Origin of the sequence: Bacillus sp. TH25 (genome assembly GCF_016650935.1) — a bacterium.
Lineage (GTDB): Bacteria > Bacillota > Bacilli > Bacillales > Bacillaceae_G > Bacillus_A > Bacillus_A mycoides.
The window spans coordinates 5,001-62,671 of record NZ_JAEKEU010000005.1 but is presented as its reverse complement, the minus strand read 5'-3'; the positions used below and the strand labels follow the sequence as shown (position 1 = coordinate 62,671).

51 protein-coding genes, 14 tRNA genes, 3 rRNA genes and 2 riboswitches (1 of these 70 only partly in view) are annotated in these 57,671 nt (G+C 38.1%); of the genes, 61 read left to right on the top strand and 7 right to left on the bottom strand.

Going from position 1 to position 57,671, the window contains the following annotated elements; translation table 11 throughout:
• The 6 genes from abc-f to JFT89_RS02180 form a co-directional block, all read left to right on the top strand.
• Positions 1-341, top strand: the 3' end of a protein-coding gene (gene abc-f, locus JFT89_RS02205; protein WP_201039409.1) for a ribosomal protection-like ABC-F family protein. Its footprint begins 1,546 nt before the window's first position; only the last 341 of its 1,887 coding nucleotides appear in the window; its start codon lies beyond the left edge, outside the window; the stop codon is at positions 339-341.
• 153 nt (positions 342-494) lie between these two features.
• On the top strand, positions 495-1,688 hold the full coding sequence (locus JFT89_RS02200) for a sensor histidine kinase (RefSeq protein ID WP_002063494.1): 1,194 nt from the start codon (positions 495-497) through the stop codon (positions 1,686-1,688).
• Positions 1,685-2,341 (top strand): response regulator, encoded by a 657-nt coding sequence (locus tag JFT89_RS02195; protein ID WP_033706325.1) that lies wholly within the window; start codon positions 1,685-1,687, stop codon positions 2,339-2,341. Before JFT89_RS02200 ends, JFT89_RS02195 begins: the two co-directional genes overlap by 4 nt.
• A gap of 138 nt (positions 2,342-2,479) precedes the next feature.
• The gene (locus JFT89_RS02190; protein ID WP_000960163.1) at positions 2,480-3,412 is read left to right on the top strand and encodes an ABC transporter ATP-binding protein; all 933 of its coding nucleotides are present in this window, start codon (positions 2,480-2,482) and stop codon (positions 3,410-3,412) included.
• Positions 3,413-3,427: 15 nt separating this feature from the next.
• The gene (locus tag JFT89_RS02185) at positions 3,428-4,624 is read left to right on the top strand and encodes an ABC transporter permease (RefSeq protein ID WP_002063499.1); all 1,197 of its coding nucleotides are present in this window, start codon (positions 3,428-3,430) and stop codon (positions 4,622-4,624) included.
• Positions 4,625-4,635: 11 nt separating this feature from the next.
• A complete protein-coding gene (locus tag JFT89_RS02180; RefSeq protein ID WP_016095119.1) occupies positions 4,636-5,781 on the top strand; it encodes an ABC transporter permease in 1,146 nt (381 codons plus the stop codon).
• Positions 5,782-5,796: 15 nt separating this feature from the next.
• Here JFT89_RS02180 and JFT89_RS02175 read toward each other — a convergent pair whose 3' ends face one another.
• Positions 5,797-5,994 (bottom strand): hypothetical protein, encoded by a 198-nt coding sequence (locus tag JFT89_RS02175; protein WP_000369259.1) that lies wholly within the window; start codon positions 5,992-5,994, stop codon positions 5,797-5,799.
• A 233-nt stretch (positions 5,995-6,227) separates the two neighbouring features.
• Here JFT89_RS02175 and JFT89_RS02170 point away from each other — a divergent pair, with 233 nt between their 5' ends.
• The 6 genes from JFT89_RS02170 (at position 6,228) to JFT89_RS02145 (ending at position 13,852) form a co-directional block, all read left to right on the top strand.
• Positions 6,228-7,931 carry an ABC transporter substrate-binding protein gene (locus JFT89_RS02170; protein WP_201039408.1) on the top strand — a complete coding sequence of 568 codons (1,704 nt, stop codon included), beginning with the start codon at positions 6,228-6,230 and terminating at the stop codon, positions 7,929-7,931.
• Between the two features lie 243 nt (positions 7,932-8,174).
• Positions 8,175-9,902 (top strand): ABC transporter substrate-binding protein, encoded by a 1,728-nt coding sequence (locus JFT89_RS02165; RefSeq protein ID WP_201039407.1) that lies wholly within the window; start codon positions 8,175-8,177, stop codon positions 9,900-9,902.
• 104 nt (positions 9,903-10,006) lie between these two features.
• A complete protein-coding gene (locus tag JFT89_RS02160) occupies positions 10,007-10,963 on the top strand; it encodes an ABC transporter permease (RefSeq protein ID WP_016095122.1) in 957 nt (318 codons plus the stop codon).
• Positions 10,964-10,975: 12 nt separating this feature from the next.
• Positions 10,976-11,899 carry an oligopeptide ABC transporter permease gene (opp4C, locus tag JFT89_RS02155; RefSeq protein ID WP_002063509.1) on the top strand — a complete coding sequence of 308 codons (924 nt, stop codon included), beginning with the start codon at positions 10,976-10,978 and terminating at the stop codon, positions 11,897-11,899.
• Positions 11,900-11,909: 10 nt separating this feature from the next.
• Positions 11,910-12,890, top strand: a complete 981-nt coding sequence (locus JFT89_RS02150) for an ABC transporter ATP-binding protein (protein ID WP_016095123.1) — start codon at positions 11,910-11,912, stop codon at positions 12,888-12,890.
• Positions 12,887-13,852, top strand: a complete 966-nt coding sequence (locus JFT89_RS02145; protein ID WP_016095124.1) for an ABC transporter ATP-binding protein — start codon at positions 12,887-12,889, stop codon at positions 13,850-13,852. The genes JFT89_RS02150 and JFT89_RS02145 overlap by 4 nt, the downstream gene beginning before the upstream one ends.
• 169 nt (positions 13,853-14,021) lie before the next feature.
• Here the strand turns inward: JFT89_RS02145 and JFT89_RS02140 are convergent, their stop codons facing one another.
• The gene (locus JFT89_RS02140) at positions 14,022-14,894 is read right to left on the bottom strand and encodes a Cof-type HAD-IIB family hydrolase (RefSeq protein WP_002187510.1); all 873 of its coding nucleotides are present in this window, start codon (positions 14,892-14,894) and stop codon (positions 14,022-14,024) included.
• A gap of 473 nt (positions 14,895-15,367) precedes the next feature.
• On the opposite strand from JFT89_RS02140, the gene JFT89_RS02135 reads away from it, so the two are divergent.
• The 14 genes from JFT89_RS02135 (at position 15,368) to uvsE (ending at position 28,543) form a co-directional block, all read left to right on the top strand.
• Complete coding sequence (locus JFT89_RS02135) at positions 15,368-15,478, top strand: DUF3948 family protein (RefSeq protein WP_001058532.1); 111 nt, start codon at positions 15,368-15,370, stop codon at positions 15,476-15,478.
• A gap of 34 nt (positions 15,479-15,512) precedes the next feature.
• Entirely contained in the window at positions 15,513-15,632 is a 120-nt protein-coding gene (locus JFT89_RS02130) for a DUF3948 family protein (protein ID WP_002074222.1), read from the top strand.
• A gap of 43 nt (positions 15,633-15,675) precedes the next feature.
• Positions 15,676-15,786: a DUF3948 family protein gene (locus JFT89_RS02125; RefSeq protein ID WP_001058532.1), complete on the top strand. Its 111-nt coding sequence runs from the start codon at positions 15,676-15,678 to the stop codon at positions 15,784-15,786.
• A gap of 34 nt (positions 15,787-15,820) precedes the next feature.
• Entirely contained in the window at positions 15,821-15,940 is a 120-nt protein-coding gene (locus tag JFT89_RS02120) for a DUF3948 family protein (protein ID WP_201039406.1), read from the top strand.
• 42 nt (positions 15,941-15,982) lie between these two features.
• Positions 15,983-16,093, top strand: coding sequence for a DUF3948 family protein (locus JFT89_RS02115; RefSeq protein WP_001083697.1), 111 nt, complete (start codon positions 15,983-15,985; stop codon positions 16,091-16,093).
• Positions 16,094-16,403: 310 nt separating this feature from the next.
• On the top strand, positions 16,404-17,522 hold the full coding sequence (gene hppD, locus JFT89_RS02110) for a 4-hydroxyphenylpyruvate dioxygenase (protein WP_002140158.1): 1,119 nt from the start codon (positions 16,404-16,406) through the stop codon (positions 17,520-17,522).
• 66 nt (positions 17,523-17,588) lie between these two features.
• Positions 17,589-18,545 (top strand): fumarylacetoacetate hydrolase family protein, encoded by a 957-nt coding sequence (locus JFT89_RS02105; RefSeq protein WP_002063513.1) that lies wholly within the window; start codon positions 17,589-17,591, stop codon positions 18,543-18,545.
• Complete coding sequence (locus JFT89_RS02100) at positions 18,511-19,683, top strand: homogentisate 1,2-dioxygenase (protein WP_016095126.1); 1,173 nt, start codon at positions 18,511-18,513, stop codon at positions 19,681-19,683. Before JFT89_RS02105 ends, JFT89_RS02100 begins: the two co-directional genes overlap by 35 nt.
• 258 nt (positions 19,684-19,941) lie before the next feature.
• Positions 19,942-21,357 (top strand): branched-chain amino acid transporter BcaP, encoded by a 1,416-nt coding sequence (bcaP, locus tag JFT89_RS02095; protein WP_201039405.1) that lies wholly within the window; start codon positions 19,942-19,944, stop codon positions 21,355-21,357.
• Between the two features lie 107 nt (positions 21,358-21,464).
• Positions 21,465-22,739, top strand: coding sequence for an MDR family MFS transporter (locus JFT89_RS02090; protein ID WP_016095127.1), 1,275 nt, complete (start codon positions 21,465-21,467; stop codon positions 22,737-22,739).
• A 300-nt stretch (positions 22,740-23,039) separates the two neighbouring features.
• Positions 23,040-24,128, top strand: coding sequence for a D-alanine--D-alanine ligase (locus JFT89_RS02085; RefSeq protein ID WP_002063520.1), 1,089 nt, complete (start codon positions 23,040-23,042; stop codon positions 24,126-24,128).
• Between the two features lie 60 nt (positions 24,129-24,188).
• Positions 24,189-25,565, top strand: coding sequence for a UDP-N-acetylmuramoyl-tripeptide--D-alanyl-D-alanine ligase (gene murF, locus JFT89_RS02080; RefSeq protein WP_201039404.1), 1,377 nt, complete (start codon positions 24,189-24,191; stop codon positions 25,563-25,565).
• A 306-nt stretch (positions 25,566-25,871) separates the two neighbouring features.
• Positions 25,872-27,488: a degradosome RNA helicase CshA gene (gene cshA, locus JFT89_RS02075; protein WP_002063522.1), complete on the top strand. Its 1,617-nt coding sequence runs from the start codon at positions 25,872-25,874 to the stop codon at positions 27,486-27,488.
• 92 nt (positions 27,489-27,580) lie between these two features.
• Positions 27,581-28,543 carry a UV DNA damage repair endonuclease UvsE gene (gene uvsE, locus JFT89_RS02070; protein WP_002009966.1) on the top strand — a complete coding sequence of 321 codons (963 nt, stop codon included), beginning with the start codon at positions 27,581-27,583 and terminating at the stop codon, positions 28,541-28,543.
• Here uvsE and JFT89_RS02065 read toward each other — a convergent pair.
• The gene (locus tag JFT89_RS02065; RefSeq protein WP_016095129.1) at positions 28,536-29,108 is read right to left on the bottom strand and encodes a rhomboid family intramembrane serine protease; all 573 of its coding nucleotides are present in this window, start codon (positions 29,106-29,108) and stop codon (positions 28,536-28,538) included. The two genes, uvsE and JFT89_RS02065, sit on opposite strands and share 8 nt — an antisense overlap.
• Before the next feature lie 92 nt (positions 29,109-29,200).
• Here JFT89_RS02065 and acpS point away from each other — a divergent pair, with 92 nt between their 5' ends.
• The 6 genes from acpS (at position 29,201) to JFT89_RS02035 (ending at position 35,147) form a co-directional block, all read left to right on the top strand.
• A complete protein-coding gene (gene acpS / locus JFT89_RS02060) occupies positions 29,201-29,560 on the top strand; it encodes a holo-ACP synthase (RefSeq protein WP_002009969.1) in 360 nt (119 codons plus the stop codon).
• Between the two features lie 156 nt (positions 29,561-29,716).
• Positions 29,717-30,667: a LolA family protein gene (locus JFT89_RS02055; RefSeq protein WP_002091373.1), complete on the top strand. Its 951-nt coding sequence runs from the start codon at positions 29,717-29,719 to the stop codon at positions 30,665-30,667.
• Between the two features lie 117 nt (positions 30,668-30,784).
• Complete coding sequence (alr, locus tag JFT89_RS02050; protein WP_002063523.1) at positions 30,785-31,954, top strand: alanine racemase; 1,170 nt, start codon at positions 30,785-30,787, stop codon at positions 31,952-31,954.
• Between the two features lie 313 nt (positions 31,955-32,267).
• Positions 32,268-32,555 (top strand): antitoxin EndoAI, encoded by a 288-nt coding sequence (locus JFT89_RS02045; RefSeq protein WP_000004570.1) that lies wholly within the window; start codon positions 32,268-32,270, stop codon positions 32,553-32,555.
• Positions 32,556-32,559: 4 nt separating this feature from the next.
• Entirely contained in the window at positions 32,560-32,910 is a 351-nt protein-coding gene (gene ndoA, locus JFT89_RS02040) for a type II toxin-antitoxin system endoribonuclease NdoA (RefSeq protein ID WP_000635965.1), read from the top strand.
• Positions 32,911-32,978: 68 nt separating this feature from the next.
• Positions 32,979-35,147, top strand: a complete 2,169-nt coding sequence (locus JFT89_RS02035) for a Tex family protein (RefSeq protein ID WP_016095130.1) — start codon at positions 32,979-32,981, stop codon at positions 35,145-35,147.
• Positions 35,148-35,206: 59 nt separating this feature from the next.
• Here the strand turns inward: JFT89_RS02035 and cmpA are convergent, their stop codons facing one another.
• A complete protein-coding gene (gene cmpA, locus JFT89_RS02030) occupies positions 35,207-35,323 on the bottom strand; it encodes a cortex morphogenetic protein CmpA (RefSeq protein ID WP_001143642.1) in 117 nt (38 codons plus the stop codon).
• Positions 35,324-35,532: 209 nt separating this feature from the next.
• Between cmpA and JFT89_RS02025 the strand changes: the two genes are divergently transcribed.
• The 22 genes from JFT89_RS02025 to tsaD all read left to right on the top strand — a co-directional run bounded on the left by JFT89_RS02025 (position 35,533) and on the right by tsaD (position 45,155).
• The gene (locus JFT89_RS02025) at positions 35,533-35,988 is read left to right on the top strand and encodes a SprT family protein (protein ID WP_016095131.1); all 456 of its coding nucleotides are present in this window, start codon (positions 35,533-35,535) and stop codon (positions 35,986-35,988) included.
• Between the two features lie 114 nt (positions 35,989-36,102).
• Positions 36,103-36,177 (top strand) — tRNA-Asn (locus tag JFT89_RS02020).
• A gap of 3 nt (positions 36,178-36,180) precedes the next feature.
• A tRNA-Ser gene (locus JFT89_RS02015) sits at positions 36,181-36,271 on the top strand.
• 8 nt (positions 36,272-36,279) lie between these two features.
• Positions 36,280-36,354, top strand: a tRNA-Glu gene (locus JFT89_RS02010).
• 4 nt (positions 36,355-36,358) lie between these two features.
• Positions 36,359-36,434, top strand: a tRNA-Val gene (locus JFT89_RS02005).
• 24 nt (positions 36,435-36,458) lie between these two features.
• A tRNA-Met gene (locus JFT89_RS02000) sits at positions 36,459-36,535 on the top strand.
• A 4-nt stretch (positions 36,536-36,539) separates the two neighbouring features.
• Positions 36,540-36,615 (top strand) — tRNA-Asp (locus JFT89_RS01995).
• A gap of 87 nt (positions 36,616-36,702) precedes the next feature.
• Positions 36,703-36,777 (top strand) — tRNA-Gln (locus tag JFT89_RS01990).
• A 5-nt stretch (positions 36,778-36,782) separates the two neighbouring features.
• Positions 36,783-36,855 (top strand) — tRNA-Lys (locus JFT89_RS01985).
• A gap of 16 nt (positions 36,856-36,871) precedes the next feature.
• Positions 36,872-36,954: transfer RNA gene (locus tag JFT89_RS01980), tRNA-Leu, on the top strand.
• A gap of 96 nt (positions 36,955-37,050) precedes the next feature.
• A tRNA-Arg gene (locus JFT89_RS01975) sits at positions 37,051-37,127 on the top strand.
• Positions 37,128-37,130: 3 nt separating this feature from the next.
• Positions 37,131-37,207, top strand: a tRNA-Pro gene (locus tag JFT89_RS01970).
• Position 37,208: 1 nt separating this feature from the next.
• Positions 37,209-37,279: transfer RNA gene (locus JFT89_RS01965), tRNA-Gly, on the top strand.
• A 76-nt stretch (positions 37,280-37,355) separates the two neighbouring features.
• Positions 37,356-38,907, top strand: a 16S ribosomal RNA gene (locus JFT89_RS01960).
• A gap of 146 nt (positions 38,908-39,053) precedes the next feature.
• Positions 39,054-41,975: ribosomal RNA gene (locus tag JFT89_RS01955) — 23S ribosomal RNA — on the top strand.
• Between the two features lie 102 nt (positions 41,976-42,077).
• Positions 42,078-42,193, top strand: a 5S ribosomal RNA gene (rrf, locus tag JFT89_RS01950).
• Together the 16S, 23S and 5S rRNA genes with 14 tRNA genes alongside form the textbook arrangement of a ribosomal RNA operon.
• A 12-nt stretch (positions 42,194-42,205) precedes the next feature.
• Positions 42,206-42,282 (top strand) — tRNA-Met (locus tag JFT89_RS01945).
• Positions 42,283-42,285: 3 nt separating this feature from the next.
• Positions 42,286-42,361 (top strand) — tRNA-Asp (locus JFT89_RS01940).
• 174 nt (positions 42,362-42,535) lie between these two features.
• A complete protein-coding gene (tsaE, locus tag JFT89_RS01935; protein ID WP_002009995.1) occupies positions 42,536-43,009 on the top strand; it encodes a tRNA (adenosine(37)-N6)-threonylcarbamoyltransferase complex ATPase subunit type 1 TsaE in 474 nt (157 codons plus the stop codon).
• Positions 42,990-43,682: a tRNA (adenosine(37)-N6)-threonylcarbamoyltransferase complex dimerization subunit type 1 TsaB gene (gene tsaB / locus JFT89_RS01930; protein ID WP_016095241.1), complete on the top strand. Its 693-nt coding sequence runs from the start codon at positions 42,990-42,992 to the stop codon at positions 43,680-43,682. Before tsaE ends, tsaB begins: the two co-directional genes overlap by 20 nt.
• Positions 43,683-43,695: 13 nt before the next feature.
• The gene (gene rimI / locus JFT89_RS01925) at positions 43,696-44,139 is read left to right on the top strand and encodes a ribosomal protein S18-alanine N-acetyltransferase (RefSeq protein WP_002063534.1); all 444 of its coding nucleotides are present in this window, start codon (positions 43,696-43,698) and stop codon (positions 44,137-44,139) included.
• Positions 44,139-45,155, top strand: coding sequence for a tRNA (adenosine(37)-N6)-threonylcarbamoyltransferase complex transferase subunit TsaD (gene tsaD / locus JFT89_RS01920; protein ID WP_002009991.1), 1,017 nt, complete (start codon positions 44,139-44,141; stop codon positions 45,153-45,155). The genes rimI and tsaD overlap by 1 nt, the downstream gene beginning before the upstream one ends.
• A gap of 413 nt (positions 45,156-45,568) precedes the next feature.
• On the opposite strand, the gene JFT89_RS01915 is transcribed toward tsaD, so the two are convergent.
• Positions 45,569-47,491, bottom strand: coding sequence for an ABC-F family ATP-binding cassette domain-containing protein (locus JFT89_RS01915; protein WP_221885604.1), 1,923 nt, complete (start codon positions 47,489-47,491; stop codon positions 45,569-45,571).
• A gap of 187 nt (positions 47,492-47,678) precedes the next feature.
• Between JFT89_RS01915 and JFT89_RS01910 the strand changes: the two genes are divergently transcribed.
• Positions 47,679-48,308: a redox-sensing transcriptional repressor Rex gene (locus JFT89_RS01910; RefSeq protein WP_000372704.1), complete on the top strand. Its 630-nt coding sequence runs from the start codon at positions 47,679-47,681 to the stop codon at positions 48,306-48,308.
• A gap of 29 nt (positions 48,309-48,337) precedes the next feature.
• Here the strand turns inward: JFT89_RS01910 and JFT89_RS01905 are convergent, their stop codons facing one another.
• Both JFT89_RS01905 and JFT89_RS01900 read right to left on the bottom strand, forming a co-directional pair.
• Positions 48,338-48,529, bottom strand: coding sequence for a YdiK family protein (locus tag JFT89_RS01905; protein ID WP_001246201.1), 192 nt, complete (start codon positions 48,527-48,529; stop codon positions 48,338-48,340).
• Positions 48,526-49,275, bottom strand: coding sequence for a CPBP family intramembrane glutamic endopeptidase (locus tag JFT89_RS01900; RefSeq protein ID WP_002063533.1), 750 nt, complete (start codon positions 49,273-49,275; stop codon positions 48,526-48,528). Before JFT89_RS01900 ends, JFT89_RS01905 begins: the two co-directional genes overlap by 4 nt.
• 402 nt (positions 49,276-49,677) lie before the next feature.
• Here JFT89_RS01900 and groES point away from each other — a divergent pair, with 402 nt between their 5' ends.
• The 6 genes from groES to JFT89_RS01870 all read left to right on the top strand — a co-directional run bounded on the left by groES (position 49,678) and on the right by JFT89_RS01870 (position 57,628).
• Complete coding sequence (gene groES, locus JFT89_RS01895) at positions 49,678-49,962, top strand: co-chaperone GroES (protein WP_002009985.1); 285 nt, start codon at positions 49,678-49,680, stop codon at positions 49,960-49,962.
• A 37-nt stretch (positions 49,963-49,999) separates the two neighbouring features.
• The gene (gene groL / locus JFT89_RS01890; RefSeq protein WP_002009984.1) at positions 50,000-51,637 is read left to right on the top strand and encodes a chaperonin GroEL; all 1,638 of its coding nucleotides are present in this window, start codon (positions 50,000-50,002) and stop codon (positions 51,635-51,637) included.
• 139 nt (positions 51,638-51,776) lie between these two features.
• Positions 51,777-51,878: riboswitch (purine riboswitch) on the top strand.
• Positions 51,879-52,042: 164 nt separating this feature from the next.
• The gene (guaA, locus tag JFT89_RS01885; protein ID WP_133059584.1) at positions 52,043-53,581 is read left to right on the top strand and encodes a glutamine-hydrolyzing GMP synthase; all 1,539 of its coding nucleotides are present in this window, start codon (positions 52,043-52,045) and stop codon (positions 53,579-53,581) included.
• Positions 53,582-53,736: 155 nt separating this feature from the next.
• A riboswitch (purine riboswitch) is annotated at positions 53,737-53,838 on the top strand.
• 128 nt (positions 53,839-53,966) lie between these two features.
• The gene (locus JFT89_RS01880; RefSeq protein WP_002124844.1) at positions 53,967-55,292 is read left to right on the top strand and encodes an NCS2 family permease; all 1,326 of its coding nucleotides are present in this window, start codon (positions 53,967-53,969) and stop codon (positions 55,290-55,292) included.
• Positions 55,293-55,437: 145 nt separating this feature from the next.
• Positions 55,438-56,139 (top strand): response regulator transcription factor, encoded by a 702-nt coding sequence (locus tag JFT89_RS01875; protein WP_201039403.1) that lies wholly within the window; start codon positions 55,438-55,440, stop codon positions 56,137-56,139.
• Positions 56,123-57,628, top strand: coding sequence for a sensor histidine kinase (locus tag JFT89_RS01870; protein WP_016095244.1), 1,506 nt, complete (start codon positions 56,123-56,125; stop codon positions 57,626-57,628). Before JFT89_RS01875 ends, JFT89_RS01870 begins: the two co-directional genes overlap by 17 nt.
• Positions 57,629-57,671 lie beyond the last annotated feature (43 nt).

Below are 57,671 nucleotides of genomic sequence, written 5' to 3'. Positions count from 1 at the left end.
CATATTGGATTGATGAGCACAAATTATTTGAGTTTGCAGGGAACTATGCATGGGCTCGTCAAAAGTGGGAAGAAAGAATTGAGAAACAAGTAGTAAAACAGAAGCAGCAACAGCAAGGGAATAAAGCGTTAGAAGTAATGTCTATAAAAAAGAAGAAGTCTAGGGATTTAGAGGCAGTTGAAAACGAGTTAATGCATATAGAAGAAGATATATATGCACTCGAATGTAAAATGGAAAATGTAGTTGATGTTGAAATGCTTGAACAATTATATGAAGAAAAAACGAAAAAAGAGTTTTTACGAGCGGAGTTATATAATGAGTTAGAGAATATTGTGGAGTAAAGAAAATAGAATGAAAAAGAGCAAGTTGTTTTCTCATATTTTTGGGGAGGGCTTGCTCTTTTTAGTATAATGAAAGTAGAAAAATTGGTATAATTTTCTTGTTGCTGTGATAAGAGAATGAACTTTAGGTCACTAAAACGTGGGGAGAATTTTATGTTAGGATATGCGCGGATTGCTACAATCATCATGATTTGCTTAGTTTACGCAAATCATGTTTCACGTGAAACAGAAAATTTACAAATTTTTGTCGGTATTGCACTTTTTATTTATATTGTGAATCATATTTTGCTTGTAAAAGCAAAAGGGAGTAGGAAACTTGTTTTTTATACCTTGCTCACAAACGGTATTGTCACAGCGTTATTAGGGTTTTTATTTCCCGAGACATGTTTGTATTTAATTATATTTGGAATTGATGCGGTAGGATTATTTATTCATGATTGGCGTAAAAGGATGACTTATTTTTTTATCGCTTTTTTCTTTCTTTGTTGGTTTATAAATATACTACATACGTATCAACATACAGAGAGTCTGGAATTGGAGAGTAATGCAATTAACTTTATGTTTATCATTTTCAGTGCTTTAGCTGGAAACTTAATAAAAAAACTTACAGCTGCTCGGCAAATGGTAGATGAGCAATATGGGGAATTAGCATTATCTCATACAGCTTTAAAAGAAGCACATGAGCAATTACGTCTATATGCAAAAGAGGTAGAAGAATTGACAGCTGTTCGGGAGCGAAATGATATTGCCCGAGAAATTCATGATACTGTTGGTCATAATATGACGGCATTACTTGTTCAGTTACAACTGGCGGAGGTTTTATGGAAACAAAAATCGGACGCTACAGAAGAGGTTTTACATACATGCCATGGGTTAGCTAGAAAATCACTTCAAGAAGTGAGAGCTTCTGTGCATGCCTTAAAAGAGGAAAGTAAACTAGGGAACATAATAGAGAATATGCGTGAAATGTTACATGGATATTCTAAAGTGACGAAAGTACAAGTATCTTTTCAATTACAAGGAGATCCGGTTTTGATTCCGTTGTCACTACAGCCTACGTTGCTTCGTATTATGCAAGAGTCTTTAACGAATGCAAAACGTCACGGAAAAGCTAGTTTATGTGAAGTAAGTTTAGTTTGTTCAGTGGAACAAGTTAAGTTATGTATTTTGGATAATGGTATGGGAGTCAATGAAGTAAGCCCTGGATTTGGCTTACTTAATATGAAAGAACGTGTAGAGGAGCATGGTGGAATCATTCAATTTGAAAGTGAAATAGAAAAAGGTTTTCGCCTAAAAATCGAATTTCCACTCCGAGAAAAAACATGGGTAATAGGGGGAGCGTTATGATTCGAATTATGATTGTTGATGATCAATCACTGATTCGTGATGGATTGGCAATGATATTAAATTTACGTCCGGAACTGGAAGTGGTAGGGACGGCTAGTGATGGGGATGAAGTCGTACAAAAGGTGAAACAATTACAGCCTGAAATTATTTTGATGGATATTCGGATGCCTCGTATGAATGGTGTTGAAGGAACTCGTTTAGTTAGAGAAAAGTTTCCTTATATAAAGGTTCTTATGTTAACAACTTTTAGTGATAGTGAGCTTATTTTTGAGGCATTAGAGCAAGGAGCGAGTGGTTATTTATTGAAGGATATGGAGACAGATGCAATCGCGCAAGCAATTTTAACGGTGCATAGTGGCGGGGTTGTGCTTCCTCAGGATATAACAGCGCAAATTATAGAGGAATTAAAAAAGACGAAAGTGGCAGTAGAGTGTAACCCACCAGAACAACTAAAACAATTAACTGAGCGAGAAGTAGATGTTTTAAGAGCAATTGGACTGGGGTTAAATAATAAAGAGATTGCCGAAAAGCTATTTATTACAGAGGGAACTGTTAAGAATCACGTTTCTAATTTAATTAGTAAGCTAGAACTGAGAGATCGAACGCAAGCAGCGATATACGCAGTAAGGTATGGCGTTACGACATACACATGACTTTTGGCATATATAAGTGTGAAAAAGCAGCAGAATTTGCTGCTTTTTTATTTTGTATTTCTATCTTAAGGGTGATGGAGAGAAGAAGAAATTTTTCTACAATGAAAGTGTAGATGAATACAAAGGGGCTGAATCAATATGTTAGTCATAGATCATATTACGAAATCATTTGGCAAGAAGGAAATCGTAAAGAATGTTTCTTTTGAAGTGAAAAAAGGTGAAACATTTGGATTGCTTGGACCAAACGGAGCTGGGAAATCAACGACGATATCAATGATTTGCGGGTTAATTCCATACGATAGTGGTGATATAAAAGTTGGTGGGAAATCTGTAAAAGAGTATCCATTAGAAGCGAAAAAGAAAATCGGTATTGTCCCGCAAGACATTGCGCTGTATCCGACACTTTCAGCGAAGGAAAATTTGATTTTTTGGGGAAAGATGTACGGTTTAAATGGGAAAGTTGCAAAAGAGCGAGCAGAGGAAGTGTTAGCTTACGTCGGTTTACAGGATCGGGGAAAAGATAAAATTGAAACATTTTCAGGTGGAATGAAAAGGCGTATTAATATTGGTGCAGCACTTATGCACGAACCAGAGTTATTAATTATGGATGAACCGACAGTCGGGATTGATCCGCAATCGAGAAATCATATTTTAGAGACTGTTAAAAAGTTAAATGAAAAAGGTATGACGGTCATTTATACGAGTCATTACATGGAAGAAGTTGAGTATTTATGTGAGCGAATTGCCATCGTTGATCATGGAAAGGTAATTGCACTAGGAACGAAAAGAGAGCTATGTAATCGTCTAACAGATGGGTTTATGGTGAAATTGCAATTAAATCGCTACAGTACGGAACTGCTACAAAAGTTGAAGGCACTACCTGTTGTTGAGCGGATTATTTTTGACGAAGATAGTAGCACGATTGATATTGGACTAAATGGTGGCGAGGCAATTGGCATAGTTGTTTCAGAAGTTGTTGAAAACAAAGCTCAAATTTTAAAACTGGAAGTAAAAGAACCGAATTTAGAGGCACTTTTTTTACAATTAACAGGACGTTCACTTCGTGATTAAGGGGGTTAGTACGAGATGAGAAGTTTCATTATTGCATGGAAAGATTTAAAAATCCGTTTAATTGATCGGCGCGGATTTATGATGATGTTAATTATGCCACTTGTATTAACGGCCATTTTAGGTTCAGCATTAAGTAATGTATTTGAGAGTGGTGGACTACCGAAAACAGTAATTGGCTATTATCAAGAGGGAACGGATGAGTTTGCAGATGTCTTTCAAAAAGATGTATTGCAATCTAAAGAAATAAAAGATGATGTGAAAGTAAAGGTAGTTAACTCTCGGGAAGAGCTTGAAGATATGTTAAAGGAAAAGAAAATAGATGTAGGAATTGTCATCCCAAATAAATGGAGCGAACAAATACAAGATGGAAAATTAAAAGAACCAAAGGTGCTTATAGACCCATCAAAAGATATACAAGCAAAAATTGCTGAGTCAATGATCCGCTCTTTTTCAGAACGTGTTCAAACAGTCGCAGTATCTACTAAAAGTGTTGTAACAGAATTAGCGAAATCTCAACATGGTGATGTAGCACAAGTTGCAAAAGAGGTAAGTGGAAGTCTACAGACGATAGCAACTGCAAGTGTGGATAACATCCAAAAAGGAACGATAGGCAAAAAAACAGTTGCAGCGATGCAATATTATGCAGCAGCAATGTTAGTCATGTTTTTACTATATAACATAACAGTAGGTGCAAAGTCAGTTGTAACAGAGCAACGAACTGAAACATTGGCGCGTTTGTTCAGTACACCGACGAGCTCATTTTCAATTTTATTCGGGAAGTTTTTAGGTACATTACTATTTGCCTGTATACAATTTGGAATATTTATAGTTGCTACACACTTTATGTTTCATGTGGAATGGGGCGAAGATGTGTCTCAAATAGTAGTGTTGGGAATTTCTTATGCAATTTGTGTTTCTGGTTTATCTATGTTAATCGCCGCTTTTATTCGTGAGGAAAAAACGGCAGATTTAATGGGGGGGATCGGTATTCAAATACTAGCTATATTAGGAGGATCAATGTTACCGATTTACGTATTTCCCGATACACTTCAAACAGTTGCGAATATTGCTCCGAATAAATGGGCACTTACGAGCTTCTTAAATATTATGTCGGGAACATCTTGGGATGTGCTATTCCCTGTCATTTTAAGTTTATGTAGTGCAGGAATTATCTCCGTTATGATTGGAACGTTACGTTTACGTACGAGATAGGAGGGGAAATGATGAAGAAAGTTTGGGCGCTTTGTTGGCTAGAATTAAAACAAATTTTAATTAAGCCACAAAGTTATATACTCATGTTTGGAATGCCTATTATTTTTACACTCATTTTCGGTGGACTTTTAGGCGGAAGTGGGAATGAGAAAGTAAATGTTAGTTTAGTAGATAAAGATGGTTCTGTATTATCTGGCAAGTATTATGAGGAAATAAAGAAAAGTGATTTAATTTCTATAGAAAAGGTAACGTATAGGGAAGGGACACAGAGGATCGAAGATAAGAAATCATCTGGTATAATCATCATTCCGAAAGATTTTCAAAAGAGTATGCTAGATGGAAAAGTAGAAAATATCCAATTTCAAGCCAGTGCTGATTTTACGGGTGGAACTTCTATAGAGCAAGTATTAGCAAGTGCATTAAAAAAGATGGAGATAGAAGTTAGTGCAGCAAGAGATTTTGAGAAGAAAAGTAACACTTCGTGGGAAGCGATGTATGAAACAATTTATACAAAAATAGATCCTGTTTCGATTCAAAAAGAATTGATTTTACACGATGATCAAAAGTTAAATAACGTTACAGGTCGAGCGGCAGGTTTTTCAATTCTATTCGTCATGATTGTCATGTTAAGTGCGACGGGAACTATTTTGAAAGCTAGACAACTTGGGGTTTGGTCTCGTTTATTAGGGGCACCAGTTTCAAAAGTTCAAATACTAGCAGGATATATCCTTTCCTTCTTTTTAATAGGGTGGATTCAATTTGGTGTTTTAATGATATTAACGCATTCATTATTTGATGTGCAGTGGGGAAATTTATTAGGGGTTATTACACTCGTTTCAGTATTGCTATTAGCGGTTATTGGTCTAGCTTTATTATTGGCAAGTATCGTGAAAACAACAGAACAACAGTCCGCACTAGGGAATATCGTTGTAATTTCAACGTGTATGATTAGTGGTCTTTATTGGCCAATTGAAATTGAGCCTTCATGGATGCAAGCGGCGGCAAATTTTGTTCCGCAAACGTGGGCGATGCGTGGCTTTACTGAGTTAATTGTAATGGGAGGTACATTAGCAGATATAGGAGGATATATTGGTATACTCATTTTATTTGCAGGAGTATTTTTCGTAATTGGTTTAACAAGAATACGTTATGACTGAAAAAAGAAAGCAGAGTTACAGCTTTACGCGCTGAACTCTGCTTTCTTTTTGTGTGGTATCTTCCCTTGTTGAAATTATAATAGCGATCCCGAGCATAATAAAAAAAGCTAAAAAGAGGACGAACTTTGGGAAGAAAGGGAATAGTAATAACGCCCCGACTATCATGATTGTTAATAATACATAGTGCAGGACATATTGGAATAGGTTGTCCATATTTTCGCCCCCTTCTTGGTAGTTAATTGTTATTATTCTATGCGGGAATATTAGGTAATAGAAGGTGTTTTTTATTTTTTAAAAGACATCAATTAGCAAGGATTGACATAACTAGTGAAAAGGAATAATCTTGAAATTAATTCATACTATTTTTATAGGTAAAATAAAGATAGTTACAGAATTGGCGTTATGTTACCACTTAATAAAAAAACAGGAAAGTAAGGGTGAGAATTATGCGAAAGGTTTTTAAAGGGTTACTTGTTACGTTTCTTAGTACATCGGTTTTATTAGCAGGATGTGCTCAAGAAGAGACAAGCACAAATGAAGCAACAAAGATGCCGAAAGTAAAAGATGAGTTTATTAAAGCGAGTGACAAAGCAAAAAGTCCAGCAAAGGCAAAAGAAAGAAAGGATACCTTTGTAGTGGGAATGCCGAGCCCTGGCGGGATATTCCTTCCGCATTTTATGGAAAATGGGTGGGATGGTAATATAACACAAGCTATCTTTGCTCCTCTCGTTGGATTGGATAAGGAGGGGAAACCAATTCCAATTCTAGCGAAGAAATGGGATATTTCGGAGGATCAGCTTACATATACGTTTCATTTGAAAGATGATTTAAAGTTTAGTGATGGTTCACCGTTAACAGCGGATGACGTAGCATTTACATTAACTTTACTACATGATCCAACTTATAGTGGTGCAACGGACATAAGCCAAACAGCAATAAAGGGTGGGCAAGCATATAAAGAAGGAAAGGCTACATCTATTGAGGGGATTCAAGTCATCGATCCGAAAACAATTACGATTACAACTGAAAAGGTAAATGCCCAAACATTGTCGTTAATTGGTGGAGAAGTGATTTCAAAAGCTTATTACGGTAAAGAGTATAAGCGAGGGAATTTAGAGTACTTAAAAGAGTTATACGGAAAACCGATGGGAGCAGGAGCTTATAAACTAGATAAATATATTCCAGGTCAAGAAGTTCGTTTTGTAGCAAATGAAAATTATTTTGAAGGTAAACCGAAGATTGAGCACTTTATTTATAAAATTACAAAAGGTGATACGAAGCTGCAACAATTTCAAGCGGGCGAAGTAGATTATGATGGCTTCACGACAAATGCGGAGACGATTGAACAATTAAAAGAGTTAGGCTTTGCTAATGTTAATGTGTATACGGGAAGTTCATACGGTTACATTAAAATGAATTATAAGAAGTCATACTTTAAAGATAAACGTGTACGCCAAGCGTTTATTTATGGATTAGAGCGTCAAAAGGTCATTGATACATATTTCCAAGGATACGCTTCACTCGTTAATGTACCAATTACACCAGTTTCGTGGGCGTATATAGAAGAAGGAATCAATAAATACGAATATAATTTAGAAAAGGCGAAGAAATTGCTCGATGAAGCTGGGTGGAAAGCTGGATCAGATGGTATTCGTGAAAAAGATGGCCAAAAATTGAAGGTAAGTTATTTTGCTTCTTCTGCAAGTAAAATCAATGATGTGATGATCCCCGTTATGAAGGAGGATTATAAAAAGATTGGGGTAGATTTCAATCCTGAATACATGGACTTTAATACGATGATTTCCAAGGTAATTAAAGGAGATTATGATTTAGCGATGGTCTCCACACCGATGATTGATGATCCGAGCGGAACAATTGAGGAGTTTGTTTCGACAAGTAAGCGTAATTATGATGGATATCATAATCCGAAAGTAGATGAATTAGCTAAGCAGGCATTAGAAACATTGGATATTGAAAAACGAAAAGAAATCTATAAAAAACTATATCAAGAGTTAAGTGAAGATCCACCTGTTATTTTCTTAAACAATAGTAAAGTCGTTTCTGCTCACAACGCACGAATTCAAGGATTACAAGAAGATAACTATAATGGTATATTGTTAAGTTTACCTAAATTGAATATTGCTCAATAATTTTTGGAGAACTCTCAAAATATTTATATAGAAATAATTGACAAAATATACTGAAAGATATAAGCTAATAACCATAAAGTCTACCGGAAAGGTCGGAATAAGATTGTTACCCCTCAAAAACATCTGTTTTTTTTACGTTCAAAACCGACTTTTCCGATTGGCTATAAAATGTTGCTGTGGGAGGCATACATAAGGCAAGCAGTTCATAAAGTGTAATTATTAAAAAAAGTTAGGGTGGGGACAATGAAGAAAAAGACAAAAAAATGGGCTGGTGTATTTTCAGTATTACTGAGTAGTTCGTTTGTGTTATCTGCTTGCGGGGGACAGGAAGATACGGCTTCTACAGAACCAGTTAAACAGCAAGATTTAAAAAATATAAAAATCGAAAAGATTGCTGCTACAGATAAGACGAAAGTACCTGATAAAGCAAAAAATCGAAAAGACACGTTAGTTGTTGGGATTAGTAAACCGGGTGGTGTCTTTTTACCATACTTCCAGCAAAATGGTTGGGATGGAAATGTAACTTCTGTTATTTTTGCATCTCTTGTATCGACAGATAAACAAGGAAAGCCAACTCCAGAATTAGCTGAGAAGTGGGATGTTTCCTCTGATCAGTTAACATATACATTCCATTTACGTAAAGATTTAAAATTTAGTGATGGTTCGCCATTAACGGCGGATGATGTAGCATTCACATTGACGCTTTTACATGATAAGGCATATGAAGGTGAAATAGACATTTCTCAATATGCTGTTAAAGGTGGTAAAGAATATAAAGAAGGAAAAGCAACTTCTATTGAAGGAATTCAAGTTGTTGATCCACAGACAATTAAAATTATGACTGAAAAAGTTAATTCGCAGACACTAACTGCTTTAGGTGGACCAGTGTTATCAAAAGCGTATTATGGAAAAGACTATAAACAAAATACAAGTTTAGATTATTTAAAAGAGTTATATGGAAAACCGATAGCTGCGGGTCCATATAAATTTGAAAAGTATATTCCAGGTCAAGAAGTTCGTTTTGTAGCAAACGAAAATTATTATGCAGGTAAGCCGAAAATTCCAAACTTCATTTATAAAATTACTGCTGGTGATACAAAACTACAATTATTCCAAACAGGTGAAGTTGATTATACTGGCCTAGGTACTGGTGATGAAATTCTTGAACAGGCGAAAGGTTTACAATTCGCGAACATTCAAATCGAAACAGCGGCATCATTTAATTATATTTATATGAATAATAATAAACCGTACTTAAAGGATAAAAAGGTTCGCCAAGCACTTATTTATGGATTAGATCGCAAAAAGTATGTTGATACAGCATTAAAAGGATACGGTACAGTAGCTAACGTACCAATCCATCCGACTTCTTGGGCTTATACGGAAGAAGGGGTTAATAAATATGAATACGATAAAGAAAAAGCGAAAAAATTATTAGATGAAGCGGGATGGAAAGCTGGTTCGGATGGAATTCGTGAAAAAGATGGTCAAAAATTAAAGCTTTCTTATTTCGGCCCAAGTTCGGCTAAGGATAGTGATTTACTAATTCCAATTGCCAAAGAGAATTATAAAGAGATAGGTGTAGAATTTAATCCTGAATTTATGGACTTTAATACTATGCTTTCGAAGGTAAACAAAGGTGACTATGATTTAGCTTCTGTTTCGACACCGATTACAAGTGACCCAAGTGAAACAGCTGGTGAATATTTATCTGGTGTCAATGAGAAGAGTCTTGGTTATAAAAATGCGAAAGTAGATGAGTTAATTAAAAAGGGTATTGAGACAGTTGATATTGAAAAACGTAAACCAATTTATAAAGAACTGTATAAAGAATTAAGTGATGACCCACCAGTAATTCTATTAAACTACCGTAGGACAATTACAGGATACAACGGGAATATAAAAGGAATTGACCCTGAAAAGTACAATAGTATTAGTGCAAACTTACCAGTATTATCATTTGAAAAATAACGATAAGAATGTATAAGTAGAAGGCATTTTTTCATCCGGCAATTAATAGTGCCGCTTTGAAAAAATGTTCTTCTATTTTAAGCATAAGATTGGAGAGAAAAAGGGTGAAAACATATATCATTCGCAGGTTGTTACAAATGATTCCTACATTGTTGGGTGCGTCAGTTATTATCTTTTTTTTGTTCGCGCTTCTTCCAGGTGACTATATTGATTCAAATCCAAAGATTACACCACAAAGAGCTGCGGAGCTTAGAGAGCTATATGGTTTAAATAAACCAATTGTTGAGCGATATTTCCACTGGCTAGGTAATGCATTGCAGGGGGATTTTGGTTTTTCTCTTCAATATCAAGAACCTGTAACATCATTGTTAAATAAATTCATATGGAATTCATTTATTGTTGCGGTTATTGCATTGTTCTTTATTTGGCTAATTGCACTTATTATCGGTGTATTTTCAGCAACAAAGCAACATTCCTTATTCGATAAGCTTGTAACAATTGGTGTTTTTGCAGCGATGTCATTTCCTTCATTCTTTATCGGTTTGTTTTTAATTAAAGTGTTCGCGGTTGATTTAAAGTTATTACCGATAGGCGGGATGATTGATGTTGGTAGTAATTCGACTGGACTTGCTTACGTAATAGAAGTTTCAAAGCATATGGTTTTACCGGTGTTTATTTTAACTCTCCTTGGAGTAGGCTCATTAACTCGCTATTTTAGAACGAGTATGTTAGAAGTTGTACGGCAAGATTATATTCGAACGGCTAGAGCAAAAGGTTTAAAGGAGAAGACTGTTATTTATAAACATGCATTAAAAAATGCAATTTTACCGGCTATTACATTGCTTGCATTTGAGTTACCAGGATTGTTTTCAGGGGCAATTATTATTGAACAAATTTTCAACTGGCCAGGTATCGGCAATATTCAATTAGAAGCGCTTAATTTCCGTGATTATACAGTATTAATGGCATTTACGATGTTTCTTTCTTGTTTAACAATTTTTTCAAACTTTTTAGCGGATGTTGTATATGCAGTTGTTGATCCACGTATTCGGTTGAAATAAGGGGGGAAAGAGATGGAAACTGTTACAGCAATTACAGAGAAAAAAGCAAAAAAGAAAAGACGGAATGAATCATCACCGTGGAGGCAAGCTTTTAAAAGGATAAAGAAAAATAAGATGGCACTTATAGGGTTTTATGCATTAGTTTTTATGTTTTTATTTTGTTTTATCGGTCCATTCTTTTCACCGTATGCATCCGGAAAAATACAAGTTGCGCTAATTAACAAACCACCTAGTTTTTCTCATTGGCTTGGTACAGATCAATTAGGAAGGGATATTTTAACAAGGCTTATGCAAGCGGGGCGGATTTCATTAACAATTGGCTTAGCTTCAATGGTTTTATCAGTTATACTAGGAGCTTTATTAGGAGCTATTGCAGGTTTTTATCGTGGTATCGTCGACAATATTATAATGCGTCTTGCAGATATTTTAATGTCGATGCCAGGATTACCCTTACTTATTATAATGGGAGCTATTTTATCAGAATGGAAAGTACCATCTGACTATCGTCTTTATGTCATTATGATTATTTTAAGTTTAGTAGGTTGGCCAGGGCTTGCACGTCTCGTACGAGGTCAAATTTTATCGCTTCGAGAACAATCGTTCATGCAGGCTGCTGATGTGTTAGGAATAAAAGATTACCGCAAAATTGTATATCATTTAATCCCAAATGTTTTACCAATATTAATTGTTGTATCAACATTAGGTGTTGCGGGTTCTATATTAGGAGAGTCTGCACTAAGCTATCTAGGTCTTGGTGTCGTTCCACCTACACCATCGTGGGGGAATATGATTAGCGCAGCAAACTCATTAATTGATTTCCAAAAGCGTCCTTGGTTATGGATTCCACCCGGTTTTGCAATTTTTATAACAGTTGTATCAATCAATTTACTTGGCGATGCACTTCGTGATGCATTAGATCCAAAGATGAAGCGGTAGGTGAGGAAGCATGAGTAAAGCAGTAGTAGAGATAAAGGATTTACAAACACACTTTCAGACGGAAGAAGGGACAGTAAAGGCTGTTAATCATGTTAGCTTTTCGGTTCGGGAAGGTGAAACAGTTTGTGTAGTAGGCGAATCAGGTTGCGGGAAAAGTGTAACGGCCTTATCTATTATGGGACTTATTGCTGAATCTGGCAGCATCGTTGGTGGCGATATTCTTTATGAAGGAAAAAGCCTTTTAGGAATGAAAGAGAAAGAACTTCGTAGTTTAAGAGGAAATGATATTGCGATGATTTTCCAGGAACCGATGACATCGCTTAATCCAGTCTTCACTGTTGGAGAGCAAATTGTTGAGACGCTAAGAGAGCATGAACTACTTAGTAAAAATGAGGCGTATAAAAAGGCAATTGAATTAATTCGTAAAGTCGGTATAGCTCGCGCGGATGAAATCGTCCATTCTTATCCGCACGAACTAAGCGGTGGCATGTTACAACGTATTATGATTGCTGTTGCACTAAGCTGTAACCCTAAGTTATTAATTGCAGATGAACCGACAACAGCTCTTGATGTTACGATTCAAGCGCAAATATTAGACTTATTAAGACAAGTAAAAGAGGAATTTAAAACGTCTATCTTATTAATTACACATGATCTAGGTGTTGTAGCGGAAATGGCCGATTACGTTGTTGTTATGTATGGTGGTAAAGTCATTGAAGAAGCTCCAGTGGTAGAGCTATTTCAAAATCCTAAACACCCATATACGAAAGGGTTACTAAAATCAAAACCAGTAATGGGGAAACGAACAGATAAACTTTATTCTATTCCAGGGCAAGTTCCGAATTTAGTTGGCTTAGATGAGTTTTGTTACTTTAGCGGTCGTTGTGAGCATTGTATGGAAATATGTAAAGAAGAAGCACCAAATCTGAATGTACACGATGAGGATCATAAAGTAGCTTGCTGGTTATATGAGGAGCGTGCGGAACAATGAGTGAACCATTATTAGAAGTGAAAAACTTAAAGACGTATTTTCCAATTAAAGGAGGCATATTCAGTAGAACGATTGGACATGTAAAAGCAGTTGATGGAGTAAGTTTTACTATTAATAAAGGTGAAGTATTCGGCCTCGTTGGAGAATCAGGAAGTGGAAAAACAACGATAGGAAAAACAATTTTACGTCTCGTCCAAAAAACGGAGGGGGAAGTAAAGTTTAAAGGGCACGATGTTCATTCCTTATCCAAGGAGGAATTGAGAAAGCATCGTCCTAATATGCAGCTCGTCTTTCAAGATCCATTTAGCTCATTAAATCCAAGAATGAGAATTGGAGAAGCGCTTGGTGAGCCAATGTTGGCTCACGGGCTAGCGACGAAAGAAAATGTCCGTGAAAAGGTGATAGAAGTATTGGAGTTATGTGGTTTAGCGCCGTATCATATCGACCGGTACCCTCATGAGTTTTCCGGTGGGCAACGTCAACGTATCGTTATTGCAAGGGCGATGGTATTAGATCCAGAATTTATTGTAGCTGATGAGCCTGTTGCGGCATTAGATGTATCTATTCAAGCGCAAATCATTAATCTGTTTAGTGAATTACAGGAGAAAAAGGGATTGTCCTATCTATTCATTTCACATGATTTAAGTGTTGTGGAGCACTTATGTACGAAAATTGGAATTATGTATTTAGGAACTATTGTGGAAACAGCACCACGTGATGAGTTATTTGCGAATCCACTTCATCCATATACAAAAGCATTATTATCAGCAGTGCCAATACCTGATCCAACGGTTAAGCGAGAACGGATTATTTTAGAAGGGGATATTCCAAGTCCGGCAAATCCACCGTCAGGTTGCCGTTTTCATACGCGCTGCCCCTTTGCTACAGATGTTTGTAAAACGAATGTACCAGAATTCCGTAATGTGGGCGAAGATCATTTTGTTGCTTGTCACCATGTGTAAAAAAAGGACTCTTTCAAAAAGTGAAAGAGTCCTTTTTTTACACCGCTATTTGTGGGCAGTAAGACTCCCACAAATAGCGGGGAAGTTAGGTGGGAGATTAACTGCCCGTAAAAGCCCGATTGGTTCAACTAATAATCAGAGGAACCCCACCTCTGATTAAAGTTTCACTTTATTTACTAGATGAAGTTTGTTTCAATACAAATTGCTCAATTGCATGAGCAACACCGTTTTCATTATTTGTTAATGTAACAACGTCACATAATTTTTTTACGTCTTCTTCAGCATTTCCCATTGCAACTGATAAGCCGGCTACTTGTAGCATTGGCACATCATTAAAGTTGTCACCGATTGCAACAGTATCTTCAATTGGTATATTGAAATAAGCTGCCATTTCTTGCAAACCATTGCCTTTATGGCCATGCTTATCCATAATTTCTACATTAGTAGGAGCTGATGCCGTAACTGAAATGTCCGTATCTTCTTGTAAAGTTTGTAATAGCTGTGAACGATGAGCAGCATTAAATGTTAAAATGAAGAATTTAGATATTTCTAATTCTGGATTATTTACGACATCTTCTATTTTTTGGAAATCAGTAATTAAGTTAGATTTCTTTTGTTTTTCTGTAATTCTTTCAAGTTCCTCAAGTGTAACATCTAGTGTATGTTTATTTTCTTCGAATGCCTGCATGACTTGACCTTGCCATGTATAAGGAGAATAAACCCCTTTATTTGTGTACAACTTATATGGGAAACCTTCAGATTCTAGTAATTTTGCAAGCTTGTATACTTTATCATTTTGTAAACAACGCGAGTTAATTACTTTTCCGTCCACATAAACAATTGCCCCATTGCTTGCTCCAACTGGAAGAGATAGTTTATATTCTTCCAATAATTTCAAAGCATCCTCTTTTGCGCGGCCAGAACAAATCATTACAATATGACCAGCCTCTTTTGCGGTTTGGATAGCTTGTAAGTTCTCTTTGGAGATTTCAAGATTAGATGATAGTAGTGTACCATCCATATCTAGTGCGATTAATTTCAAAATGACCACCTCTTTGTTTCCATTATACATAGTTATATAGAGGAAACATATAAACTTATCTTGGAAAGATAGTATTTTATCCCGCATTAATTTCTAGTAAAAGTGCGATTGGTGAGGGGAATAATTAGTAGGGAATGGAACTCTCGTTGATTAAAGTTTCACTTTGGTTTTTAACAAAATAGAGATGAATAATATTATATTTCGCTTTATGACCTTAATGTTACACTAGTGTTACAAATGTGATTGTAGTAGAAAACGCATTAAAACAAGGTTTTTGAGTGTTTATTTAAAAAAACGTAAAAAAAGTGTAATAAAATTTACGTAATTATATTGCAACGTAATAATAGTTATGTTACATTAATGTTACAAACGTTACGTAATTAATTTCAATGTAACGTTAACATGAAAACTATGAACTAATCATTTCTTAGTAATTACATATAGATAACTTATAAAAAAGGAGAATGAATGATATGAACAACGAGCAAGTATTAAACGTAACAAAAGGTGACTTCTTAGGATCAGCAAGCGGAGCGGTAGTATTAACAGCATTAATCGTATTTCTTTCAAGCGTATTAGTATAACAGAAGTTTTGTAACAAAAATAAGAGAAGGGAGAATGAAAATTATGAACAACGAGCAAGTATTAAACGTAACAAAAGGTGACTTCTTAGGATCAGCAAGCGGAGCGGTAGTATTAACAGCATTAATCGTATTTCTTTCAAGCGTATTAGTATAACAGAAGTTTTGTGACAAAAATAAGAGAGGGGAGAATGAAAACTATGAACAACGAGCAAGTATTAAACGTAACAAAAGGTGACTTCTTAGGATCAGCAAGCGGAGCGGTAGTATTAACAGCATTAATCGTATTTCTTTCAAGCGTATTAGTATAATAGAAGTTTTGTAACAAAAATAAGAGAAGGGAGAATGAAAACTATGAACAACGAGCAAGTATTAAACGTAACAAAAGGTGACTTCTTAGGATCAGCAAGCGGAGCGGTAGTATTAACAGCATTAATCGTATTTCTTTCAAGCGTATTAGTATAATAAAAGTTTTAAATTGTACAAAATGAAAGGAGAATGAGGAATATGAACAGTGAACAAGTGTTACAAGTAACAAAAACAGATTTATTAGGATCATTAGGCGGAGCGGTAATATTAACATCATTTATTCTATTCCTTGCAAATATATTAGTATGAAAAATATAAATACAATCATTCAAAAAAAATAAAGACTCTAACGTATTAGTAAGTAGTTAATATGTTGGAGTCTTTTTTGTTTTCCTCTCATATATACCTTCAAGTATTAATATTTTCCCCTTACTTTAAAGAGAAAAAAGTCGAATTTTATATGTAAGAAAAAAAGAGGAATTTGACAGAAAAGATAGAAAATTTTAAAGGTCGGAAATTGTTAGCTTGCTAACTAATTTCTATTAATTGATGTTGGAAGCGTTTTCGGTTGGTTTTAAGTATGGACCATTTAATCTATTTACAGGGGGATGAAGATATTATGAAACAAAAATCTATGGATACGCTAGCTGCACAAATGGAGGACTTTTTTCCGGTACGTGATGTAGATCATTTGGAATTTTACGTAGGGAATGCAAAGCAATCAAGTTATTACCTTGCAAGAGCGTTTGGATTCAAAATTGTAGCCTATTCTGGATTAGAAACAGGAAACCGTGAAAAGGTATCTTATGTTCTTGTGCAAAAAAATATGCGTTTTGTTGTGTCTGGAGCTTTAAGTAGCGATAGTCGTATTGCAGAGTTTGTAAAGACTCATGGTGATGGAGTGAAGGATGTGGCTTTACTTGTTGATGATGTTGATAAAGCATACTCTGAAGCTGTAAAACGTGGCGCTGTTGCGATTGCTCCTCCTGAAGAGTTAACAGATGAGGAAGGTACCTTGAAGAAAGCGGTTATTGGTACGTATGGTGATACAATTCATACGCTTGTAGAGCGTAAAAATTATAAAGGAACATTCATGCCAGGATTTCAAAAGGTAGAGTTCAATATTCCATTTGAAGAATCCGGTTTAATTGCTGTAGACCATGTCGTTGGTAACGTTGAGAAAATGGAAGAATGGGTTAGTTATTATGAGAACGTCATGGGATTTAAACAAATGATTCACTTTGATGATGACGATATTAGCACAGAGTATTCGGCATTAATGTCAAAAGTTATGACGAATGGAAGCCGTATTAAGTTTCCAATTAATGAACCAGCAGACGGAAAAAGAAAGTCACAAATTCAAGAATATCTAGAGTTCTATAACGGAGCAGGTGTACAGCATCTCGCTTTATTAACAAGTGACATTGTAAAAACAATTGAAGTGCTTCGTGCGAATGGCGTGGAGTTTTTAGATACGCCAGATACGTATTACGATGAGTTAACTGCAAGAGTGGGGAAAATTGATGAAGAAATTGATAGATTAAAAGAATTGAAGATTCTAGTAGACCGTGACGAAGAAGGTTATTTATTACAAATCTTTACGAAACCAATTGTAGATCGTCCAACTCTATTTATTGAAATCATCCAACGTAAAGGTTCTCGTGGATTTGGCGAAGGGAACTTTAAAGCGTTATTCGAATCAATTGAAAGAGAACAAGAGCGTCGCGGAAATTTATAAAATTTGTATCCACCAGCAAGAGTTCCTTTGTTGGTGGAAATTTCATTTTCATAGGGAGGAATCACGATGAAATTTGTTACATTTCGTCTCCCATCGAAAGAAATGCGAGCTGGATGGCTTGAAGGTGACAAAGTAATCGATATGAATCTTGCGAGTGATGGACAATTACCTTCTTCTATGTTCGCCTTTTTAGAGAAAGCAGATGAGTGTGTGGAAGTATTGCGTAATATTAAGAATCCTGAAAAGGGTATATATTCCTTAGAGGAAGTTCAATTAGCAGCGGCAATTCCTAATCCGAGTAGCATTCGAGATTTTTATGCATTTGAACAGCATGTAAAAACAGCCCGCGGGAGAAGAGGGCTAGATGTTGTACCTGAATGGTATGATATCCCGGTTTTTTATTTTACTAACCACCGTGCTGTTATTGGGCCAGATGATTTTGTTATTGGTCCGAAGAAGTCTAAAAAGCTTGATTATGAGTTAGAGATTGCTTGCGTAATTGGGAAAGAAGGACGAAACATTTCTCGTGAACAAGCAGAGGAATATATTTTTGGTTACTGCATTATGAATGACTGGAGTGCAAGGGACTTACAAGCAACAGAAATGAAAGTGGGACTCGGTCCAGCGAAAGGAAAAGATTTTGCAACTTCATTAGGAGCGTATCTCGTTACGAAAGAGGAATTAGACGTTTATCGTAATGGTGATCGTTATGATTTAGAGATGACTGCTCATGTAAATGGGCAACTGTTATCAAAAGGGAATTTCCAAGATATTTATTATGCATTCTCTGAAATGATTGAACGTGCTTCGGAAGATGTTACGTTATATCCAGGGGATGTTATCGGGTCTGGCACAGTGGGAACGGGCTGTATTTTGGAGCTTGGTACGGAAGAGTGGCTGCAAGATGGAGATGTTGTAGAGCTGTCGATTACTGGTTTAGGTACGTTACGTAATACGATCAAAAAAGAAATGGAAGCAGGTGATGGGCATGTTTTATCGTCACATGGGGGAGCTACCTCATAAACGACATGTACAATTTCGTAAAAAAGATGGATCGCTTTATCGTGAGCAGGTAATGGGGACAAAAGGTTTCTCTGGTACCCAGTCTATTTTGTATCATCATTATATGCCAACAGAAGTAGGGCATGCGGCATTATCGCATTCTTGTCAGTTACAGTATGAAGAGGATGTTACTCTTGCTCATCGCCACTTCCGTACGAAAGAAAATAAAAAAACTGGTGATGCAGTAAGCGGAAGAAACTTTATGCTTGGGAATGAGGATTTATTAATTGGAGTAGTGAGTCCAACAGAAAAAATGGATTATTTTTACCGTAATGGTGATGGCGATGAAATGTTATTTGTTCATTATGGAACAGGAAAAATTGAAACGATGTTTGGAACGATTCACTATAGAAAAGGTGATTATGTAACAATTCCAATTGGAACGATTTATCGTGTTATTCCAGATGAGGGAGAGACTAAGTTTCTTGTTGTAGAGGCAAATAGCCAAATTACAACACCAAGTCGCTATCGCAATGAATATGGGCAATTGTTAGAACATAGTCCATTTTGTGAAAGAGATATGCGTGGACCGGAGAAATTGGAGACATATGATGAAAAAGGTGAGTTTGTCGTAATGACAAAGTCGAGAGGTTATATGCACAAGCATGTGTTAGGGCACCATCCGTTAGATGTTGTTGGATGGGATGGGTATTTATATCCGTGGGTCTTTAATGTGGAGGATTTTGAACCAATTACAGGTCGTATTCATCAGCCGCCACCAGTACATCAAACATTCGAAGGGCATAATTTCGTCATTTGCTCTTTCGTACCGCGGTTATACGATTATCATCCAGAATCTATTCCGGCACCATATTATCATAGTAATGTGAATAGTGATGAAGTACTGTACTATGTAGAAGGTAATTTTATGAGCCGAAAAGGTGTAGAAGAAGGTTCTATTACGCTTCATCCAAGCGGGATCCCACATGGGCCACATCCAGGGAAAACAGAAGCGAGTATAGGGAAGAAAGAGACACTTGAACTGGCTGTTATGATAGATACATTCCGTCCGCTTCGTATTGTAAAACAAGCACATGAGACGGAAGATGAAAAATATATGTATAGCTGGATTGAAGAGGGTTCATATACTGTGAAATAAGTAAAAAGAGGCATGCTCACTACGGGAGCATGCCTCTTTTATGGAATCGACATGTATAATAATACCAAAAAAAGTTATGAAAATATATATAGATATGATTGTCTGAATCTTTTTATCGAAAGGATGATAAGAGTATAGTATGTATCTCGATAGTTTTCTGTTTATTTCGACAAAAGTATTGACTAAAAAACATACCGTGGGTAAAATGAAAAAAGTAAATTAAATTTTCAGAAAACTAAAATCATGGAGGAGCACAGTATGAAGCAAATTTTTCAAAAGAAGCCGATTTCAACGTTACTGCAAGAAAGTAAACAAAAGACATTATCGAGAACGTTAGGGGCACTTGATTTAACAATGCTTGGAATCGGAGCAATTGTTGGAACTGGTATTTTTGTTCTTACTGGCGTTGTAGCAGCGAAACATTCTGGACCAGCTATTATATTATCATTTGCTATAGCTGCATTAGCTTGTGCCTTTGCTGCATTTTGTTACGCTGAATTTGCTTCTTCAGTTCCTGTCTCAGGGAGTGTTTACACGTACACGTATGCGACGATGGGAGAAGTATTTGCATTCTTAATTGGATGGGATTTAATGCTCGAGTATTTATTAGCCACATCTGCTGTAGCCAATGGATGGTCAGCGTATTTTCAATCGTTATTAAAGGGATTTGGGATTCATATTCCGACCATTCTCTCCTCGGCCCCTGGTACTGGAAAGGGTGGAATAATTGATTTACCTGCAGTTCTAATTATTCTAGTTATGACGGTTCTTTTATCTAGAGGTGTTCGTGAAAGTGCACGTGTAAATAATATAATGGTATTTATTAAACTAGCAGTTGTTCTCATTTTTATCTTCGCCGGATTTAATTATGTAAAACCTGAAAATTGGACACCTTTTATGCCATTTGGGTTAGATGGTGTAATGGCTGGAGCAGCTACAGTTTTCTTCGCATTCATTGGATTTGATGCTGTATCAACAGCCGCAGAAGAAGTGAAGCGCCCACAACGCGATTTGCCGATTGGAATTATTGCATCGTTACTAGTTTGTACGGTTCTTTACATTGTTGTTTCACTTATTTTGACAGGGATTGTTCCATACGGTCAGTTGAATATATCAGATCCAGTTGCTTTCGCACTTCAATTTATTGGACAAGATAGTTTGGCGGGAGTGATATCAGTAGGAGCAATTACAGGAATTACAACTGTAATGCTAGTTATGATGTATGGGCAAGTTCGTGTTTCATATGCAATGAGCAGAGATGGATTGTTACCGAAGCGTCTTGCTAAAGTTCATCCGAAATTTAAAACACCATTTTTAAATACATGGACAACAGGTATTATTGCAGCACTTATTTCAGGATTAATAGATTTAAATGTTTTAGCACATCTTGTAAATATGGGAACTTTGTCAGCATTTGTACTTGTAGCTGTTGCTGTCATTGTGATGAGACGAACTCATCCCGATTTACCAAGGGCGTTTAAGGCGCCGCTCGTACCATTTTTACCAGCATTAACAGTTATCTTTTGCTTATATTTGATGCTTCAATTATCAGCGACAGCTTGGATTAGTTTTGGTGTTTGGATGGTTATCGGTATAGTAGTTTATTTCGCCTATAGTAGAAAGCGTAGTGTTTTAAATAATAGTAAAAAAGAAGAAGATGTAGCAAATTTATAAGTGGAAAAATCCATTCTAATTCTGTTAGGATGGATTTTTATTTTGAAAATTTACATTTTTCTGAATGTATTATAAGATAATTGTTGGCGAACTAAAGGGGTGAAAATGTGAAAAATACATGGCGTGAGCTAAGAGAGATGGATCGTAACGTATGGATTCGATTTATCGGTGAGACTTTGAACGGAATTGCGATGATGATGTTAATGCCTTTTTTTGCACTATATTTAAAAGATAAGGTAGATTCTTTATTACAAGTTGGAATCATTATGGCGCTTTCTCCAATAGCTGCAAGCTTTGGCTCGCTTATAGGCGGAAGAATAGCTGATATATATGGAAGAAAGCCAATTATGATATTTTCAATGGCGAGTAATGCGTTATTAATGCTCGGTTTTTTATTTATCGAAGGATTTATTCCATACGCTATTTTATCTATTTTTTTAGGGTTAAGTAATTCTTTATTTCATCCAGCAGCATCAGCGATGGTGGCAGATGTGACGGCACCAGAAAAAAGAACAGAGGCATATGGTTTATTGCGAATGGGACACAATATTGGTGCTGCAATTGGACCGATAATGGGAGCATCAGTAGTTGTTTTATCAAAGAACCTCGTGTTTATTATTGCTTCATCCGCTATGTTGTTTTATGCGCTACTAGTGTTAGTACTTATTAAAGAAACAATGCCAAAAATTACGGATATGACGGAAAAAAATAAAGAGAAGGAATCCGGAGCAGTTTGGAAAATTTTAATGAGAGATAAGGCGTTAATGATTTATTTGTTAGCGGGGATCATTATTTCTATGGGGTTCTCTCAAACAGAAGGCATGTTACCGCTTCACTTTGATAACGAAATGAAGGATATTTTCGGAACTAACAATCCATACCCATATTTAATGGCATTAAATGGTCTATTAGTTGTTTTATTTCAATTTCAAATTTCAAAATGGGCGACAGATAAACCTGTTGGAAAGACGATGTTATACGGTGCGTGTTTGTTCGGAATTGGTTTGTTTTTTATAGGGTGGTTACCGAAGTGGTTTGGAGAATTTGATACAAATGCTACAATTATTTTAATGACGTTAATGTTTGTTTATGCCATATATACGTTAGGCGAGATGATTATGTCGCCTGTACAGATGACGTTTGTAGCGAATTTGGCCCCTGAGCATTTGAGAGGAACCTATATGGGGGCGGCGAGTTTGCAGTGGATTACAGGAAGTGCATTCGGTCCACTTCTTGGTGGTTTTCTATTGGATCGTTTGCTTGGTCACTACTTATTTACAATTTTAAGTGTAGGGTGTGTAGTTGCAGGCTTTGTATATGTTTCTTTAGATCGTCTTGTTGAGCAGAGGCAAAAAGATACGCCTACAAAACAGTCTTCTTAATAAAATGAAACTTTAATCAGTGTTTTTTCATTCTCCACAAATGGTAGGGTAATATAGATGACATACACACAAAGTGGATTTCTACATATTTTAGGTACATAACTAGATTAGATAACAATTTTGCTTTAAAGTTTAATTTTGTTTAGGTGTGTAGAAATTAAAGAGAAAAAGTGTAGAAAACCAATAAGTGGTGTCTTTTAATTATTTGTGGAAGTTACATTTTATTTCAAATAGGAACTACCTATTTTTATAAAAAGTGCTAAAATAGAAAAATGAAAACAATTGGTTAGGGTGATTTCAGTGACAAAAATTAAATTAGGTTTATTATACGGTGGAAAATCAGCTGAGCATCAAGTTTCGTTACAAACGGCTCTTGCTGCTATTAAAGCATTAAATCAAGATAAATTCGAGATTCATCCAATTTATATTACAGAACAAGGCCAATGGATGCGTGGAGAGCGTATTGAAGGCGAAGTAACAAATGTTGAGGCGTTACAAATGAGTGGGGAAGAGAATACAATCTCTCCTGTATCATTAAGTACAGAAATTATCCCAACTGTAACTTCTAAACAAGAAGATGCAATTGATGTTATTTTTCCATTATTACATGGACCGAATGGTGAAGATGGAACAGTACAAGGGTTATTAGAATTACTAAACATTCCATATGTAGGTAACGGTGTATTAGCATCATCTGCTGGTATGGATAAAGTTGTTATGAAAAATATCTTTGCAGAAGCTGGATTGAAACAAGCGAAATATGCATCTTTCATTCGTAGCGCATGGGAAAAAGATCGTGAAACAGCGTATGAAAAAGTAGAAGAAGTATTAGGATATCCTTGCTTCGTAAAACCAGCAAACCTTGGTTCAAGTGTTGGTATTAATAAGTGTAATGATCGTGAAGAGCTTGAGAATGCATTCGAAGAGGCATTCCAATTTGACCGTAAAATTATTGTAGAAGAAAATATTGTAGGTCGTGAAGTAGAAGTTGGTGTATTAGGTAATGATGAGCCGAAATGTTCAGTTGTAGGTGAAATTGTACCGAAAAAAGATTTTTATGATTACAAATCGAAATACATCGATGGTGATACAGCATTAATTATTCCAGCTGAAATGACAGAAGAAGAGTCTAATGTAATTAAGCGAGATGCAATTATCGCATTCCAATCATTAGATGGTTCGGGCTTAACACGAGCTGATTTCTTCTTAACGAAAGATGGAGAAGTATATATTAACGAAGTAAACACAATGCCAGGATTCACGCCGTTTAGTATGTTCCCTCTATTATGGCAACATACAGGGGTACCGTATCCGGAATTAATTGAAGAGCTAATTCGCTTAGCGATTGAGCGTCACGAAGAAAAACAAAAAATTAAATATACAATCTAATAAAAAAGGAGGAAGCACTATTCGAAGGAATAGTGCTTCCTCTATGTAAGGAGTGTTTTCATGATAAATCGAACGTTAAAACAAGTAGAGCAGATGATAAATGGTACTGGATTAGCAGAGCAGTATGAGGGAATTACTATACAAGGAGTGTCTATTGATACGAGGAAAATTGAAAATGGAAATTTATATGTTCCAATTCAAGGTGAACGTTTCGATGGACATGCTTTTGTAGACAAAGCTGTTGAAAATGGGGCGATTGCTACATTATGGATGAAAGATGTAGAAAACCCACCTGAAAATCTTCCGGTTATTTTTGTAGAAGATACACTAGCAGCATTGCAAATGTTAGCGAAAAACTATCGTGATCAATTGGATGTAAAAGTTATTGGTGTAACGGGTAGTAATGGTAAAACATCTACGAAAGATATTGTAACAAGTATTCTTGCGACTAAATTTAAAGTTCAAAAAACAGAAGGTAATTTCAACAACCACATCGGTTTACCTCTTACTATTTTAAATTTAGAGGAAAATACAGAAGTAGCTGTATTAGAAATGGGCATGTCAAGCCGAGGAGAAATTGAATTTCTATCTAAGTTAGCTCGTCCTAATGCAGCTATTATCACGAACATTGGTGAGGCGCACTTAATGGATTTAGGCTCTCGTGAGGCGATTGCTGAAGCGAAGTTAGAAATTGTTACAGGTTTACAAAAGGGTGGCGTGTTCGTATATAATGGAGATGAGCCGCTATTAACGAATCGTGTTCCAGAAATGAATTTAGCAGCTGAAACAGTTACATTTGGTGATGCGAGAGCAAATGATTACTATCCAACTACTGTAACATTGCAGTCTACTGGGACGCACTTTAAGATGAACAGGGATGAAACTTCGTCATTCTATTTGCCAGTACTAGGAAAGCATAATGTATATAATACGCTTGCTTCGATGGCAATTGCAAAACATTTTGGTGTAACGTGGGAAGAAATGAAACAAGGTTTAGTAACACTTCAAATGACAGGTATGCGTATGGAAATTGTAAAAACAAATAGTGGTTTAACAATTATCAATGATGCTTATAATGCTAGTCCAACAGCTATGGAAGCTGCGTTCCACCTAATGAATGGTTTAGGTGGATTTGCTAAAAAAATTGTTGTGCTTGGTGATATGTTAGAACTTGGAAATCAAGAAGTGCAATTTCATTATGAAGTAGGTAAATTAATTGACCCAGCAAAAATTTCATATGTATTCACATATGGTAAATTAGGGGCTCAAATTGCTGAAGGTGCAAAAATTAATTTCCCTAAAGACCGTGTAAAAGCGTATGATAGTAAAGAAGAGTTAATAAAAGAGTTGCAAGCAGTAGTCGGTACGAAAGATGTTGTATTAGTAAAAGCATCTCGCGGCATGAAATTAGAAGAAGTAATTACGATGTTGAAATAATTGGTGTATATAAATAGGGATGATAGCCACGAAAATAGTGGAAACTTATAATAAGCGCTTACAGTAAACGATAAAAAAATAAAAGTAAAGAAAAAAGCTCTGAATATGAAATAAGGTAACAGTTGGGGTTTGCTTTTTACACCTACAAAACTTATAATTGATAAAGTGTAATAACGTTTAGAAGTATTTTCGTGAAGAATATACGCCCGGTTATATACGTAAGTATTCAGGAAAATGGCTTTTCCGCAAGTTCGGAAAACGCCTTTTTTTAAATGATAAGTATAGGATAGAAAAGGAGAAGTAACATTGACAACATTTCGAGAACTAGGATTAAGTGAGTCTTTACTACAATCTGTTGAAAGTATGGGCTTTGAAGAGGCTACGCCGATTCAAGCTGAAACAATTCCACATGCATTGCAAGGTAAGGATATTATTGGGCAAGCGCAAACAGGTACAGGGAAAACAGCAGCATTCGGATTACCACTATTAGATAAAGTGGATACAAATAAAGAAGCAGTTCAAGGTATTGTTATCGCGCCAACGCGTGAATTAGCAATTCAAGTTGGAGAAGAGCTATACAAAATTGGTAAACATAAACGTGTTCGTATTCTACCAATTTATGGTGGTCAAGATATTAACCGCCAAATTCGTGCTCTAAAAAAACACCCACACATTATTGTAGGTACGCCGGGTCGTATTTTAGATCATATCAACCGTAAAACACTTCGCTTACAAAACGTAGAGACTGTTGTTCTTGACGAAGCGGATGAAATGTTAAACATGGGCTTCATTGAAGATATTGAAGCGATTTTAACAGATGTGCCAGAAACACATCAAACATTATTATTCTCAGCGACAATGCCAGATCCAATCCGTCGTATTGCTGAGCGTTTCATGACTGAGCCTCAACACATTAAAGTAAAAGCAAAAGAAGTAACAATGCCAAACATTCAGCAGTTCTATTTAGAAGTGCAAGAAAAGAAAAAGTTTGACGTGTTAACACGCTTACTAGATATTCAATCTCCAGAGCTTGCAATCATATTCGGTCGTACAAAGCGTCGTGTTGATGAATTATCAGAAGCATTAAACTTACGTGGTTATGCAGCAGAAGGTATTCACGGTGACTTAACACAAGCGAAGCGTATGTCTGTATTACGTAAATTTAAAGAAGGTACTATTGAAGTTCTTGTTGCAACAGACGTTGCTGCACGTGGTCTTGATATTTCAGGCGTAACACACGTATACAACTTCGATATCCCACAAGATCCAGAATCATACGTTCACCGTATCGGTCGTACTGGCCGTGCCGGTAAAAAAGGTATTGCAATGTTATTTGTAACACCACGTGAATCAGGACAATTAAAAAATATCGAGCGTACAACAAAACGTAAGGTTGATCGTATGGACGCACCGACACTTGACGAGGCGTTAGAAGGTCAACAACGTTTAATCGCTGAAAAACTTCAAAGCACAATTGAAAATGATAACTTATCATACTACAAGCGTATTGCAGAAGAAATGTTAGAAGAGAATGATTCTGTAACAGTAGTAGCTGCTGCTTTAAAAATGATGACAAAAGAGCCGGATACAACTCCGATCGCTTTAACATCAGAACCACCAGTTGTTTCAAGAGGTGGCGGTGGCGGTTCTAAAAAACGCGGTGGTAACGGAAGTGGATACCGTGATGGTAACCGTAATCGTAGTCGTGATGGACGCGGCGGTGGCGATGGTCGTAACCGTGATCGCAATCGTGATGGACGTGGAAGCGGAAGTGGCGATGGTCGTAACCGTGATCGTAATCGTGATGGCGGTAGCCGTGATGCTGGTAGCCGTGATGGTAACCGTGGTCGTAAAGGCGAAGGTCGCCCTGGATCTTCAAATGGACGCGGCGAAAGAAAACATCATAGCCGTCCACAAGCTTAATAAAAAAGAGAATGCCCTTTGCTGGCATTCTCTTTTTTTATTTCTGTAATTGTGCATACTACATAGTAACTCGTATAGAAATGAGGTGCTATATGCTTGTAAGACTTGGGTATGTTGCGATGAGTGTACATTTGAAGAATGCTTCTCCATCTCAAACGATGACATATGCACAGTTTCAGCGGATTGATGATCGAGAGGCTGCGATTCGTAAACTTGAAAGAATCGCTAATTCGAATTTGGAAAATTGCTTACGGTTATTAAAACATAATAAAGGGCATGATATATCTTTCTTTCGACTTAGTTCCAAGCTTATTCCTTTAGCGAATCATGAGGAGTTGTTAGATTGGAACTATATTCGTCCTTTAAAAGAAAATCTGAAAGAATTAGGTGAATATGCAATTCGTATGAATATGCGAATTGACTTCCATCCAGATCACTTTGTTGTACTAAATTCACCTGAGGAGAGTATTCTCAAACAATCTGTAAAGACATTGCAGATGCACAAAAAATTGTTAAAGGGTATGGGAATTGAACATAAGCAACGATGTGTATTACATGTGGGAGGAGGTTATAAAGATAAGGAGCTTGCATTAGAACGCTTTATAGAAAATTGGTCAACTGTTCCAAGAGGTATTCAAGAGATGATTATATTAGAAAATGATGACACGACCTTTTCTTTAGAAGAAACATTGTATTTAGGTGAGAAATTAGACATTCCAGTGGTGTTTGATTTGCACCATCATATGATGAATAATGACCAGGAAGATTGGCATGAAGATTGGGCGCGTGTTGTACATACGTGGGAATCGTCTTTGTTACCGGTTAAAATGCACATCTCCAGTCCTAGAGATGGAAAAAACCCGAGAGCACATGCAGATTTTATTGATGTAGATACTTTCTTATCTTTTTTGAAAAAGATAAAGGGGAGTGTTCCGCGAATTGATTGTATGATTGAGGCGAAGAAAAAGGACGAGTCTTTATTTCAACTAATGAGAGAGTTAAGTAAACAAACAGATGTGGAAATTATCGATGGTGCGAGCTTCTATATTAAATAAGCTCTGCGCCATCGTTTTTTTTTGTTAAAAAAGGGGTGCACATGCCGCCGATGATCAGTCCTGTTAAATGGCTTATAGGATTGGCAGAGGGATTAAAGAAAGTAAATAGTAGTAATATAAGTATCATTATTGAAAAAATAGCGATGTCTCTTGGTTTTGAAGAACGATATCGACTATACAATAAAAATAATTGGGCGCCTAGTAATCCGAAAATACCACCAGATGCTCCGGCGTGAATATATTCAAGAGGCATAATAATATAAGAAGAAATATTCCCGAGAATGCCAGAAAGGAAAAAAATAATGATGAAAGAAAAGTGTCCTAGTTGTTTTTCGATAGAAGAACCAAATACGAATAAACAAATACTATTAGAAAGGAAATGTTGTAAGTCTACGTGTACAAGTAAGGAAGTTATGACACGCCACCATTCTCCTTTAGCGATATATTCATTGTAGGCTGCCAGGTGAAAGAGGAAAAAGTCGCTCGATATAATCATGACTAATTGTATAAGAAGTAAAGAAATGATAACCGGTTGTAAGGAAATGCGAGTGGATGGTATTAGCATGTTGTTAGTATCACTCCTTTTGCATCAGAAAGATTCTCTGTTATTCTTACAATATGAATGAAGAAAGCTAAATAGAAGAAGGGGATTTTGAAATGATTGTAGGGATTGGAATCGATATTATTGAGTTAAATCGAATTGAAAAAATGCTAGATGGAAAGCTTAAATTTATGGAACGTATTTTAACTGAAAGAGAACGTGGTGTTGCCGAGGGGCTGAAAGGAAGTCGTCTTACAGAATTTGTAGCTGGAAGATTTGCAGCAAAAGAGGCGTATTCTAAAGCGGTAGGGACCGGTATCGGGAAAGAAGTGAGTTTTTTAGATATTGAAGTAAGGAATGATGATAGAGGTAAGCCGATTATCATTACAAATACAGAGCATATTGTTCATTTATCAATTAGTCATAGTAAAGAATTTGCCGTTGCTCAAGTTGTTTTGGAAAGCTCGTCACGCTAGTCTGCATATTTTATATCTTTGTCTCATATATTTGAGGTAGCGATAAGGAAGGCATATCTTCCATTCATTTATAGGGGCAAAGGGGCTGAAGTGATGAAAAGGCGTCTGTTTTTAGTTCTTGTCGGTTTATTGACCGTTTTTGTGTTGGCGGGTTGTATGGAAAAGAAACAGGAAGATGTTGTGAGAGATTTAGAAACGAAAGTTAAAAGTATGAAGAGTTATCAAGCTGAAGCGAAATTATCTATTAAAACAGGAAATGAACCTCAAGAGTACAATGTAGAAATTTGGCATAAAGAACCTTCGTATTATCGTGTGAATTTGCAGAATGCGAAAAAGGATCAGAGTCAAATTATTTTAAGGAATGATGAAGGTGTATTTGTATTAACACCGGCACTTAATAAGAGTTTCCGTTTTCAAAGTGATTGGCCGCAAAATAGTAGCCAGGCTTATTTATATGAATCACTTGTAAGAGATATTTTGCAAGATAAGAAAAATCTCTCTTTCGAGAAAACAGATAAGTATTATGTGTTTAAAACAAAAACAAATTATCAACATCAAAATATGTTGCCGAAACAAGAAATTAAGCTGAATAAAAGTGATTTAACACCAGTTTCTGTGAAACTGATGGATAATGATCAAAATGTCCTTGTGAAAGTAGATTTCACTAAAGTAAAGTTTGATGCAAAGTTTGATAAAGGTGCATTTGATACGAAACAAAATATGTCTAGAGCACAAGTGGATGTTCAGACGGCAGCGAAAGAAGACAAACCGTTTGCTATTTTGTATCCACGTGATACACCGCAAGGTATGACTTTGAAAGAGGAAGAAGAGTTGAAGACAGACAGTGGCAAGCGTGCAATACTCACATACACTGGAAGTAAGAAATCCTTTACTTTAATACAAGAAAAGTCAAAAGTTGCAGAGGCCTCATCGGCGGTAAGTGTAAGTGGAGAGCCGGTTGATCTTGGTTTCACGATTGGTGCATTGACGAAAGACTCTGTAACGTGGTCACATAACGGAGTAGAATATATGCTCGTGTCTAAAGGTTTAGAGCCGAATGAGTTGTTGATGGTTGCTCGTTCGGTTACAGCGAAGCAGGTGAAGTAAACTTCTTAGACGTGGTGATATATGTGCACCACGTCTTTTCTTAGTTTGAAGGTGGATTTCATAAAAGAAGCATATAAAAGAATAAGCTTCGCATATCGTGTATAAGGAAGTGTATTTATGGAAGAAGCGCCGTTTTACCGTGACACTTGGGTGGAAGTGGATTTAGATGCGATCTATAACAATGTTACGCATATTAAAGAGTTCATTCCAAGTGATGTAGAAATTTTTGCTGTAGTTAAAGCGAATGCATATGGGCACGATTATGTACCAGTGGCTAAAACCGCATTAGAAGCAGGGGCAACAAGATTAGCAGTTGCTTTTTTAGATGAAGCTTTAGTGCTTCGGAGGGCTGGTATTACTGCACCGATTTTAGTATTAGGTCCTTCCCCTCCCCGTGATGTAAATGTTGCTGCTGAAAATGATGTAGCATTAACTGTTTTTCAAAAAGAATGGGTAGAAGACGCGATAAAGCTCTGGGATGGTTCATCAATAATGAAATTCCATATTAATTTTGATAGTGGTATGGGGAGAATTGGAATACGCGAACGCAAAGAATTAAAGGGGTTCTTAAAGAGTTTAGAAGGCGCGCCATTTTTAGAGTTAGAAGGAGTATATACACATTTTGCAACATCCGATGAGGTTGAGACTTCTTACTTTGATAAGCAATATAATACGTTCTTGCAGCAGTTAAGTTGGTTGAAAGAATTTGGAGTGAACCCTAAATTTGTCCATACAGCCAATAGTGCTGCAACGTTAAGATTTCAAGGGATTACATTTAATGCAGTGCGAATTGGTATTGCGATGTATGGACTATCCCCATCTGTAGAAATACGTCCTTTTTTACCGTTTAAATTGGAACCGGCGTTGTCACTTCATACGAAAGTTGCTCATATTAAGCAAGTGATTAAAGGGGATGGGATTAGTTATAATGTCACATACCGAACGAGAACCGAAGAATGGATTGCGACAGTTGCAATTGGATATGCAGATGGCTGGCTTAGAAGATTGCAAGGGTTTAAGGTACTTGTAAACGGTGAAAGAGTACCGATTGTAGGGCGAGTGACAATGGATCAATTCATGATACATCTGCCTTGTGAAGTGCCACTTGGTACGAAAGTTACACTCATTGGAAGACAAGGTGATGAGTATATTAGTGCTACCGAGGTTGCTGAATATTCCGGGACTATTAATTATGAAATTATCGCAACGATAAGCTTCCGTGTACCGAGAATATTTATACGACATGGTAAAGTTGTAGAAGTAATCAATTATTTGAACAATATATAGAAGGAGGTATTATTACTCAGTATCTCGTCATTTGGAGGAGTTTCACTAATAAAGAATAGGCTCTTTTTCGCTGGGGAGCTTCTTTTTATACTTGTTATTAATATAAGTTACAATGAAATATTACTGAAGGATTGCTGTATTTCTTGTTTGAAAGAGATAAAAAGTAAAAGATGATGAATGTTTTATTTATGAATTGGAAAACATAAGCAAGGAATAAGGAAGTCTTTGCAACAGGCTCCATACAATGGTATTATTACAATAGGTGTCATATATATATATTTGGGTGTGTAGTTGACGGTGGAGGTGTATTTTTGTGTCCGAATCAAGTGTAACTACTGAAATCGTGGTTCGGTTGCCAAAGCAAATGGTAACGGAATTGGACGGAATTGGAAAACAAGAGAATAAGAATCGCCATGAACTAATTTGCCAGGCAACACAACTGTTATTGCGTCAACATAAGACGAAGAAACGCTACCAACATGAATCAATGCGACGTGGGTACATTGAAATGGGAAAAATTAATCTTGGTATTGCATCTGAAGCTTTCTTAGCAGAGTATGAAGCAGCTCATACAGTAGAACGCTTAGTTAGCGGGGGGTAATATTTTGATTGTAAAACGCGGCGACGTGTATTTTGCAGACCTTTCCCCAGTTGTTGGTTCTGAGCAAGGAGGCGTTCGTCCGGTTCTTGTCATTCAAAATGACATCGGAAATCGTTTTAGTCCGACTGTGATTGTAGCGGCTATTACTGCACAGATTCAAAAAGCGAAATTACCCACTCATGTGGAAATTGATGCGAAAAAGTACGGTTTTGAGAGGGATTCTGTTATTTTACTTGAGCAGATTCGAACAATCGATAAGCAACGCTTAACGGACAAAATCACTCATTTGGATGAAGTGATGATGAGTCGTGTAGATGAAGCGTTACAAATTAGTTTAGGACTAATAGATTTTTAAATCGGCAGTTTAAGTTGCTCTCTTTACAGGGCAACTTTTTTTTATTATAGAGGAGGTTACGGTTGGATATGGAAATGGTAGATAATCGACAAGGGTTAATGAAAATGTTAGTGAAAGAATTAGGCTTTACAGAAAAGCAAGTTCGTCATGTTATTCAATTAACAGAAGAAGGTAACACAGTTCCATTTATCGCTCGTTACCGAAAAGAATGGACAGGGTCTCTTGATGAGGTGCAAATTCGTGCAATCTTAGAAAGATGGCAATATATGATGCAACTAGAAGATAGGAAAGAAGAGGTTCTTCGTCTTATTGGTGAAAAGGGTAAACTAACCGAAGAGTTGCGTCGTCATATTGTTGCTGCAACAAAACTTCAAGAAGTAGAAGACTTATATCGTCCATATAAAGAAAAAAGAAGAACGAAAGCTACAATTGCTAAAGAAAAGGGATTAGAACCGTTAGCTGAGTGGCTATTATTATATAAAAAAGAAAATCCAGCAGAGAAGGCTATGGAATTTGTTAATGCAGAAAAGGAAGTGGCGTCTGCAGAAGATGCGTTGCAAGGTGCGCAAGATATTATTGCGGAACTTGTTTCGGATAATGCGGCATATCGTAGTTGGATTCGCAATACTACTTTCCGAAAAGGGATTATGTCTTCATCTGTAAAAGATAAAGAAAAAGATGAAAAGAATATATATGAAATGTATTATGGCTATGAAGAACCGTTGCAAAAAGTAGTGCCGCATCGTGTACTAGCTATGAATCGTGGTGAAAAGGAAGACGTATTAAGAGTTTCTGTTATCACGCCAATTGAAGAAATTCTTCAGTTTTTACATAAAAAAATGATTCTTGATGAAGCTTCTAAAAGTGCGCATTATGTACAATTAGCGATGGAAGATGGATATAAGCGATTAATTCAACCTTCAATAGAAAGAGAAATTCGTAAAGAATTAATGGAAACGGCCGAAGAACAAGCAATTCATATTTTCTCTGAGAATTTACGTAATTTATTATTACAACCTCCGATGAAAGGGAAAGTTGTGTTAGCGGTAGATCCAGCATATAGAACCGGTTGTAAATTAGCTGTAGTAGATGATACAGGAAAAGTTCTTTACATAGATGTTATTTATCCGCATCCGCCTGCTCGTAAATATGAGGATGCAAAAACGAAAATCATTTCAATTATAGATAAATATGAAGTTGAAATGATAGCGATTGGAAATGGTACAGCTTCGAGGGAAACGGAAGAATTTATAGTAGATGTATTACAAAATGTAGAGCGAGATGTATTTTACATTATTGTAAATGAAGCGGGTGCTAGTGTGTACTCAGCATCTGATGTAGCTCGCGAGGAGTTTCCAAATTTACAGGTTGAAGAAAGAAGTGCTGTTTCAATTGGGAGACGTCTACAAGATCCGCTTGCAGAGCTTGTGAAAATTGACCCTAAATCTGTTGGAGTGGGGCAATATCAACATGATGTATCTCAAAAGAGATTAAATGAATCATTAACATTTGTAGTAGAGACGGCAGTTAACCGAGTTGGTGTTAATGTAAATACAGCTTCAGTTGCATTGTTGCAATATGTTTCGGGGTTATCAAAAACAGTTGCGAAAAATATTGTAGCTAAGCGTGAAGAAGATGGGAAATTCACGAAGCGAACTGAGTTAAAAAAAATCCCGCGTTTAGGTGCAAAAACATATGAACAATGTATCGGGTTTTTACGTATATTAGAAGGAGCGAATCCGTTAGATCGCACAGGGATTCATCCAGAACAATATAAAAATGTTGAATTGCTATTGAAGAGCTTAGGGTTATCAAAGAATGATGTGGGGAAACCAAACTTGCAAAAGAGTTTCGAAGGAGTAGATATTTCTAAATTATCTCAAGAGACGGAGATTGGTGAGCCGACATTAGTTGATATTATGGATGCTTTAATTAGCCCGGAGCGAGATATGAGGGATGAGTTGCCAAAGCCACTTTTGAAAAAAGGGATTTTAAAATTAGAAGATTTAAAGCGTGGTATGGAATTAGAGGGAACGATCCGCAATGTTGTTGATTTCGGTGCCTTTGTTGATATTGGTGTGAAGCAAGATGGTTTAGTACATATTTCTAAACTAAGCAAACAATTTGTAAAGCATCCATTAGATATTGTATCCGTGGGACAAATTGTAAAGGTATGGGTAGATGATATTGATACGAAAAAAGGTCGTGTTGCATTATCAATGTTACCGATTGAATAGTAAGAAAAGAGAGCAGATGAAACTGCTCTTTTTTTTTATGAACTGGAAAGTTTAATTGATTATGAGCTTTGATGTATTTTACTATAATAAAACCAGCATTCATTTAGTAACTTGATTTGATACCGGTTTTTCTCAAAATATGCACGTTGCATTTGTTTCTTTAGCCACGTGGGCATAGGAATCCCTCCTTGTTTAATCCTGCTCTCAAAAAAGTAGCTCCTTTTAGTTAAAGTAACTTTGATGAGAGGTTGGTGAGTGGATTTCTAGCAATGCTGCATTTTTAGAAATCGCGCTTCTTGAATGAGGATGGGTATATGTACTATTTACTATATGTATAAGAAGGGAGAAAAGTGTGAAAATATTTTTTAGTTTAGGAGGAATGAGAATGGATGAGCAAGAAATTCAGCGGTTAGTGGAAGAGGTATCGTTACAATGCTTTGGAATGCCGTTTTTACATAAAGCGATGTTTAATAGTAGGTTACGTACAACTGGTGGGCGCTATCTATTGAAGAATCATAATATAGAATTGAATTATCGATATTACGAAGTATATGGTAAAGAAGAGTTAGTCGGGATTGTTAAACATGAACTTTGTCATTATCACTTACATATCACAGGAAAAGGGTATAAGCATCGAGATAGAGATTTTCGTGAGTTATTAAAGAAAGTAGGTGCACCACGTTTTTGTAAACGAATGATTAGTGAGGAGGAAACGAGAGTTTCTATGTATGAATGTATGGGGTGTTCTTTTCAATATGTAAGAAGACGTCAAATAAATACACAAAGATATGTATGTGGAAAGTGTAAAGGACAACTAAAACTGGTAGTGAAAACATCTTGACAGTGAAAACGCAATCCAGTATATTATAAACATGTCACGTTTGCGCAAGATGTTGTGAAAAAACTTCTTGACTTACGATGAGAATTTTTATAAGATACAAATTGTCTTCATTATTCCGCAGTAGCTCAGTGGTAGAGCTATCGGCTGTTAACCGATCGGTCGTAGGTTCGAGTCCTACCTGCGGAGCCATACAGAGAAGTACCCAAGTGGCTCAAGGGGCTCCCCTGCTAAGGGAGTAGATCGCTAACGCGGTGCGAGGGTTCGAATCCCTTCTTCTCTGCCATACATATTGGCCCGTTGGTCAAGTGGTTAAGACACCGCCCTTTCACGGCGGTAACACGGGTTCGAATCCCGTACGGGTCACCACTTCGGAGGATTAGCTCAGCTGGGAGAGCACCTGCCTTACAAGCAGGGGGTCGGCGGTTCGATCCCGTCATCCTCCACCATATAAATTATATAAATAATATTATCGCGGGGTGGAGCAGTACGGTAGCTCGTCGGGCTCATAACCCGAAGGTCGCAGGTTCAAATCCTGTCCCCGCAACCAAAATGGTCCCGTGGTGTAGTGGTTAACATGCCTGCCTGTCACGCAGGAGATCGCCGGTTCGACCCCGGTCGGGACCGCCATTTTAACTTCTGCTATATAGCAGTTGTTTTTTATTGGACATTATGGTAAAATAACATTTGTCTTTGAAAAGAAGATAACTATTTCGATGGGCTATAGCCAAGCGGTAAGGCAACGGACTTTGACTCCGTCATGCGCTGGTTCGAATCCAGCTAGCCCAGCCATTTACGAGCCATTAGCTCAGTTGGTAGAGCATCTGACTTTTAATCAGAGGGTCGAAGGTTCGAATCCTTCATGGCTCACTTTTGTTTTTTCCGCGCGGTCGTGGCGGAACGGCAGACGCGCTAGGTTGAGGGCCTAGTGGGGGAAACCCCGTGGAGGTTCAAGTCCTCTCGGCCGCATCAAAAAATCTTTTAAAAAGTACTTGCATTTGAAAATGTAGTATGGTAAGATAATTGAGTCGCCAAAATACAACGACGAAAAAACATCATGAATAAGCGCCCGTAGCTCAATTGGATAGAGCGTTTGACTACGGATCAAGAGGTTAGGGGTTCGACTCCTCTCGGGCGCGCCATAACGGGAAGTGGCTCAGCTTGGTAGAGCGCCTGGTTTGGGACCAGGGGGTCGCAGGTTCAAATCCTGTCTTCCCGACCACGCGGGTGTAGTTTAGTGGTAAAACAAGAGCCTTCCAAGCTCTGGTCGAGAGTTCGATTCTCTTCACCCGCTTTTAGTTCTTTGAAAACTGAACGAAACAAACAACGTGAACGTCAATTTTTATTTTTAGATGCTAGACAAACTAACTTTATTGGAGAGTTTGATCCTGGCTCAGGATGAACGCTGGCGGCGTGCCTAATACATGCAAGTCGAGCGAATGGATTAAGAGCTTGCTCTTATGAAGTTAGCGGCGGACGGGTGAGTAACACGTGGGTAACCTACCCATAAGACTGGGATAACTCCGGGAAACCGGGGCTAATACCGGATAATATTTTGAACTGCATAGTTCGAAATTGAAAGGCGGCTTCGGCTGTCACTTATGGATGGACCCGCGTCGCATTAGCTAGTTGGTGAGGTAACGGCTCACCAAGGCGACGATGCGTAGCCGACCTGAGAGGGTGATCGGCCACACTGGGACTGAGACACGGCCCAGACTCCTACGGGAGGCAGCAGTAGGGAATCTTCCGCAATGGACGAAAGTCTGACGGAGCAACGCCGCGTGAGTGATGAAGGCTTTCGGGTCGTAAAACTCTGTTGTTAGGGAAGAACAAGTGCTAGTTGAATAAGCTGGCACCTTGACGGTACCTAACCAGAAAGCCACGGCTAACTACGTGCCAGCAGCCGCGGTAATACGTAGGTGGCAAGCGTTATCCGGAATTATTGGGCGTAAAGCGCGCGCAGGTGGTTTCTTAAGTCTGATGTGAAAGCCCACGGCTCAACCGTGGAGGGTCATTGGAAACTGGGAGACTTGAGTGCAGAAGAGGAAAGTGGAATTCCATGTGTAGCGGTGAAATGCGTAGAGATATGGAGGAACACCAGTGGCGAAGGCGACTTTCTGGTCTGTAACTGACACTGAGGCGCGAAAGCGTGGGGAGCAAACAGGATTAGATACCCTGGTAGTCCACGCCGTAAACGATGAGTGCTAAGTGTTAGAGGGTTTCCGCCCTTTAGTGCTGAAGTTAACGCATTAAGCACTCCGCCTGGGGAGTACGGCCGCAAGGCTGAAACTCAAAGGAATTGACGGGGGCCCGCACAAGCGGTGGAGCATGTGGTTTAATTCGAAGCAACGCGAAGAACCTTACCAGGTCTTGACATCCTCTGAAAACTCTAGAGATAGAGCTTCTCCTTCGGGAGCAGAGTGACAGGTGGTGCATGGTTGTCGTCAGCTCGTGTCGTGAGATGTTGGGTTAAGTCCCGCAACGAGCGCAACCCTTGATCTTAGTTGCCATCATTAAGTTGGGCACTCTAAGGTGACTGCCGGTGACAAACCGGAGGAAGGTGGGGATGACGTCAAATCATCATGCCCCTTATGACCTGGGCTACACACGTGCTACAATGGACGGTACAAAGAGCTGCAAGACCGCGAGGTGGAGCTAATCTCATAAAACCGTTCTCAGTTCGGATTGTAGGCTGCAACTCGCCTACATGAAGCTGGAATCGCTAGTAATCGCGGATCAGCATGCCGCGGTGAATACGTTCCCGGGCCTTGTACACACCGCCCGTCACACCACGAGAGTTTGTAACACCCGAAGTCGGTGGGGTAACCTTTATGGAGCCAGCCGCCTAAGGTGGGACAGATGATTGGGGTGAAGTCGTAACAAGGTAGCCGTATCGGAAGGTGCGGCTGGATCACCTCCTTTCTATGGAGAATTGATGAACGCAGTTCATCAATAAACGTTGACTTGTTTTGTTTCGTTCAGTTTTGAGAGAACTATCTCTCAAGTTTAAATGTATGTTCTTTGAAAACTAGATAACAGTGTAGCTCATATTTTTTTAATTTTAGTTTGGTTAAGTTAGAAAGGGCGCACGGTGGATGCCTTGACACTAGGAGTCGATGAAGGACGGGACTAACGCCGATATGCTTCGGGGAGCTGTAAGTAAGCTTTGATCCGAAGATTTCCGAATGGGGAAACCCACTATACGTAATGGTATGGTATCCTTACCTGAATACATAGGGTATGGAAGACAGACCCAGGGAACTGAAACATCTAAGTACCTGGAGGAAGAGAAAGCAAATGCGATTTCCTGAGTAGCGGCGAGCGAAACGGAATCTAGCCCAAACCAAGAGGCTTGCCTCTTGGGGTTGTAGGACATTCTATACGGAGTTACAAAGGAACGAGGTAGACGAAGCGACCTGGAAAGGTCCGTCACAGAGGGTAATAACCCCGTAGTCGAAACTTCGTTCTCTCTTGAATGTATCCTGAGTACGGCGGAACACGTGAAATTCCGTCGGAATCTGGGAGGACCATCTCCCAAGGCTAAATACTCCCTAGTGATCGATAGTGAACCAGTACCGTGAGGGAAAGGTGAAAAGCACCCCGGAAGGGGAGTGAAAGAGATCCTGAAACCGTGTGCCTACAAATAGTCAGAGCCCGTTAATGGGTGATGGCGTGCCTTTTGTAGAATGAACCGGCGAGTTACGATCCCGTGCAAGGTTAAGCTGAAGAGGCGGAGCCGCAGCGAAAGCGAGTCTGAATAGGGCGTTTAGTACGTGGTCGTAGACCCGAAACCAGGTGATCTACCCATGTCCAGGGTGAAGTTCAGGTAACACTGAATGGAGGCCCGAACCCACGCACGTTGAAAAGTGCGGGGATGAGGTGTGGGTAGCGGAGAAATTCCAATCGAACCTGGAGATAGCTGGTTCTCCCCGAAATAGCTTTAGGGCTAGCCTTAAGTGTAAGAGTCTTGGAGGTAGAGCACTGATTGAACTAGGGGTCCTCATCGGATTACCGAATTCAGTCAAACTCCGAATGCCAATGACTTATCCTTAGGAGTCAGACTGCGAGTGATAAGATCCGTAGTCAAGAGGGAAACAGCCCAGATCGCCAGCTAAGGTCCCAAAGTGTGTATTAAGTGGAAAAGGATGTGGAGTTGCTTAGACAACTAGGATGTTGGCTCAGAAGCAGCCACCATTTAAAGAGTGCGTAATAGCTCACTAGTCGAGTGACTCTGCGCCGAAAATGTACCGGGGCTAAATACACCACCGAAGCTGCGAATTGATACCAATGGTATCAGTGGTAGGGGAGCGTTCTAAGTGCAGTGAAGTCAGACCGGAAGGACTGGTGGAGCGCTTAGAAGTGAGAATGCCGGTATGAGTAGCGAAAGACGGGTGAGAATCCCGTCCACCGAATGCCTAAGGTTTCCTGAGGAAGGCTCGTCCGCTCAGGGTTAGTCAGGACCTAAGCCGAGGCCGACAGGCGTAGGCGATGGACAACAGGTTGATATTCCTGTACCACCTCTTTATCGTTTGAGCAATGGAGGGACGCAGAAGGATAGAAGAAGCGTGCGATTGGTTGTGCACGTCCAAGCAGTTAGGCTGATAAGTAGGCAAATCCGCTTATCGTGAAGGCTGAGCTGTGATGGGGAAGCTCCTTATGGAGCGAAGTCTTTGATTCCCCGCTGCCAAGAAAAGCTTCTAGCGAGATAAAAGGTGCCTGTACCGCAAACCGACACAGGTAGGCGAGGAGAGAATCCTAAGGTGTGCGAGAGAACTCTGGTTAAGGAACTCGGCAAAATGACCCCGTAACTTCGGGAGAAGGGGTGCTTTCTTAACGGAAAGCCGCAGTGAATAGGCCCAAGCGACTGTTTAGCAAAAACACAGGTCTCTGCGAAGCCGTAAGGCGAAGTATAGGGGCTGACACCTGCCCGGTGCTGGAAGGTTAAGGAGAGGGGTTAGCGTAAGCGAAGCTCTGAACTGAAGCCCCAGTAAACGGCGGCCGTAACTATAACGGTCCTAAGGTAGCGAAATTCCTTGTCGGGTAAGTTCCGACCCGCACGAAAGGTGTAACGATTTGGGCACTGTCTCAACCAGAGACTCGGTGAAATTATAGTACCTGTGAAGATGCAGGTTACCCGCGACAGGACGGAAAGACCCCGTGGAGCTTTACTGTAGCCTGATATTGAATTTTGGTACAGTTTGTACAGGATAGGCGGGAGCCATTGAAACCGGAGCGCTAGCTTCGGTGGAGGCGCTGGTGGGATACCGCCCTGACTGTATTGAAATTCTAACCTACGGGTCTTATCGACCCGGGAGACAGTGTCAGGTGGGCAGTTTGACTGGGGCGGTCGCCTCCTAAAGTGTAACGGAGGCGCCCAAAGGTTCCCTCAGAATGGTTGGAAATCATTCGTAGAGTGCAAAGGCATAAGGGAGCTTGACTGCGAGACCTACAAGTCGAGCAGGGACGAAAGTCGGGCTTAGTGATCCGGTGGTTCCGCATGGAAGGGCCATCGCTCAACGGATAAAAGCTACCCCGGGGATAACAGGCTTATCTCCCCCAAGAGTCCACATCGACGGGGAGGTTTGGCACCTCGATGTCGGCTCATCGCATCCTGGGGCTGTAGTCGGTCCCAAGGGTTGGGCTGTTCGCCCATTAAAGCGGTACGCGAGCTGGGTTCAGAACGTCGTGAGACAGTTCGGTCCCTATCCGTCGTGGGCGCAGGAAATTTGAGAGGAGCTGTCCTTAGTACGAGAGGACCGGGATGGACGCACCGCTGGTGTACCAGTTGTTCTGCCAAGGGCATAGCTGGGTAGCTATGTGCGGAAGGGATAAGTGCTGAAAGCATCTAAGCATGAAGCCCCCCTCAAGATGAGATTTCCCATAGCGTAAGCTAGTAAGATCCCTGAAAGATGATCAGGTTGATAGGTTCGAGGTGGAAGCATGGTGACATGTGGAGCTGACGAATACTAATAGATCGAGGACTTAACCATATAATATGAAGCTAATGTTATCTAGTTTTGAGAGAATATAAAAAACTTATTGACTTTAAATGTCGAATGAGTTATGATGATTCTTGTCTTAAATGAATATAGTCTGGTAATGATGGCAGAGAGGTCACACCCGTTCCCATACCGAACACGGAAGTTAAGCTCTCTAGCGCCGATGGTAGTTGGGACCTTGTCCCTGTGAGAGTAGGACGTTGCCAGGCTATTTATATCATCGCGGGGTGGAGCAGTACGGTAGCTCGTCGGGCTCATAACCCGAAGGTCGCAGGTTCAAATCCTGTCCCCGCAACCAAATGGTCCCGTGGTGTAGTGGTTAACATGCCTGCCTGTCACGCAGGAGATCGCCGGTTCGACCCCGGTCGGGACCGCCATTTTATATAAAGAAAAGAACGAAACAAGTTGTTTCGTATTTTTTTATTTGTTTTAACAAAAAACTAATAAAGACAGTCAAACTATCCTTAGGAAAACTCCTAAGGACTTTTTTATATATTTAAAACCTGTATAATAAAGAGCAGAGAACATTGTGAGTAAAGTAGGTGAAGTCTGTGAGTAAATATGAAATAACAACAAAATCTTCCGAAGAAACCCAGCGATTATCAGAAAAATTAGGGAGACTTGTAAAGGAAAAAGATGTAATTATTTTAGAAGGTGATCTTGGAGCTGGCAAGACGACTTTTACAAAAGGACTAGCAAAAGGTCTTGGAGTGAAAAGAGTCGTAAATAGTCCTACCTTCAATATTATTAAAGAATATAAAGGAAGATTACCGCTATATCATATGGATGTGTATCGTTTAGCGGAAAGTGAAGAAGATTTAGGATTTGATGAGTATTTCTATGGTGAAGGGATTACAGTAGTAGAATGGGCTCATTTAATAGAAGCATATTTACCGAATGAGAAGTTGCAAATTAGTTTATTCCATGCTGGAGATGATACAAGAAAAATTGTACTCGAGCCAATTGGAGATCGCTATATTAGATTATGTGAGGAGCTATTACAAGATGAAAGTACTAGCAATTGATACTTCAAATTACGTAATGGGTGTAGCCCTTATTGAGGAAGGGAACGTGATTGGGGAAATCATTACAAATTTAACAAAAAACCATTCTGTACGTCTTATGCCAGCTGTAGAGAAACTGTTAAAAGAATGCGGTGTAAAACCGAAAGAATTGACTAAAATTGTTGTAGCAGCTGGACCGGGATCATATACAGGTGTTCGTATAGGTGTGACAGCGGCAAAAACATTAGCTTGGTCACTTCAAATACCAATTGTGGGTGTATCAAGTTTGGAAGTGGTGGCTGCAAATGGTACTAATTTTAATGGACTAATTTGTCCTTTATTTGATGGCCGACGTGGTCAAATTTACACGGGGTTATATACATATGAAGGAGAGCGTATAACTTCAATAGAAGAAGACCGAATTATTCTTATTGTTGACTGGTTGCAAATGTTAAAAGATAAAGAACAGCCTGTTTTATTTATTGGTAACGATGTTAAATTGCATAAAGAAACAATTGTAGAATATTTAGGTGATCAAGCTGTATTTGCTCCGTTCACTAAGAATAACCCAAGACCAAGTGAATTAGCATTTTTAGGATTACAAAAAGAAGAACAAGACGTGCATACGTTTGTTCCTAGCTATCTTCGTTTAGCTGAAGCTGAAACAAAATGGTTAGAAAGTCAAAAACAATAGGGGCCTACAGAAGATGGATATGATATTTAGAAAGATGGCACTCGATGATATTGCTCAAATTGTAGCTATTGAAGAAGCATCTTTTTCAACCCCTTGGACTGCAGATGCCTTTCACCGTGAATTAGAGGTGAATGAACATGCACATTATGTCGTGCTAGAAAAAGATGGTCTCGTAATTGGATATTGTGGATTGTGGATAATTATTGATGAATCACATGTAACAAATATAGCTATCCTGCCGGAATACAGAGGTCAAAAGCTAGGGGATGCCTTATTAAAAGAGGTCATTTCCGAAGCGAAAGGTTTAGGAGTAAAAACAATGACACTTGAAGTACGCATGTCAAATGAAGTAGCAAAGCAGTTATACAGAAAATACGGATTTCAAAATGGTGGGATTCGTAAACGATACTATGCAGACAATCAGGAAGATGGTCTTGTAATGTGGGTGAATATATAATGGAAAAAAATACGATTATACTTGGTATTGAAACAAGCTGTGATGAAACAGCTGTAGCAGTTGTTAAAAATGGAACGGAAATCATTGCGAATGTCGTTGCATCGCAAATTGAAAGTCATAAGCGTTTTGGCGGAGTTGTACCAGAGATTGCATCCCGTCATCATGTAGAAGAAATCACAGTTGTGTTAGAAGAAGCTTTAAAAGAAGCGAATATCACTTTTGAGGATATTGATGCAATTGCTGTAACAGAAGGCCCAGGTTTAGTCGGAGCACTTTTAATAGGTGTAAATGCAGCGAAAGCTGTGGCTTTTGCTCATGATATCCCTCTAGTTGGTGTTCATCATATTGCTGGTCATATTTATGCGAATCGTTTAGTAAAAGAAGTACAATTCCCGTTACTATCGCTTGTTGTATCCGGTGGACATACGGAGCTTGTTTATATGAAAGAACATGGTTCATTTGAAGTGATTGGTGAAACGCGAGATGATGCGGCAGGAGAAGCTTACGATAAAGTAGCTCGTACATTATCAATGCCTTATCCAGGTGGTCCTCATATTGATCGCCTTGCGCATGAAGGAAAACCAACAATTGATTTGCCTCGTGCGTGGCTAGAACCTGATTCGTATGATTTCAGCTTTAGTGGATTGAAATCAGCAGTTATCAACACTGTGCATAACGCAAAACAGCGCGGTATAGAAATTGCACCAGAAGATTTAGCAGCAAGTTTCCAAGAAAGTGTAATAGATGTACTTGTAACGAAAGCGTCTCGTGCAGCAGATGCTTATAATGTAAAACAAGTGCTTCTTGCTGGTGGAGTAGCTGCTAATAAAGGGCTTCGTGCACGTTTAGCAGCAGAATTTGCACAAAAAGAAAATATAGAGCTAATTATTCCTCCTCTATCTTTATGCACAGATAATGCAGCGATGATTGCGGCTGCAGGTACAATTGCATACGAACAAGGAAAACGCGCTACATTAGCTTTAAATGCAAATCCAGGATTAGATATTGAAGCATAGTTATACACAAAATTAACCACAGCTTGTGGATAAAACCCGAATTATCTGTTGATAATTTGGGTTTTTTTGTGTACATAAAATGTGTATAACTTTTTATGTAGTTGTGGATAATGTGGAAAAGTTATTTGAAAGTTTATATTATAAAGGTGGATATGTGCATAACCTTGTGGATAACATAGAGGAAGTCTGACCTTTGAAGAAATTCTTTTTTGGGAAATAAAAAACAAAGAGATGTCCAAAAAACATTTTGAAACATCCTCCTCTTATTATATAAGGTGCTACTATTGTCAATCCTTGTCGAATCGTTTATATAATTTCATTTACTATGGTATTGATTCCAAAAAAGAAAATAAAAAGGAGGTCATCTCGTCAAAAAGCCCGACTTATGAGACATCCTCCTCTTTTAAATTCTCTTATATATGCAGTTCTTCCCATTCTGCCATACAAGCTTCAAGCTGTTCTTGCAGTGTTTGTTTTTTAGTTGTAATTTCACTAGCCTTTTCATAATCTGCATATATTTCTGGTAAGCAAAGCTGATCTTCTAACGTAGCAATTTCTTCTTCTAAGCCTACGATATTTTGTTCCAGTTCTTCAATTTTTCGAGTACGTTGACGCTCTAGCTGTTTACGTTCTTTTTCTTCGAGATAATTTAATTTTTCTTGTGCCACCACTTTTTGAACAGGTACTTCATCTTCTTGCTCTAGTTCCGCACGTTCAATCATTTCGTTTTTCTTTTCAACGTAATAATCATAATCACCTAAATATTCTTGTGCACCTTCTGTTGATAACTCAACAACGGTTGTCGTTACGCGATTAATAAAGTAGCGGTCATGAGAGACGAATAGAAGAGTACCTGGGTAATCAATTAAAGCATTCTCCAAAATCTCTTTACTATTTAAATCAAGATGGTTTGTTGGCTCATCGAGAATTAATAAATTGGATTTTTGCATCATAAGTTTTGCAAGAGCTAGTCGAGCCTTTTGTCCACCACTAAGAGAAGATACTGGTTTGAGTACATCATCCCCTGTGAATAAAAAGTTGCCTAGTATAGTGCGAATTTCTTTTTCAGGTTGCAGGGGATATTCATCCCATAATTCATTTAAAACTCGCTTCGAAGATGTTAAGTTGGCTTGTTCTTGATCATAATAACCAACAGATACGTTTGACCCGAAAGCAACGTTTCCATGTAATAGCTGTAACTTATTCACAATGGATTTTAATAATGTAGATTTTCCAATTCCGTTTGGCCCAACTAAGGCAACACTGTCACCGCGAGTTAAGCGCATATTTACATGTTCAATAATCGGTTCCTGATAATAGCCAATAGTTGCATCTTTCACTTGTAAAACATCATTTCCACTTTGTTTTTCAATATCGAAGTGGAAGGAAGCTGATTTAGAATCGCCTAATGGTCTAGTTAATACTTCCATTCTGTCTAATTGTTTACGGCGACTTTGAGCGCGTTTTGTCGTAGATGCACGAGCTATATTTTTTTGTACAAAGTCTTCCAATTTAGAAATTTCATCTTGTTGTTTTTCATAACGCTTCATCTCTTGCTCGTATAGAGCTGATTTTGAGTCTAAATATTTACTGTAGTTACCAACAAATCGTCGGCTTTCCTTATTAGAAATTTCGTATACTTGTGTAACGAGTTTATCTAGGAAATAACGGTCATGGGAAACGATTAAAATCGCGCCAGGATAGCCTTGTAAATATTGTTCAAGCCATGTTAGTGTCTCAATGTCCAAATGGTTTGTAGGTTCGTCTAAAATAAGTAAGTCTGGTCTAGTTAATAATAATTTCCCAAGAGCTAATCGAGTCTTTTGTCCACCACTTAATGTGGAAATTTTCGTCTGATGCGTTTCAACTGGGAAGCCAAGACCGCTTAAAATTGAGCGTATATCCGCTTCGTACTGATAGCCGCCTTGATCTTTATAATCTAATTGTAATTGGTCATAATCAGCTAATAATTTCTCATATATAGCCGCATTTGAAAAGTTTTCTTCTTTTCCCATCTCTTGCTCTAGCCTTCGAAGTTTTGTCTCCATCTGCTGCAAGTGTGTAAAGACGGTTAACATTTCATCCCAAATTGTTAAAGACGTTTCTAATCCGGTATTTTGAGCTAAATACCCCATTGAGACATCTTTCGGTTTTATAATTTCACCACCATCATGAGATAACTCGCCAGCCATTATTTTTAATAATGTAGATTTTCCGGCTCCATTTCGTCCGACTAATGCGATACGATCTTTTGTTTGTACTTCCAATTTTATGTTTGCAAGAATCGTTTCTGCACCGTATAATTTCGAAAGCCCATTCACTTGTAATAATATCAATGTTTTCACCTCAAATAATTTCTTAACTTTGCCATGTTTATATTTCTCAATCATACTAAAAATAGTGTATAGTTTAAAATAAAGAGAGAATACTTCTTCTCTTTATTATACAAGGAAATTCATGAGTACTAAACTTCTGTATTTGATTCAAGTATAAGAATAAAGATAGGAAGAGAGGAGAGGTTATATGGATCAGCAAAAAATTCCACAGGCCACTGCCAAACGATTGCCTCTATACTATCGATTTATCCAAAACTTATCTCTTTCTGGTAAGCAACGTGTTTCATCAGCCGAATTGAGTGAAGCGGTAAAGGTTGATTCCGCAACTATTCGAAGAGATTTTTCATATTTTGGAGCGTTAGGGAAAAAAGGATATGGATATAACGTAAATTATTTATTATCATTTTTCCGTGAAACACTCGACCAAGATGATATAACACGCGTGGCACTTATTGGAGTAGGTAATTTAGGGACCGCTTTCTTACATTATAATTTCACGAAAAACAATAATACAAAAATTGAAATGGCGTTTGATGTTAGTGAAGAGAAAGTTGGAACAGAAATCGGAGGCATTCCTGTATATCATTTGGATGAACTAGAAGAACGTTTATCAACTGATATACAAGTGGCAATATTAACGGTACCCGCTACAGTAGCGCAATCTGTGGCAGATAGATTGGCAGAAACGAACGTGCATGGTATTTTAAATTTCACACCAGCACGCTTAAATGTGTCAGAGAATATAAGAATTCATCACATTGATTTAGCTGTAGAGTTACAAACGCTTGTTTACTTTTTGAAGAATTATCCACAATAAAACGCAGAGGAGATGACCTCTGCGTTTTATTATTGTTTTTTCTTTGTGAATTTAACTAAGATAAGGCGAAGTGCCAAATTAAAATCAATTGTTGCCATAACTGCAAATAGTATTGTCCACATATTCCAGATTGTATCTGTTACGTTCGTAATGGCGAAGCGTGTAAAGATACATCCAAGAAGAAAGTACAATGCAGCCATGAACAATGGTGAGTTTCTCATACTAAAAATCCTCCGATAAAGCCTTGCATTTTTTCAGCTTCTTTAATCATTTCTTGAATTTGCTCATTGCTCATAAAAATTTGTCCAATAGCGACTAATGTATTCATTGCCACATGGGCTGCTATAGGAACGATAATGCGTTTCGTTTGTACATATAAGAAGGCGAATACGAGCCCCATAGAAGTGTATACCAATAAATGAGTAAAATCAAAATGAATTGCTGCGAATACTAGTGAACTAATGATAGCAGCAACAAAGAAATTGAATCTCTTATAAAGTGTGCCAAATAAAATTTTTCTAAATACGATTTCCTCTAAGATAGGTCCGATTATAGATACAACAATGAGGAACCAAGGTGTCGTTCTTGCAATTTCCATCAGCTTCATTGTATTTTCCGAACCTTGTTTAATTCCTAGTAGACGCATTTCGATCATACCGGCAATTATTTGGGAAGAGAAAGCTAAGAGAATACCGATTATAATCCAACCAACTGTAGCTGGGATCGTAACACGCATTTTATCTAAATGTCTGTCACGAATATCTATTCTAAGTAACCAAAGCACGATGCATAATGCAACAAAGAAGCTAATGATTGCCCAATGTCCCGTTATGATTTGACCTTTTTCCTCCATGGTAAATCCTCTATTATCATAGAGTCCTGTTTTTAGGAGTAGTGGTAAGCCAACAATTCCAGATAACTGCATTAAAATGTATGTAACGATAATCCACCAATATTGTTTCTTCAAATGGTTTAACCATCCTTTCTAACTCTAGTGTATGAGATAAGGTAGGATAACATGTAAATATGCTACCTACGATATAAACTTTCATTTGAATTATATTTTTTTTGTAAATAAGTATTTGAAAATAAAATAGGAGACAGGAAAAAGTTGTACGTTTAGCGAAAACAACTTAGGGTGTCTTTCATATTGTAACATACAAGAAGTGGGAACACCGATTCATATAGTAAAGGCAGTAGAAGAAGTAATGATATCTAGGAAAGTGCATAAAGTAATTTGCGAAAAAATTATGATTTTTTTACTTGCAAAAGAAATTGAGATTATTTATTATTAGAAGTGTGTTAGCACTCGTGTGACTTGAGTGCTAATAAATAAAATTTACATAACAAAATGAGGAGGTTATTGTTCATGCTAAAGCCATTAGGTGATCGCGTTGTAATTGAACTTGTTCAAGCAGAAGAAAAAACAGCAAGTGGTATTGTATTACCAGAAACTGCAAAAGAAAAACCACAAGAGGGTAAAGTTATTGCAGTAGGTACAGGCCGAGTGCTTGAAAATGGTGAGCGTGTTGCTTTAGAGGTAGCAGCAGGTGATCTTATCATCTTCTCAAAATATGCAGGTACTGAAGTGAAATACGAAGGTACAGACTACTTGATTTTACGTGAAAGTGACATTTTAGCAATTATCGGTTAATTATATACATTTTAAAAATCCAAGGGGGTCAATTATTATGGCAAAAGATATTAAATTTAGTGAAGAAGCACGTCGTTCGATGCTTCGCGGTGTCGACACTCTTGCAAACGCAGTAAAAGTAACGCTTGGACCAAAAGGTCGTAACGTTGTACTTGAGAAAAAATTCGGTTCACCACTTATTACAAATGACGGTGTAACAATCGCAAAAGAAATTGAATTAGAAGATGCATTCGAAAACATGGGTGCGAAATTAGTAGCAGAAGTTGCTAGCAAAACAAACGATGTAGCTGGTGACGGAACGACAACTGCAACTGTATTAGCGCAAGCTATGATTCGTGAAGGTCTTAAAAACGTAACAGCTGGTGCAAACCCAATGGGTCTTCGTAAAGGTATCGAAAAAGCTGTTACTGCTGCAATTGAAGAATTAAAAGCGATTTCTAAACCAATCGAAGGTAAATCTTCTATCGCACAAGTAGCTGCTATTTCTTCGGCTGACGAAGAAGTAGGTCAATTAATCGCTGAAGCAATGGAGCGCGTTGGTAACGACGGCGTTATTACTTTAGAAGAATCTAAAGGATTCACAACAGAATTAGACGTAGTAGAAGGTATGCAATTTGATCGTGGATATGCATCTCCTTACATGATTACTGATTCTGACAAAATGGAAGCAGTTCTTGATAACCCATACATTTTAATTACTGACAAAAAGATTTCTAACATCCAAGAAATCTTACCAGTATTAGAGCAAGTGGTACAACAAGGTAAACCACTTCTTATCATTGCTGAAGATGTAGAAGGCGAAGCGTTAGCTACATTAGTAGTGAACAAACTTCGTGGTACATTCAATGTAGTTGCTGTTAAAGCTCCTGGATTTGGTGACCGTCGTAAAGCAATGCTAGAAGATATCGCAATCTTAACTGGTGGCGAAGTAATCACTGAAGAATTAGGACGTGACTTAAAATCTGCTACAGTTGAATCTTTAGGACGTGCTGGTAAAATTGTTGTAACGAAAGAAAACACAACTGTAGTTGAAGGTATTGGAAATTCACAACAAATCGAAGCTCGCATCGGTCAAATCCGCGCGCAATTAGAAGAAACTACTTCTGAATTCGATCGTGAAAAATTACAAGAGCGTCTTGCTAAACTTGCGGGCGGTGTAGCAGTAATTAAAGTAGGTGCAGCAACTGAAACTGAGTTAAAAGAGCGCAAACTTCGCATTGAAGATGCACTTAACTCAACTCGTGCAGCAGTAGAAGAAGGTATCGTTGCAGGTGGTGGTACTTCACTTATGAACGTATACACAAAAGTAGCTTCTATCGTAGCTGAAGGCGACGAAGCAACAGGTATCAACATCGTACTTCGTGCACTAGAAGAGCCAGTTCGTCAAATCGCAATCAACGCTGGTCTAGAAGGATCTGTAGTTGTAGAGCGTCTAAAAGGCGAAAAAGTAGGCGTTGGTTTCAACGCAGCTACTGGCGAATGGGTTAACATGCTTGAGTCTGGTATCGTAGATCCAGCTAAAGTAACGCGTTCTGCACTTCAAAACGCAGCATCTGTTGCAGCTATGTTCTTAACAACTGAAGCTGTAGTTGCTGACAAGCCAGAACCAGCTGGTGCTGCTGGAATGCCTGACATGGGCGGCATGGGCATGGGCGGTATGGGCGGAATGATGTAATTCCGTTCTCCCGAAAAACATCCACTTCTATATAGAAGTGGATGTTTTTTTGTGTTTTTGAGAGCAGGAAATTAATTTCTGTAGAATTTTGTCGCTTTCTCTCTTGACCATACTGATACTTCATTGTTAGAATCTAGGGAGATAATATAAAACGATCCTTCATATATCCTCAATGATATGGTTTGAGAGTCTCTACCGGGTTACCGTAAACAACCTGACTATGAAGGCAGTGTGTCTTATATTTATAAAGAGCGGAGACTATCTTTCTTTATAAAGCCAGACCCCTGCCTTTTCTTTGTCATGAGACTAGAGGCGGAGGACTGGCTTTTTTTATTATATTGGTAATGCTTTTTGCTAAATTGGTGAAAATATTTATATACGAGAACTAACGTTGGGGTGATTATTTTGAAGAAGCAGCATGATACAATTATCGTTTTAGATTTTGGGAGTCAGTACAATCAGTTAATAGCACGTCGAATTCGTGAGTTCGGTGTATACAGTGAACTTCATCCGCATACAATTACTGCAGAAGAAATTAAAGCAATGAATCCAAAAGGGATTATTTTCTCTGGTGGACCAAATAGTGTATACGGTGAAGGTGCATTACATTGTGATGAAAAAATCTTTGAGCTAGGATTACCGATTTTCGGTATCTGTTACGGTATGCAGCTTATGACGCAACACTTCGGTGGTAAAGTAGAACGTGCCAACCACCGTGAGTATGGAAAAGCTGTTCTTAAAGTAGAGAACGAATCAAAATTATATGCGAACCTTCCAGAAGAGCAAGTTGTATGGATGAGCCATGGTGACTTAGTAACTGGTTTACCTGAAGGATTCGTAGTAGATGCAACAAGTGAGTCTTGTCCAATCGCTGGTATGAGCAATGAAGCGGAAAACTTATACGGTGTACAATTCCACCCAGAAGTACGTCACTCTGAGCACGGTAACGATTTAATTAAAAACTTCGTATTCGGCGTATGTGGTTGTTCTGAAGGATGGAACATGGAGAACTTTATCGAAGTAGAATTAGAAAAGATCCGTGAAACTGTTGGAGACAAAAAAGTACTATGCGCACTTAGCGGCGGTGTAGACTCTTCTGTTGTAGCAGTATTAATTCATAAGGCGATTGGTGACCAATTAACATGTATTTTCGTGGACCACGGTTTACTTCGTAAAGATGAAGCAGAAGGTGTTATGAAAACATTTAGCGAAGGCTTCCATATGAACGTTATTAAAGTGGATGCGAAAGAACGCTTCATGAACAAGTTAAAAGGTGTAGAAGATCCAGAACAAAAGCGTAAAATCATCGGTAATGAATTCATTTACGTATTTGATGATGAAGCTTCTAGATTAAAAGGAATGGACTTCCTAGCGCAAGGTACACTTTACACGGACATCGTTGAAAGTGGTACAGCAACTGCACAAACAATTAAATCTCACCATAACGTTGGTGGACTTCCAGAAGACATGCAGTTCAAATTAATTGAGCCTTTAAACACTTTATTTAAAGATGAAGTACGTGTATTAGGATCAGAATTAGGAATTCCTGATGAAATCGTATGGCGTCAACCGTTCCCAGGTCCAGGACTTGGTATTCGTGTATTAGGTGAAATTACAGAAGAGAAATTAGAAATCGTTCGTGAATCTGATGCGATTTTACGTGAAGAAATCCAAAAAGCAGGATTAGAACGTGAAGTTTGGCAATACTTCACTGCGCTTCCTGGTATGCGTAGTGTAGGTGTTATGGGTGACGAGCGTACTTACGATTACACAGTAGGTATCCGTGCAGTAACATCTATCGATGGTATGACAGCTGACTGGGCACGTATCCCTTGGGACGTATTAGAGAAAATCTCTGTACGTATCGTAAACGAAGTAAAACACGTTAACCGTATCGTGTATGATATAACGAGTAAGCCACCAGCAACTATTGAGTGGGAATAGTATTGTAATAAAAAAGATCCATCTATCGTTCATGTATAGATGGATTTTTTTGTTTTCACCCTTAATACGAACGAAAATATAAAAGTTTATAAAAACGTTCGTTTTTAAATTGACAAAACCACCTCATCGAGTTAATATGAGTATGTAATTCAAACGAAAAGTGAATATTATGCCGTCGTATAATATCGGGGATATGGCCCGAAAGTTTCTACCTAGCTACCGTAAATGGCTTGACTACGAGGCGTTTGTATAAAGATGAGGGGAAACTTGTCTTTGTTTATAGAACGCTTCCATGTATATGCAATGGGAGCCTTTTTTATTTTCATAAATAAAAGAGGGCTAGGGAGAATTACGGCGAGTAATCATATAACGGGGGAAACGTAGGATGAAACGCTATTTTCAGTTTGATGAGCTCGGTACGAATTATAAGACTGAGTTCATAGCAGGGTTAACGACATTTCTATCTATGGCTTACGTACTATTTGTCAATCCTGCTACGCTGTCGCTTGGAAATGTTAAAGGATTACCAGCAGGTACAGGAATGGATCCAGGTGCAGTATTCGTTGCTACAGCATTAGCAGCGGCGATTGGTTCGTTAATTATGGGGATATTTGCGAAGTATCCGATTGCTTTAGCGCCAGGTATGGGAATAAACGCGTTCTTTGCTTATACAGCGGTGTTAACGATGGGAATTCCGTGGCAAACGGCAATTGCTGGAACATTAATGTCAGGTATTATCTTTATTATTCTTACTGCTTCAGGTATTCGTGAAAAAATCATTAATGCAATTCCAGTAGAGTTAAAGTTTGCAGTAGCGGCGGGTATTGGATTATTCATTGCCTTCCTTGGATTCCAAAACGCTGGAATTATCGTAAAGAATGATGCTGTTCTTGTTGGGTTGGGGGACTTAACAAAGGGCACAACGTTACTAGCAATCTTCGGAGTTGTTACTACAATCATTTTCATGATTAAAAAAATAAATGGTGCAGTTTTCTACGGTATGATCCTTACGGCGATCTTAGGAGTAGCGACTGGATTAATTGATACACCAAAAGCTGTAGTGGGAGCAATACCGAGTCTAGAACCAACGTTCGGGGTAGCGTTAACTCACTTTGGAGACATTTTCACTGTTGAAATGGCGATTGTTATTATAACGTTCTTCTTTATCGATTTCTTTGATACAGCAGGTACGCTTGTAGCGGTTGCGAATCAAGCGGGATTAATGAAGAACAATAAATTGCCACGTGCAGGAAAAGCATTATTTGCAGATGCGGTTGCAACTGTAATTGGTGCGATCTTAGGTACATCAACAACAACGTCTTATATTGAATCTTCTGCAGGGGTAGCAGCGGGTGGACGTTCTGGATTTACAGCAGTTGTAACAGCAGGGTTCTTTTTACTGGCACTATTCTTCTCACCGCTATTAAGTGTTGTGACACCAGCTGTAACAGCGCCAGCATTAATTATTGTAGGAATCTTGATGGTTTCATCTTTAGGAGAAATTGATTGGAAGAAATTCGAGATTGCAGTACCAGCGTTCTTTACAATCATCTCTATGCCACTTACGTATAGTATCGCAACAGGAATCGCGATTGGATTTATCTTCTATCCAATTACAATGGTTGTGAGTGGCCGTCGTAAAGAGATTCATCCAATTATGTATGTTATGGGAGTTTTATTCGTACTATATTTCATCTACGTTCGTAAATAAAAGGGGTTTTTTGAAAGGTCTAGACTTAAGGGGAGTCTAGCCCTTTTTTGCGTCTTCAGAAAATCTTAAGGATTTCCGAGCGTTTTTCTTCAGAAGTTTTCCTATAATAGAAGTTAGGGATTAAAAAACTGATGGGGGAGATATTATGGCCGGAGAAACAATACTTGTCGTAGATGATGAAAAAGAAATTAGGAATCTTATTACAATTTATTTAAAGAACGAAGGATATAAAGTACTGCAAGCAGGGGACGGAGAAGAAGGGTTACGTATATTAGAAGAAAATGAAGTGCACTTAGTCGTATTAGATATTATGATGCCAAAAGTAGATGGTATTCATATGTGTATGAAAGTAAGGGAAGCGAAGGAAATGCCGATTATTATGCTATCGGCAAAAACGCAAGATATGGATAAAATTTTAGGATTAACAACAGGTGCAGATGATTACGTAACAAAACCGTTTAATCCGTTAGAGTTAATCGCAAGAATTAAATCTCAGCTACGTCGTTATATGAAAATGAATGGTTTTGCTATTCAAAATGAGGACGAGTTAGAAATTGGGAATATGGCAATAAACATTTCAACTCATAAAGTCATTGTAGAGGGAGAAGAAGTGAAGTTAACTCCAAGGGAATTTTCAATTTTAGAATTGCTAGCTCGTAATCCAGGTGTGGTCTTTAGTGCTGAGCAAATTTATGAAAAAGTTTGGAACGAAAGATCTTTCCAGTCTGATAACACTGTAATGGTACATATTCGAAAAGTACGTGAAAAGATTGAGGAGAATCCAAGGAAGCCGAGATATATAAAAACAGTATGGGGAGTGGGGTATAAGATTGAAAAAGATATTTAATCCATTTACTTATGTTAGGAAAGCTAGAACATTAGTGGAGAAATTAGTGAAGAGTGTACGGCGGAGTATAAGAATTCAACTGATTACTACTTTCGCAGCTTGTGCGTTATTAGGAGTTTTATCAACGAAAGCAGCAGCACCATTTTTTGAAAATGCAAATCGTGAGGCTACTATCGATTATCGAGCTGGTATGGAGCGAATTAATCAACAAGCTCAAAGTGCTGCAAATAGCTCAGTTCATGAAAATAAATTAGAAGCCATATCAAATATGATTGAAATAGAGAACCAAAATTTAGAGCAAGGATCTAGAGCTTTAAAGATATTGGTTACTGACGAAAGCGGGAAAGTTTTATATAAAACGAAGCAGGCACAAGAAGAGCAAATAGATTTGCATAATACGATTCGTAATGCAGCATCGTTTGCGATTAATTATACAAATGGTAGAGAAGTATTTGAAAGTACAAGAAAAGAGTTTATAGCTTTTTCACCTATTACTATAGAAGGAAAGAATTTGTACATGTTTGTTAGTGGAATTCCAGAGGGAGAAGTAATGTATGACACGCAAGAAGGGCCATTCCCGTTTTTAATTGGTGTGCTCGTATTCATTTTCTCTTTCTTCTATATAACAAAGAGAAAGATGAAGCAAATCGAAGCGATGGCACAAGGTGTGAAAGAAATAGAAAAAGGAAACTTGGCTTATCGTATTGAGAAGAAAGGTGAAGATGAGATTGCGTCTTTAACTGAGAATATTAATAATATGGCAGAAGAGCTTATGAATAATATAGAAAAGGAACGTAAATTAGAGAAGCAAAAGAATGAGCTTATTACGAATGTATCTCATGATTTGCGTACGCCGCTTACTTCTATTATGGGGTACTTACGATTACTTAGAGACTCTAAATATGAAAATAAAGAGCAACATGATGAGTATACTAAAATTGCTTTTGCAAAGTCGGAGCAGTTAAAGAATTTAATAGAAGATTTATTTGAGTATACGAAGTTAACAAATGAACAAGTTGTATTAGAAAAACAAGAAGTATGTGTAAATGAGTTGCTTGATCAATTAATAGAAGAGTTAGTACCACAGGCAGAAGAGCACGGGCTTTCATTTGTTAAAAAATTTCCTGAAGAACGTGCGCATGCAATGATTGACTCGGAAAAGATGGTCCGTGTATTCGACAACTTGCTAATGAATGCGATTAAGTATAGTAAAGATGATGGAGAGATAAAAGTTTCTCTGCAAAGACAGCGCAGGGATATACAAATTGTTATTGCAAATCATAGTGAAGAGTTTACGAGAGAAGAGTTAGGGAACTTGTTTGAACGGTTTTATAAGAAAGATCAATCTAGAAGTAGAGTAACAGAAGGTTCGGGGCTCGGATTAGCTATTGCGAAAAGCATTGTTGAGTTGCAAGGTGGTAGTATTCGAGCTGAGTATGAGGATGGGGTCGTTCAGTTCATCGTTTCATTACCAATTATAGAAAAATAATAAATGAATAGAATGTTATAGGATAAAAAGGCTTATTTTAAAA

What these genes read in the sequence shown, in the direction of transcription:
- tsaB (WP_016095241.1), top strand. Translation starts at nt 42,990, where the DNA reads ATGAAAGTACTAGCAATTGATACTTCAAATTACGTAATGGGTGTAGCC.
- acpS (WP_002009969.1), top strand. Translation starts at nt 29,201, where the DNA reads ATGATTGTAGGGATTGGAATCGATATTATTGAGTTAAATCGAATTGAA.
- tsaD (WP_002009991.1), top strand. Translation starts at nt 44,139, where the DNA reads ATGGAAAAAAATACGATTATACTTGGTATTGAAACAAGCTGTGATGAA.
- JFT89_RS02135 (WP_001058532.1), top strand. Translation starts at nt 15,368, where the DNA reads ATGAACAACGAGCAAGTATTAAACGTAACAAAAGGTGACTTCTTAGGA.
- JFT89_RS02105 (WP_002063513.1), top strand. Translation starts at nt 17,589, where the DNA reads ATGAAATTTGTTACATTTCGTCTCCCATCGAAAGAAATGCGAGCTGGA.
- JFT89_RS02025 (WP_016095131.1), top strand. Translation starts at nt 35,533, where the DNA reads ATGGATGAGCAAGAAATTCAGCGGTTAGTGGAAGAGGTATCGTTACAA.
- groL (WP_002009984.1), top strand. Translation starts at nt 50,000, where the DNA reads ATGGCAAAAGATATTAAATTTAGTGAAGAAGCACGTCGTTCGATGCTT.
- JFT89_RS02115 (WP_001083697.1), top strand. Translation starts at nt 15,983, where the DNA reads ATGAACAGTGAACAAGTGTTACAAGTAACAAAAACAGATTTATTAGGA.
- JFT89_RS02170 (WP_201039408.1), top strand. Translation starts at nt 6,228, where the DNA reads ATGCGAAAGGTTTTTAAAGGGTTACTTGTTACGTTTCTTAGTACATCG.
- JFT89_RS02185 (WP_002063499.1), top strand. Translation starts at nt 3,428, where the DNA reads ATGAGAAGTTTCATTATTGCATGGAAAGATTTAAAAATCCGTTTAATT.
- murF (WP_201039404.1), top strand. Translation starts at nt 24,189, where the DNA reads ATGATAAATCGAACGTTAAAACAAGTAGAGCAGATGATAAATGGTACT.
- JFT89_RS02120 (WP_201039406.1), top strand. Translation starts at nt 15,821, where the DNA reads ATGAAAACTATGAACAACGAGCAAGTATTAAACGTAACAAAAGGTGAC.
- JFT89_RS02180 (WP_016095119.1), top strand. Translation starts at nt 4,636, where the DNA reads ATGAAGAAAGTTTGGGCGCTTTGTTGGCTAGAATTAAAACAAATTTTA.
- JFT89_RS02190 (WP_000960163.1), top strand. Translation starts at nt 2,480, where the DNA reads ATGTTAGTCATAGATCATATTACGAAATCATTTGGCAAGAAGGAAATC.
- bcaP (WP_201039405.1), top strand. Translation starts at nt 19,942, where the DNA reads ATGAAGCAAATTTTTCAAAAGAAGCCGATTTCAACGTTACTGCAAGAA.
- JFT89_RS01910 (WP_000372704.1), top strand. Translation starts at nt 47,679, where the DNA reads ATGGATCAGCAAAAAATTCCACAGGCCACTGCCAAACGATTGCCTCTA.
- groES (WP_002009985.1), top strand. Translation starts at nt 49,678, where the DNA reads ATGCTAAAGCCATTAGGTGATCGCGTTGTAATTGAACTTGTTCAAGCA.
- JFT89_RS02125 (WP_001058532.1), top strand. Translation starts at nt 15,676, where the DNA reads ATGAACAACGAGCAAGTATTAAACGTAACAAAAGGTGACTTCTTAGGA.
- JFT89_RS02200 (WP_002063494.1), top strand. Translation starts at nt 495, where the DNA reads ATGTTAGGATATGCGCGGATTGCTACAATCATCATGATTTGCTTAGTT.
- JFT89_RS02165 (WP_201039407.1), top strand. Translation starts at nt 8,175, where the DNA reads ATGAAGAAAAAGACAAAAAAATGGGCTGGTGTATTTTCAGTATTACTG.
- JFT89_RS02195 (WP_033706325.1), top strand. Translation starts at nt 1,685, where the DNA reads ATGATTCGAATTATGATTGTTGATGATCAATCACTGATTCGTGATGGA.
- JFT89_RS01875 (WP_201039403.1), top strand. Translation starts at nt 55,438, where the DNA reads ATGGCCGGAGAAACAATACTTGTCGTAGATGATGAAAAAGAAATTAGG.
- JFT89_RS01880 (WP_002124844.1), top strand. Translation starts at nt 53,967, where the DNA reads ATGAAACGCTATTTTCAGTTTGATGAGCTCGGTACGAATTATAAGACT.
- alr (WP_002063523.1), top strand. Translation starts at nt 30,785, where the DNA reads ATGGAAGAAGCGCCGTTTTACCGTGACACTTGGGTGGAAGTGGATTTA.
- JFT89_RS02035 (WP_016095130.1), top strand. Translation starts at nt 32,979, where the DNA reads ATGGAAATGGTAGATAATCGACAAGGGTTAATGAAAATGTTAGTGAAA.
- JFT89_RS01905 (WP_001246201.1), bottom strand. Translation starts at nt 48,529, where the DNA reads ATGAGAAACTCACCATTGTTCATGGCTGCATTGTACTTTCTTCTTGGA.
- opp4C (WP_002063509.1), top strand. Translation starts at nt 10,976, where the DNA reads ATGGAAACTGTTACAGCAATTACAGAGAAAAAAGCAAAAAAGAAAAGA.
- JFT89_RS02175 (WP_000369259.1), bottom strand. Translation starts at nt 5,994, where the DNA reads ATGGACAACCTATTCCAATATGTCCTGCACTATGTATTATTAACAATC.
- JFT89_RS02100 (WP_016095126.1), top strand. Translation starts at nt 18,511, where the DNA reads ATGTTTTATCGTCACATGGGGGAGCTACCTCATAAACGACATGTACAA.
- JFT89_RS02150 (WP_016095123.1), top strand. Translation starts at nt 11,910, where the DNA reads ATGAGTAAAGCAGTAGTAGAGATAAAGGATTTACAAACACACTTTCAG.
- JFT89_RS02145 (WP_016095124.1), top strand. Translation starts at nt 12,887, where the DNA reads ATGAGTGAACCATTATTAGAAGTGAAAAACTTAAAGACGTATTTTCCA.
- hppD (WP_002140158.1), top strand. Translation starts at nt 16,404, where the DNA reads ATGAAACAAAAATCTATGGATACGCTAGCTGCACAAATGGAGGACTTT.
- cmpA (WP_001143642.1), bottom strand. Translation starts at nt 35,323, where the DNA reads ATGCCCACGTGGCTAAAGAAACAAATGCAACGTGCATATTTTGAGAAA.
- JFT89_RS02130 (WP_002074222.1), top strand. Translation starts at nt 15,513, where the DNA reads ATGAAAATTATGAACAACGAGCAAGTATTAAACGTAACAAAAGGTGAC.
- rimI (WP_002063534.1), top strand. Translation starts at nt 43,696, where the DNA reads ATGGATATGATATTTAGAAAGATGGCACTCGATGATATTGCTCAAATT.
- JFT89_RS02055 (WP_002091373.1), top strand. Translation starts at nt 29,717, where the DNA reads ATGGAAAAGAAACAGGAAGATGTTGTGAGAGATTTAGAAACGAAAGTT.
- uvsE (WP_002009966.1), top strand. Translation starts at nt 27,581, where the DNA reads ATGCTTGTAAGACTTGGGTATGTTGCGATGAGTGTACATTTGAAGAAT.
- JFT89_RS02065 (WP_016095129.1), bottom strand. Translation starts at nt 29,108, where the DNA reads ATGCTAATACCATCCACTCGCATTTCCTTACAACCGGTTATCATTTCT.